The organism is Clostridium sp. AM22-11AC, assembly GCF_003473545.1.
Taxonomy (GTDB): domain Bacteria; phylum Bacillota; class Clostridia; order Lachnospirales; family Lachnospiraceae; genus Enterocloster.
On record NZ_QUCM01000011.1, the window covers coordinates 1 to 57671 of the forward strand.

Below are 57671 nucleotides of genomic sequence, written 5' to 3' on the forward strand. Positions count from 1 at the left end.
TTCTTTCGAAACATTTGCTGCTCTCTCAAGCGCGAAGATTATAATAGCAAATCCCCAACCGTTTGTCAACAACTTTTTTCAGGTTTTTACAATTTTATTTTGCAGACATGATTTGTGTTTTTTGTTTCCCTACAAATTATGTTATAATCAAATACGAAACTTTGCGCCTTCCTTTAACGGTAGAATGGAGATCTCCATGAAGATTACAAATGAAAAACAACAATACTATGGACTGGATCTTTTAAAGTTTATTATGGCAGTTCTGGTAGCTGCCAGACATGTGATCCAGATCTATTATCCCGCTGAAAGCAAATGGCGTCTGGTGATCGGATGCTGGCTGTCCAATCTGGCGGTTCCCATTTTCTTTCTGATTGCAGGATTTCTTCTGTTTCAGAAGATACCCGCTCAACTGCCTAATGATACAAACACAACTGATACCGATATAAAAAACAGTTGGCCCATTGCCAGGCGTTATATATGCCGCATCCTGAAACTGTATATCCTCTGGTGTATGATCTGCTGGCCTATTGACATTTACAACTGGGTCCAGGGAAATGAGACCATTGCCCAAGCAGTCCTTTTTTATCTGCACTCTTTCTTTATGTCAGCTACCATTACCCAGCTGTGGTACCTGCCAGCTCTGGCCATAGCCAGTTTTATCGTCTGGCTGTTTTACAGAGCGAAATCCAAAACCTGGATGCTGCTCCTTTTTACAGGGATCCTTTTTATTTTGGGATGTATCTGTGACAACCGTGTTCTTTTAGAGCATACGCCTGAAACACTTCAGGCAATACTTCAAGCTTTTGTCCGGTGGTACACGCCCCGGTTCATGACTATGCGAAACGGCGTTTTTTATGGAAGCTTTTATGTAGCTCTTGGTGCCTGGTCTGCAAAGAGGGAACGGCATCTGTCACCTGTACCGGCCGCTTTGGGAAGCCTTTTCTTTCTAAGTGTAATGTACATAGAAGTTTCCCTCTGCTCCAATGCCAATATGGTATTATCAGCAGCACCTGCCGTCGTCTGCCTTACAGAACTGGCATTAAACCTTACCGGAACTGGTTCCAGATTTTTCCTTTTTTTACGGGAACAAAGTGAATGGATCTATTTCTCCCATTACTATTTCATCCATTTGTTTACCTGGACCATTCATTATAATCCACTTCCTATGACTAAAACAAACATTATGCTTTCCGTTCTGGTCTCCATGTTCCTGTTTACATTGCTTATATCATTTCTGTCCCACAGGAAGCATGGCAAATGGCTGAGGGCACTCATTTAGATCAGCGGATGCGCCACTGGCGTCTCCTCGATATGCCTGGCAACAATTAAGGCTGATGCAAAAAAGATCCTATCTCTTCTGCATCAGCCTTTTCCTGACTTTATTTACTTAATTCTACTTACTTAAATGCTGCTACCAGCTCTTCTGCATCATCATATCCCTGTCTCTGCAGTTCGCCGATATACCATTCGGTTACAGGTTCTACGATTGCCTTAAAGGAGTCGATATCCAGTTCATCATTATCAACCACTTCTACGCCATTCTTGGACTGCCACCTGGATAAGATCTCGTCATCTCCGGCACGGTTGATCTCACGCTCATACTGAACAGCTAATTTTCCGCACTCATCTACTACTGCCTGCTGCTCAGGAGTTAAACTGTCATAGATATCCTGATTAATGCAGAAGAACAGACAGTCATAGTTTGCATTCCAGAGAGATACATATTTCTGTACTTCCTGTACACTGGCTGCATCGATTGCTGGAAGCGGGTTTTCCTGGCCATCTACGGTTCCCTGCTGAAGAGCGGTGTATGTCTCGGACCAGTTCATATTGGTGGCATCTGCGCCCCAAAGCTCATAGCACTTCATCAGAAGGTTAGAACCTGCTACTCGCAGCTTCAAATTCTTCATATCTTCTACAGAATGTACCGGACGGACACTGTTGGTCAGCTGGCGGAAGCCATTTTCTGCCATTCCCATACAATGTAAGCCATAGGAAGATAAGATCTCATCCATTTTCTGTCCTGCTTCCCCGTCCAGTTTTGCGTCTGCATCTTCTACAGAGTCGAAAAGATATGGCAATGAAACTACGTTAAAACGTGGATCAAATGCAGAATAGATCAGGTTGCTGTGCATGGAGATCTGTACCGGGTCACCGTTCATCAGCGCCTGGATACCTTCGGACTGGTTACCGCCGGTCAGCTGGTCTGCTGCATATACTTCTACTTTTACTTTTCCGCCGGTTGCCTGATCCATTAACTCGCCGAATTTACGTCCGGCCTGGGCCCAGGTACTGGTTTCTGTGGTAGAGCAGGTGAAATTCCAGGTCATTTCCGGCCAGTTTAAGTCACTGTGGTCTTCTACCTGGTATGCAGATGTGCTTCCGGTGCTTTCTGCGCCTGCTGCTTTTGCTGCATTATCGGTGAAAATGTGTACCAGGTCTTCTGCATCTTCATATCCCTGGTTCTTTAACTCATTGATGAACCACTCGGTTACAGGCTCTGCTGCATTCTTAAAGGACTCTACATCCAGATCCTCGTATTTTACAACTTCTACGCCATTCTTTGACTGCCAGCGTTCTAAGATCTCCTCGTCACCGGCGCGGTTGATCTCACGCTCATAAGCAACTGCCTTGCGGCCTGCTTCGTCAACTACCTTCTGCTGCTCCTGGGTCAGACTGTCATAAATGCCCTGATTGATACAGAAAAACAGGCAGTCATAATTTGCATTCCAGAGAGATACATACTTCTGTACTTCCTGTACGCTGGCTGCGTCGATCGCTGGAAGTGGGTTTTCCTGTCCGTCTACTGTCTTCTGCTGAAGAGCAGTGTAGGTCTCAGACCAGTTCATATTGGTGGCATCTGCGCCCCAAAGTTCATAACACTTCATTAAAAGGTTGGAGCCTGCTACACGCAGCTTCAGGTTTTTCATATCTTCTACAGAATGTACCGGGTGAACGCTGTTGGTCAGCTGGCGGAAACCATTTTCTGCCATTCCCATACAATGCAGGTCATAGCTTTCCAGGATACTTACCAGTTCTTCTCCTGCAGGTCCGTCTAAAACAGCATCCGCTGCTTCTACAGAGTCAAACAGATATGGCAGTGAAACTACGTTAAAACGTGGGTCAAATGCTGAGTAGATCAGGTTGCTGTGCATGGAAATCTGTACCGGGTCGCCGTTCATCAGTGCCTGGATACCTTCGGACTGGTTGCCACCGGTCAGCTGGTCCGCTGCATATACTTCTACTTTGATCTTGCCGCCAGTTGCCTGTTCCATTAATTCACCAAACTTACGCCCGGCCTGGGCCCAGGTACTGGTCTCTGTGGTAGAGCAGGTAAAGTTCCATGTCATTTCCGGCCAATCCAGATCACTGTAATCTTCAATGGTATTAAAATCGTCATTATCAGTTGCTGTGGTACCGCTGTCACCGCCTGTGGTCGTTCCATTTTCAACCGCTGCCGCACTTCCTAATGCTGCTGGAAGGAAAGTGGAAATTCCCGGGATATAGGTGATCAGTAAAAGCACTGCGATACTTGCCACTACCATAGATACAACTGCACGGGAGATCTGCTGTAAAGTTACCTGTAAACCATTTTTCAGCTTTACGCCGATAGCAACAAACAGATTGACACCAACTGGCGGTGTTACCTGACCGATTGCCAGGTTGACGGTTGCCATAATACCAAAGGCGATCACATTGTAGCCCAACTGCTTGCATACAGGAAGCATGATCGGGATGAAAATGTACATGGCTGAGTTTGCGTCAATAAAGCAGCCTGCGATCAGGAAGATCACATTGCAGATCAGCAAGAAAGTGAACTGATTGCCTGCTACTTTTGCCAGCAGCTGGGAAGCTGCGGTAGAGATACCAAAACGGGTACATACAAAGGAGAACAGGGACGCACATGCTACAATAAGCATGATGCCGCCGGTAGTCTTTGCAGAGTCAATAAGGATATCCCAAAGATCTTTTAATTTTACTTCTTTATAAATTACCATACCTACAAAAAGGCCATATACAACAGAAACGGCTGCTGCCTCAGTAGGTGTGAAAATACCGCCGTAAATACCGCCAAGGATGATAACTGGCATTAAAAATCCCCAGAATGCGTCTTTAAATGCGTCCAGACGTTCTTTTGCAGATGCCTTCTGTACATTGGACGGAACGACATGGTTTTTACGCACTTCCAACATTACCACTACGATCAGTGCAAGTCCCATGAGAATTCCAGGAACAATACCAGCCATGAACATGTCACCAATGGAAACGCCGGTAATGGAAGCATACACAACGAAGGCGATACTTGGCGGGATGACAATGGCAATGGAGCTGGCAGTTGCCATTAATGCAGTAGAGAATGGAGCGGAGAAGCCGCCTCTTTCTACCATAGCCGGGATCAGAACTGCGCCTAAAGCTGCTACCGTTGCAGGACCGGAACCGGAGATCGCGCCGAAGAAGCAGGCAACGATGATACATACATTTGCAATGCCGCCTTTGCGGTGTCCAACACAGGTGTCAACGAAACGGATCAGTCTGGTGGAAATACCGGCCTTTGCCATAATGTTTCCGGATAATACGAAAAACGGGATAGCAAGAAGCAGGAATTTGCTGATACCGGAGTAAATGTTAGTTGCTACAATGGTTAAAGAAGTTCCTGAATACAGAATCGCTGCTGCGGATGAAAGTCCCAGGCAGATAGAGATCGGAACATTTAAAACCAGTAAAACGAAAAAGGTGATAAAAAGAACTGCACTTACCATTTATTTATCCTCCTTTTTCATATCATTCTTTTCTGCTGCGTTTGTTTTTGCACATTCATCCACACAATACTCAATAAAGTGCAGGACCATGCACACGGAACCAATAGGGACGAAGGACCAGAAGATCCATTCCGGCCAGTTTAATACGAAGGTTCGTTTCTGGTTGGCAAGCTGTGCCAATACCTTGTCCATACCGTAATAGAATAAAATTCCCATAAAAGCCACGGAAAAAAGTGTGATGAGAATGATCACTGGCTTTTTACATGACTTTGGCAGGCGCTCTGTTACCAGGTTTAAACCTACCAGACCTCCCTCTCTTGCAGACAATGCTGCGCCTAAAAGGGTGATCAGAACAAAAATTGCAACCACCAGTTCCTCTGTAAAAGACCATGACTGGTGGATCACTTTACGTGAAAACACGTTTCCTACTGTCAGTACAAGGATCAGGATCATGGTAGCTGCCAGAACTGCTTTTTCAACCAGCGCTACAAAGTCCATAAGCTTTTTGTACCCTTTCATACTGCTCTCCTCCTAAATATGTAATGCTTTTACCTGTGTAAGATCCTGTGTTATTTCCGCTTTTTCTATATCATTCTTTTGCATGATGCATCAGTGAATATAAAAAATCCGCCCCTTAAGATCTAAGGGACGGATGATTAACTGATCCTGTCAGAAGTTTTCACTTTTCACGGAAAGTAAAACACCTGTAGTATCGTATAAACATACGCTGCTGCCGCTTATGCGGATCTTATGAAAATACAGGTCCTGTGGCTCTTGCTCTCAGTCAATCGAAGCCTGCCTTTATTTTCATAACAGGTTATTAATAATGTACGTATTATTGTACACGTATTCTCAAAAAACGTCAACCGCTTTTTATTTTTTAAAGATGGTCTGTAAGATCTTCCTGTATTGACAATGCAAACATTTAGATGTACCATCAACCATATAGATGTATATACATCTTCTTTTTAGAAAGGATCGTTAAATCTATGGATGATACACAGCGTAAAATAACAAAAATAGCCAGAGAAGCTGCCAAATTTACAGTCCAGACCATGAAAGCCGAGGGCATCGGCACAGCTGAATTTGACTTTATCCATCTGGTCCGCCACAAACCGGGAATCACCCAGGCAGAAATCCGTGAAACCTTAAAGATCGACAAAGGAGCCGCTGCCCGCCGGGCTGCAAGCCTGGAAGCAAAGGGCTATCTGGTACGAAAACCAAATCCTGAAGATAAACGCAGCCAGCTTCTTTTTGCCACAGAAAAAGCGGAAGAGCTGAAAAACTCCAAGGCAAACATTGAAGACGCTTTTTATGACTGGCTCATTGCTGATCTCTCAGAAGCAGACCGCAGGGAATTCTGCCGCATCCTGGATATCCTTTACTGGAAATCCAAAGAAGAACGGAGAGCAGACTTTACCCATGTATCGGCATGGACCAATGAAAAACTTTCCCGGATCCCCAGCGAAGAAATGACCGATCAAAAAATACCAGATAAAGAAATACTAAATAAAGAACTGCCCCCAAAAAAGGCTCCGGAAAAAGAACCACAGGAAGGAGAACTCTCACATGAGTAAACAATCTGCACCCCCCATATGCAAACATCCAGACCATGTCACCAGTTATTTTTCCATGCAAAAGGGAATTTTAGCTGTTATCACAGTGTCCGGTCTTATTTACAATCTTGGACTTATGGCCCGTCCCTGGTTTGAAGGCCAGATGATACAGTGCCTGTTTTTTATCCAGAAAGGCCAAAGCCATTTTTCAGATATGCTGAAACTGGCATCTGCTTATTTTATTGCCATTTTTACGGTTCAGATCTCCCGTTTCATCAAACGTCTGTATGTGCGCCGCTTCGCCAACAATATCAACCGCAGTATGAAACAGACGTATTATAACAACCTGGTCCATACGGATACCTGCGATCTGAAAAATGTCAATACCGGAAATGCCATGACAAAAGCTTTATCCGACGTAGACGCATGTTCCGAAGGGATCCGTAAATTTACAACTGAGATCTTCGATACAGGTGTAGCACTGTTTTCCTATGTTTTCATGCTTTTCGCCTACGACTGGAAACTGGCTCTTTTGTGCCTTATCTTCCCTCCTGTTTCCTATGTGATCGCAGAAAGGATGAAAGTCGTTGTCCTGAAAACAGGTGCTGCCTGCAAAGAAAGCGCCGGACGTTTAAATGCCGCAACCTTAGACCGCATCCAAAACGCCATTACCTACCGTATTTACGGCTGTGAGACCCAGAGAAATAAAGATTATGAAACCCACCTGGCTGATTACGAAAAAGCCTCTGTACGTGCAGACCTGCCGGTAGCGGCCCTGCCTCCTATTTATAAACTTATTTCCATGACCGGCGTCCTTCTCATCTTTTATTTTGGAAGTAAAAATGTAATGGGAACCGGCTGGACTTCCTGGGATATTGCCGCTTTCAGCGCTTTCCTTTCCTGTTTTTCCAGGCTGTCTGTAAAATCTTCCCATGCAGCCAAGCTTTTTAATGCTATCCAGAAAGCCCAGGTTTCCTGGAAGCGTATCCTTCCTTTTATGAAAGCAGGAAAAGAAGACAAACCTCTGCCAGCTTCCAGCCTTGGACAGGTAAACGCAAGATTCCTTGGATTTTCCTATGAAAACAGCGCTCCTCTTTTCAAAGATCTGACATTCCAGGCTTCTCCCGGTGAGATCATTGGTATTACCGGCCCGGTTGCCTGCGGAAAATCCACATTAGGACGGATCTTCCTCTGCGAGCATCCTTACACCGGCTCCCTCACCTTTAACGGTAAGGAATTTTCTTCCCTTTCACCAGATGTGCGCAATTCTCTGGTGGGATACTTAGGACATGAACCGGATCTGTTAAGTGATACCATTAAAAATAATGTTTTACTTGGGGATCAAAAGGATCTGTGGAAATACTTAGAGGCTGTATGCCTGGAAGATGAGGTACGTCATATGCCTCAGGGTGAAGATACAGTAACCGGTGAAACGGGCCTCCGTCTTTCCGGCGGACAGCAGAAGCGACTGGCTCTGGCCCGTACACTGGCCCATCCCCGCCCGATCCTGATCTTAGATGATCCATTTTCCGCCTTAGACAAGACAACAGAAGTAGAAGTGTTTGAACACCTGCGTCAAATGGTACCGGACAGCATTATCTTTCTCATCTCCCACCGCCTGTATCTGTTCTCGGAAACAGACGGCGTGATCTGGATGGATAATGGAACAGCAGAATTTTCTTCCCATGAAAAACTGTTGGAAGAAAATAGTGCTTACAGAGAATTATATCAGCTTCAAACTGACCATTCCGTTGTAAAACCAACAGAAAGTGCGATTGAAAGGGGGATCTGCTGACTATGAAAACAGAACATTCTGTCCTTAAGGTTATTTTACGCACTGTAAAACAGAATAAGGGAATGTGCGTAACTTTATTTGCTGCTGTGTTGGGATCTGCAGTCTTTGCTCTTCTCCCGCCACTGGTACTGGCAAAAGCCATTGACTATCTTACAGCCGGCCAGGCCTTTCCTTTTGCTCTGGCTCTGTCCTATTTTGGACTGCTTTTATTAACAAATGCTGCCACCTCTTTGCGTGAAAGCCTTTTGACGATCTTCGGGCAGCGCATTACGCATGGACTGCGCACTGTTTTATGCCAGAAGATCAGCCTTCTGCCTGCAGACTCTTTTGTTTCCCATGACTCAGGAGCCATTGCTTCCCGTTTTGTAGGTGATGTGGATACAGTAGAGGAACTTTTCACTTCCGGTATCATCAGCATGTTTGCAGACGCCTGCCAGCTTTGCGGTATTTTCTTTGTGATCTTTACGAAAAACCGCGGTCTGGCCATCCTGCTTCTGTTTGTGCTCCCCGTTGTATTTTTCTACACCCGTCATGTACAAAAACGTATGCTTGCATCCCAGTTAAGTAACCGTGCTGCCATTGCAAAAGCCTCTGGTCATGTACCGGAGACACTGCGCTGTATCCGCACCATTCACAATCTTCACAAAGAAATGTATATGGAAGAAAAATACAGTAAATTTCTGGAAGACAGCTATAAGGCAATTGATAAAACAAATTTTTATGATGCTATTTATTCACCGGTCATCCTTATTTCCAATTCAATTACCATCGCCATTGTTATGATCTTATCTGCTTTTGGAAATGGGGAAGTCCAGCTGTTTTTCGGAATGTCTGCCGGTACTGCTGCCGCTGTTATTTCCTATATTACCCAGGTATTTACACCTCTTGAAAGTATTGGTATGGAAATACAGACCATTCAGTCTGCTGCTGCCGGAGTACACAGGATCAATGAATTTTTGCAGCTTCCGGAACGTACCAAAGCTAGGGAAACAAACACTTCCAGACCGGATCCGGCTGCATGCCCGGTAGAACTTCAGAATGTAACCTTCCGTTATGAGGAAAGTGACCCGGATATTCTACAGTCCCTCAGTTTTTCTGTAAAAGAAGGGGAACAGGTTACTTTGACCGGACGTACCGGTGCCGGAAAAAGTACTATTTTTAAACTGCTTTTAGGACTTTATACACCTCAGAAAGGAAACGTTCTTATTAACGGACAGCCTGCCGATGCACTCTCTGAAAACCAGAGACGAAAGATCATCAGCTGTGTAGAACAGAATTTTTCCATGGTTCCCGGAACGATCCTGGACCAGATCACCTTGTTTGACCCGGATATCACATTGGAACAGGCCCAGACTGCCGCAGGTCTTACAGGACTGGATGAAGTTATACGCAGTTTCCCGGAAGGCTACAACACTCCCTGCAAACCAGGTCTTTTCTCCCAGGGACAATGGCAGCTGCTTTCCATTGCCAGGGCTGTTGCAACCAACCCCCGCATCCTTTTATTAGATGAGATCACGGCAAATCTTGACGCAGACACAGAACAGACCGTTCTTTCTGCTTTAAACCGAGCCGGAAACGGACGTACCGTGCTTTCCATCAGTCACCGGTTATATGAAAAAAATGGCGGACGGCAGATTGCGATCTGACGCCCGCTGGGATTTCATTTTTCAGCTGTAGAATGATCCAGGTCACTCTGGCAAATCCTACAGCTTTTTTCTTATATTTCTCCAAAATACCGTTGAAAGGACCACCGCGATATAGTCTGTAATTGCCTGACCGTATATCACGCCTTCTAATCCTGCGATCAGCTGCAGGATGTAAAGCAGCGGGATCAGGAGGACGCCCTGACGCATAACGGAAAGGATGGTTGCAGGCAATGCGTAATTTACAGACTGCATACAGTTCATATTTACAAAAAGCATGCCGATCACAGGACCGGAAAGCATGTATGCAATCAGCATCTTTACCCCATAATAAACCACCTCATCATCACTGATGAACATGCGGATAATAGGCTCTTTTCCCACAAAATACAGCAGTGTGGCCGCAACTCCGGCTATCAGGCAGCAGATCTTCGTAAAGCGTTCTACTTCCCGGAAGCGGCTGATATTTCCAGCTCCATAGCTGTAACCCAACAATGGCTGTACTCCGTTTGCCAGTCCCATTTGCAGGAAAGTAATGAACATATTGGCTTTAAAAACAATACCGATGGCTGCCACCGGTGCATTTCCATATTTTACCAAAATCTGGTTGACTACAATGGTGGAAACGCTCATGAGAACAGAAAAGATAGCAGTTGGGAAGCCGGTAGTGCAGACTCTCTGCGGGATATTTTCTCCTAAAGTAAAGTCTTTTGGAAGAATGGACAGCTGACCGGATCTCTTTAAGAAATACCATACAAAGTACAGACTTGCCAGGATATTTCCGATGGTAGTTGCAATAGCCGCACCGGCAGCTCCCATATGCAGACCAGAGATAAACAGGGGGTCTAATACAATATTTGCAATGGTTCCCACCATGCTTCCGATCATAGCTTCTTTACTGGCACCTTCTGCCCGGACTACAAAGCTGGCTGCCGCAGACCAGATGATAAAGGGAGCGCCCCAGGCAATGTAATGGATGTAACCTTTAGCGTATTCATAGGTTTCTGTATTTGCGCCAAAAATATGTAAGATGGGGGACATAAATGCAAATAAAATAACTGCAATTATGATGCCTACTGCTAAACTGGCATAGGTGATAAATGCGGTAGTGTTCTTTACTTTTTTGGGTTTTCCCTCTCCCATTGCCATGGATGCCACGGCGCTTCCGCCCATTCCAAACATATTGGCAAAAGCCATAAGGAGAATGAAAATAGGGTTTGTCAGACTGACTGCCGCTACCTGAAGTGCATCTCCTGTCTGTCCTACGAAAAAGGTATCTGCCATGTTATAAACGACTGTAACCAGACTGCTGATCACACTTGGGATCGCCATGGCGGCTACTGCTTTTGACACCTTCATAGAACGCATCAGTTCCTGGTCTGTACCCGTTTCTTTTGAATGTTCCATTTTGATCTTCTTCCTTTCTGTATTTCCTTTTCCCCTCAGATGTATATATCTGTCTGTTATCTACGGGGAACTTTCGTTATTAATTTGCTTCATCCAGATTTTTAAGCATACGCTCTCCGATTTCAATAAAGATCTGTCTTTCCTCTTCTGTAATACCTTTTAATAAAATGCTTTCCGACTCGCCTATTTCAGCAGCGATCAGATGACGGATTTCTTCGGCCTTGGACGTAAATTCGATCCGTTTTAAACGGGCATCCTGCTTTTCACTGACACGGCAGATCAGTTCTTTCTTTTCCAGGGCCTTTAATACTTCTGTAGCCGTAGATGGACGGAGACCAAATTCTTTTTCTATATCTTTCTGATAAATAGAATGTTTCTGTCCTTCCACTAAAATAAAATTTAAAATATTCCCCTGCGCCCCGCTCATTCCCAGTGTTTCCTGTAAAGCTGCAGATCTGCGGCGCAGACGGTTAGATATACGGTTAATGACTTTTCCTGTTTCCATATGACTGTACTCCTGTGTTTTTGTAATTAGTTCGGTTCCTAAGTATTTTAGATAAAAAAATTTCAGAAGTCAAGGATTATTTACTGCTGTTATATCTCTGACTTCTGAAATATGTTGTCGTTTATTACTTATAAATACCGCACATTTATGATCCTACGCCTGTGCTAACAGGCGGAATCTCCTATTAATCACTGTTCCAGATATTTCTTCACATATTTTCCTGTATAGGAAACCGGGCTTTCTGCCACTTCTTCGGGAGTTCCTTTGGCAATGACAGTTCCTCCCTTGTCGCCGCCTTCAGGACCGATATCGATGATATAGTCTGCTGTTTTGATCACATCCAGGTTGTGTTCAATGACAACAACGGTATTTCCACCGTCGGACAGGCGGCGAAGGATCTCGATCAGCTTGTGGACATCGGCAAAATGAAGGCCTGTAGTAGGTTCATCCAGGATATAAATGGTCTTTCCGGTACTGCGCTTGGAAAGTTCGGTAGCAAGTTTGATACGCTGGGCTTCACCACCGGAAAGTTCGGTAGATGGCTGTCCCAGACGGACATAACCAAGACCTACATCATATAAGGTCTGGATCTTTCTGGTAATGGAGGGCACATTTTCAAAGAATTTCAACGCATCTTCTACTGTCATATCCAGGACATCATAGATGCTCTTTCCTTTGTATTTTACCTCCAGTGTCTCACGGTTATAGCGCTTTCCGCCGCAGACTTCACAGGGCACGTATACATCCGGAAGGAAGTGCATCTCGATCTTGATGATACCATCGCCGGAGCAGGCTTCACAGCGACCACCTTTTACATTGAAACTAAATCTGCCCTTGTTGTAGCCCTTTGCTTTTGCATCTGCTGTAGAGGCAAACAGGTCCCGGATCAGGTCAAATACACCGGTATAGGTAGCCGGATTGGAACGTGGGGTACGTCCGATCGGGGACTGGTCAATAGCTATAATCTTATCTAACTGCTCTACTCCTTCAATGCATTTATGCTTTCCAGGAATGGTCCTTGCGCGGTTTAACTTCTTTGCGAGGGCTTTATATAAGATCTCGTTTACAAGAGAACTTTTACCGGAACCGGATACACCGGTCACACAGGTCATCACGCCTAACGGGAAGGAAACATCGATCTTTTTCAGGTTATTCTCTTCTGCTCCCCGCACCGTGATCCAGCCCGTTGGAGTTCTGCGCTGATCAGGAACCGGAATCTGCAGACGGCCGCTGAGATAGGCACCGGTTATTGACTCCGGGTTTTTCATGATCTCTTCTGCAGTTCCCACTGCAACGATCTGTCCACCATGTTCCCCGGCTCCAGGTCCGATATCCACAATGCAGTCTGCTGCACGCATGGTATCTTCGTCATGTTCTACTACCAGAACGCTGTTTCCCAGGTCACGCAGATGCAATAAAGTTTTTAACAATTTATCATTATCTCTCTGGTGAAGTCCTATACTTGGCTCATCCAGGATATAGGCTACTCCCACCAGACCGGATCCGATCTGGGTAGCCAGACGGATTCTCTGGGCTTCGCCGCCGGAAAGTGTGCCTGTAGCACGGGAAAGGGAAAGATAATCCAGTCCCACATCAATAAGGAAACTGATACGTGCTTTAATCTCCTTTAAAATAGAGGCACCAATGGTCTGCTGCATAGGTGTCAGCGTCAGCCCATCCATAAATTCCTTAAATTTCACAATGGACATATTAGTAGCCTGGTAAATATTCAGACCGCCTACTGTAACTGCCAGAGACTCCTTTTTCAGTCGCTGTCCCTTGCAGGCCGGACATGGGGTGATCCGCATATAGGTTTCATATTCTGCCTTGGAAGCTTCTGAAAAAGTCTCTTTATAGCGGCGGTTTACATTTTCGATCAGGCCCTCAAATGCTACATCGTAGATGCCTTCACCTCTCTGGCTCTTATAGCGGACTTTTACTTCATGACCGCCGGTACCATAGATGATAATATCGTGGATCTCCTTTGGATAATCCTGAAATGGAGTATCCAGGCTGAAATGATATTCCTCTGCCAGTGCGTCTAAGATAGCCCTGGTAAAGCTTCCTTTGTCCGTACAGGACTGCCATCCCATAACCACAATGGCACCCTGGGAAATGGAAAGGGATTTATCCGGGATCATCAGATCCTCGTCAAATTCCATCTTATAGCCTAAACCGAAGCACTCCGGGCATGCTCCAAATGGGTTATTAAAGGAGAAGCTTCGGGGCTCTACCTCGTCAATACTGATACCACAGTCCGGGCAGGAAAAACTCTGACTGAAATTCACCGGTTCCCCGCCGATCACATCTACAGTCATCAGGCCGTTGCTTAAGGACATAACCGTCTCAATAGAGTCAGTCAGACGATTTTCAATCCCCTCTTTTACAACCAGACGGTCTACAATAATATCAATATTGTGCTTAATATTTTTCTCTAATTTGATCTCTTCGGAAAGTTCGTACAGATTTCCGTCAATGCGCACACGCATATAGCCGCTTTTTCTGGCCTGCTCCAGCACTTTTACGTGTTCGCCCTTTCTTCCACGGACTACAGGTGCCAACAGCTGGATCTTGGTCCGCTCCGGCATAGCCATGATCTGGTCTACCATCTGATCAATGGTCTGTTTATGGATCTCCCTTCCACACTTTGGACAGTGGGGGATACCGATGCGGGCATAGAGAAGACGCATATAGTCATAGATCTCTGTCACGGTTCCCACTGTAGAACGTGGATTTCGGTTGGTGGATTTCTGGTCAATGGAAATGGCTGGAGAAAGGCCTTCGATGCTTTCTACTTCCGGCTTTTCCATCTGTCCTAAGAACTGTCTTGCATAGGAAGACAGAGACTCCATATAGCGTCTCTGACCTTCTGCATAGATCGTATCAAACGCCAGAGATGACTTGCCGGAACCGGAAAGTCCGGTAAGAACCACCAGTTCATTCCTTGGGATATCTACGGATATATTTTTAAGATTATGTTCATTTGCGCCGCGTATTTTTATATACTGCTTTGGCATGGTGTAACTCCTTTTTCTGCTGTTTCCTGAAAATATTTACTCACTTCTATGCCTGGTTTTTCCAGGCAATATAATGCTGAAAAGCGCAGGGAAAATTTCTCCCTGCGCTTTTTAGTATACCACATCCCTATTTATTTATCAAACATTTGTTCGATAAAGTTTTTTAATACAGCCGGCGTTTTTTCATACAAACTGGCTTTATTTACACGTTCCCAACGGGTATGGATATCTTTCCCCCATGGTCCAAAGAGCATGGAGGGGATCTTTAATTTCGCCATTGCTTCTATATCCATGGCATAGGCACTGCCCCATAATGGGGTCTGGGCTGCATAGGCAGCCAGTTCTTCTTTGTCCATTCCGCCACAGTAGCTTAAGTCGGAAATGCCGCAGAAATATTCATGGCATTTCAGGGAAACATTCTCCTTCTCTGCTGCTTTTTTCATCTCTTTAAAAAGAATTTTTCCCTCTTTTCCACTGTCTACAGCCGGATAAAATGGAGGTGCAAAGCCAAGGATCATGATCGGACCGGAGATTCCTGACTGGTTTAACAGCTGCTCCATAAAATCAAGGGTGGCTGATGGGAAGTTGGTCTCGCCTTTGTCCAGGTGGGCTTTCTGAGTCTTGTAGGCTTCTAAAAGCCAGGCAGTAAAGGCTTCTCCCTGTTCTTTGCGGCAGTATGCCAGCAACTCACTGACTGTAAGAACTTCTGCTTCTGCAACGGCGGCTGCGCTGGGACATGCCAGGGGATTGCCTTCACTTGTCAGACCAGCTTTTTCTTCTGGAACCTCTGCTTTTTCCACAGCCTTCCACTGCGCTTCCATTCTCCGGGCATATTCTTCAAAACTTTCTTTTCCCAGTTCTTTCAATCGCTTTATCACTTCATCCGGCGTTTTTTCAAACCCAAGCATGCTCATGTATCCACCAGCCCTGAAAGGCACGGACACATCGTAGCCTTCTTTCCGGTCACGAAGACAAAACCAGGTTGGCGGTGGGCAGATTTCCGTAGCACTTTTTTCTGCAAATTCCGGTGCCAGTTCTGTTTTCATGAAAAAGCTGCTTAAAACTCCTACAGAGCTGACACCCTGGAAACAGTTTAATACATGGGCCTTTACGCCCTGGACCAATACAGCAGGCATTGTTTTTCCAACAGAACCTGTATAAATGGTCTTTGCCCCATTTTCCATGGAAGCCGGTTCCAGATCGATCAGTGCTGTATATTCCAGGTCAAAGCGTTCTTTTAAATCATTTAAAAATGGCACAGCATCGCGCATTCCGGCAGAGTAGCCTTCTTCATCCGGTACTGTTACGAACAGGAGATTTCCAGATATTTCAGGCGTCTCTTCTGTTCCAGAAGCAGTTTTTGTCTCAAAGGCAGCCGTACCACACTCTTTCCGCTCTGCCTCAACCACCAGCTTCCCATACCAGTCCAGCAGCGCCAGTCCAACAGAAAGTCCGCCCTTCATATCTGCGGTCCCTCTGCCAAACATCCAGTCACCAGAAAGGAAATCTTTTTTCACTTCCTCTGGCATACCAGGCAGAGCATTTCCAGATTTTACCAGATCTTCCCATTTTTCCACATCATAAGCAAGAGCACGCTCATTTCCATACTCTTCTGTGTCCACCACGTCATAATGGCCTGTAAGGATAATGGTCTTACGGGATCCGTTCCTTCCTTTTACCAGTCCCCATGGTACAGACCGGCCAAAGCTGTCTTCCGGCAGGAGATATTTTCCTGTCTGCTCCGGATACTCCTTAAAGTAAGGCTGCTTTGCCAGCTCCTCTGCAATATAGTCTGCGCAGCTTTTTTCTGTCTCTGTATTGGAAGTGCTGGGGATTTTTACCAGTTCTCTTACATACCGTTCAATTAATTCTCTCATCGTTCCTCACGGAAATATGCCAGTCCCAGACTTGCCGGCGGCTGATATTCCCTCTTCTTTCTCAGACTGGTAAATACCAGTACAATAATGGTTACTACATAAGGCAGTGCCTTAAAGATCTCCTGTGCCCCGCGGTCCAGTCCCGGAATATAAAGATACAGGATATAAAGGCCGCCAAAAAGGATAGAACCCCAGATCGCATTTACAGGCTTCCAGAGAGCGAAGATAACAAGGGCAATTGCCAGCCAGCCTCTGTCACCAAAACCATTATTGGTCCAGGTTCCGCCGGAATACTCCATTACAAAGTACAGACCGCCAAGGCCGCTGATACCGCCTCCGATGCAGGTTGCCAGATATTTGTATACAGTAACATTAATACCCGCCGCATCTGCTGTAGCCGGGCTTTCACCTACTGCCCGCAGGTTCAGGCCCTTTTTGGTCTTTGAAAGGAAAAATGCCAGCACCAGAGCCAGAATAATGGCCAGATAAGTTAAAAATCCATAGGAAAATAATAACTGTCCCACTGCACCAAGACCGGAAAGTACGGGGATCTGCTTCTTAAAAGCTGCACCGGTCACTGCAACGGAGATCTGTCCAACACCGCCTGCCAGCTTGGAAAGAGAACCGCCGAAGAAGTTTCCAAAACCAACACCAAAAGTCGTAAGAGCCAGACCGGTTACGTTCTGATTGGCACGTAAGGTAATTGTCAGAACACTGTAGATCAGACCGCCTAAAGCAGCACATAAAAACGCGCACAGGAAGGAAATAAGAACTCCCACAGCCCCATTTGGCGCAGCGCTGCTGTTTTCATAAAGGAAGGCGCCGATCAGCCCGGCAATGCCGCCCATATACATCATCCCAGGAATACCCAGGTTCAGGTTTCCGGATTTTTCTGTTAAGATCTCGCCTAATGCGCCATAGAGGATACCAATTCCCTGTCCAATGGCTTTTTGCATAAAAATGATCAATAATCCCATATGTTCACCTCCTATTTACCACTCTTTTTCCCGCTTCTAAATCCTACTTTGTAGTTGATAAAGAACTCACAACCAAGGATAAAGAACAGGATGATACCAGTAATGATATCCGATGCATTTTCATTTAAGTTAAACTGGGACGCGATCTGTCCTGCGCCCTTTTGCATGAACACCAGGAAGAAGGATACCAGGATCATTACAAAGGTGTTGAATTTACTCAGCCAGGAAACGATAATGGCTGTAAAGCCTCTGCCTCCTGCTGTACTGGTAGAAATCGTATGGCTTGCGCCGCCTACAATGATAAAGCCTGCAATACCGCAGATAGCACCGGACAGAGCCATGGTGCGAAGGATAACACGTTTTACATTGATGCCTGCATAGCGGGCTGTATTTTCACTTTCGCCAACAACAGCGATCTCATATCCCTGCTTGCTGTATTTTAAGTAAATGAACATGGCAACAGTCAGAGCCAGGACGATCACCAGGTTCCAGCCATAGTCCAGACCGAAAAGCTGCGGGATCCAACCGCCCTTTGTAGAGGAATTAATGGTTCCTACTGAGTTGGAGCCCTTTGGATTTTCCCAGAAAATAATACAATAGGTAATGACCTGGGTGGCAACATAGTTCATCATCAGGGTAAACAGTGTTTCATTGGTATTCCAGTAAGCCTTGAAAAAGGCCGGGATCACGCCCCAGATCATGGCTGCTGCTGCACTGCCAAGGAACATAAGAAGGAATAATACCACTGGAGGAAGGGAATTTCCCAGATAGATCATCATAGCTGCGGAAGTAACACCGCCGATCAGCACCTGGCCTTCTGCACCAATGTTCCAGAAACGCATTTTAAATGCCGGGGTAATACCAACTGCAATACATAACAGCACCAGTGTATCACGAATGGTCATCCATGCACGGCGCTTGGTACCAATGGCACCGTCAAAAATGCCCTTATACACTTCAATAGGATTTAAACCGGTCAGAGCTACGATCACGCCTGCACAGACCACCAGTGACAAAAGCACTGCGATTATGCGGATCAGCCAGCTTTTCCATGTTTCAATTCCGTCACGCTTGGAAATATGCATCAGAGGCTCTTTATTTGTAACTGTACTCATTTCCTTACTCATCCTGTTCGCCTCCTGTCTTTGTCATCATAAGTCCGATCTCTTCTTTTGTAGCTGTTCTTCCATCTACAATACCGCTGACCTTGCCGCCGCAAAGCACCAGAATGCGGTCGCAAAGCTCCAGGAGCACATCCAGGTCTTCCCCTACGCAGATCACCGCTGCCCCCTGCTTTTTCTGCTCATTTAATAAGTGGTAAATGGTATAGGAAGAGTTAATATCCAGACCGCGCACCGGATATGCTACCATAAGCACACGGGGATTGGATGAGATCTCACGTCCTACTAATACCTTCTGTACATTTCCGCCGGAAAGCCGTCCAACAGGTGTGGAAACACCGGGCGTTACGATCTCCAGCTCTTTGATCAGCTGCTCCGCCATAGCTTTTGGCGTTCTTCTGTCTGTAAAGAATGGGATGCCCTTTTTATAGCCCCGGAGCATCATATTGTCAGTCATGCCCATGGCTGCCACCAGGCCCATTCCCAGACGGTCCTCAGGAACAAAGGAAAGCTTGATGCCCAGTTTGCGGATGGCCGCCGGGCTCATGCCGGATAAGGTCTCTTCTCCGCCTTCCGGAGGATAATACCGGATGGTTCCGCCTTCCATTGGCTGCAGTCCTGCAATGGTCTCTAACAGCTCTTTCTGGCCGCTTCCTGCAATACCTGCAATTCCCAGGATCTCGCCGCTGTAAGCTGTAAATCCTGCATCATCCAGTGTTTTTACACCTTCTTTATCTACGCAGGTCACATGTTCCATTACCAGACGTTTCTGTGGATTTACCGGTTCCGGACGCTCAATATTTAAGGCAACCTTCTTGCCTACCATCATCTCTGTAAGGGACGCTTCTGTGGCATCTTTTGTCTGGACTGTACCAATATAAGCACCTTTTCGCAGAACAGATACCCGGTCAGAAAGGGATAATACTTCATGAAGCTTATGGGTGATAATGATAATGGAATGACCGGCTTCACGCATATTGCGGAGAACAGTAAACAGCTTTTCTGTCTCCTGTGGGGTCAGAACAGCTGTAGGCTCATCCAGGATCAAGATATCCACCCCTCTGTACAACAATTTCACGATCTCTACGGTCTGTTTCTGTGAAACGGACATAGTGTAGATCTTCTGGTTGGGGTCCAGATCAAAGCCATAACGGCTGGTCAGTTCATTGATCTTTGCCGCAACGCTTTTCATATCCAGAACTTCTTTTCCAGGAAGTCCCAAGATAATGTTTTCTGCTGCAGTCAGTACATCTACCAGTTTAAAATGCTGGTGGATCATACCGATGCCTAAGGCAAAGGAGTCTTTTGGAGAACGGATGGTCACCTCTTTTCCATTTACCAGGATCTGTCCTTCATCCGGATAGTAGATACCGGATATCATATTCATAAGAGTGGTCTTTCCACTTCCGTTTTCTCCCAGAATGGATAATATCTCTCCCTTCTTTACGGACAGACATACTTTGTCGTTGGCTGTTACTTTGCCAAACCGTTTTGTGATGTTTTTCAGCTCAATGGCATATGTTTCGCTCACCAGGCAAGACCTCCTTTTTCAGTGCTGTGTTTATATTTTTGTGTGGGTCTGTGCTGCTATTTCGCGGGTACATACTCAAGAAGCGGAGCCAGACAAAGGGTGACTCCGCTTCCAAAACGTTACTCTAAAAGAGCAGCTTTATGATTTGACTTATTAGTTGTCAATGGTTGTGATACCGTCGATGAGGATATCAAATGCTGGTGCAGAAGCAAATTCGGACTCATGGAAGTATCCGTCAGAAATGTATTCAATGTCGCTTCCGTCTTTCTTGTAGGTATCTAATGTCTCACCATTTACAGTCCATGTAGAAGTATCAAATACATGAAGTTCGCCGCTTGCTAACTTAGCTTCTACTTCTTCTACTTTTTCCTTGGTTCCAGGAGCAACTGCCTTGTCATTTAACTCCGTTACAAGAACTGCGCCGTCAGAGAAGCCCTTGCACCAGTCAGCAGGAATTTCTGTTCCGTCCAGTACAGACTGTACAGCGTAGGTCATGTAAATGCCCCAGTTGTTGCTTGCAGAAGTAAGTGCCTGGTCAGGAGCAGTTGCGATCATGGAAATGTTGTAACCTACACAAGGAACTCCCGCTGCCTCGCAGGCTGTTGGAGCACCGGTTGTATCTGCATGCTGGCTGATCAGTACGCAGCCGTCAGAGATCAGAGCATCTGCTGCTTCTTTTTCAAGATCGAAGCTTGCCCAGCTGTTGGTGTATTTAACTTCCATGGTAGCGGATGGGCATACAGAACGTACACCTAAGAAGAAGGAGGTGTAACCACTGATAACCTCAGCATATGGATAAGCGCCTACATAACCGATCTTGCAGGCATCTTCTTTTACAGTGCCATCTTCGATCATCTGATTTAACTTAAGGCCTGCAACTACACCAGATACGTAGCGTGCCTCAAAAATAGATGTGAAGAAGTTGTGCATATTGGAAAGTCCGCTGCCTGCTGCCTGGAAACCGGTTGCGTGACAGAACTGAACTTCCGGATATTCTTTTGCTGCTTCTATTACATAGGACTCATGACCAAAGCTGTTTGCAAATACGATCTGGCATCCCTGGTCAGCTAAGTCCATTGCTGCATCCTTTGCTGTCTCATCTTCCGGGATGTTCCATTTTACGATCAGCTGATCGTCATTTAATCCTAATGCTTCCTGCATTTCTTTTGCGCCCTTGTAATGAGCGGCTGTGTAACCTTCGTTTTCATCACCGATGAAAATAAAGCCAACTTTTAAATCTTCTTTTGCTACGCCTTCACCGGTAGCTGCTTCTGAGCCTTCTGCTGCAGCAGTGGTCTCTTCTGCCTTGGAGTCAGCTGCCGGAGCTGCTGTTGTTTCCTGTGTAGAACCGCCTCCACATGCTGTTAATGAGAGCGCCATAACACCTGCTAATGCTGCACTGATGATCTTCTTTCCCTTCATAATACATCTCCTCCATTTGATGATATATGATCACTAAAGTCTCAAATACAGACTTTATTATAGCATGCTCTCTTAAGTTGTCAATAATCTTTATATTTTTCTGACACTTTTTTTACAATTACACAATTTTCATTATAAAGTCACACTTATTAATATTTATAAGTGACCATTTATTAATTAACTCCACAGGACCGTTCTTTAAAGACCTCACACATAATACCTGCTCCAATACGAAATCCATCACAGAAGGACTGGCGTTTTTCAAGATAGGTTAATTCCAGGTAGGTGTCTAATATGTTCTGAAATTCTTTCCGGTTTTCTTTGTCCAGCTTTTCTGTAAAATTTTCTATTTCTTTCAGGGATCTTCTGCAAAGTGTCTCATATTCTTCGTTTCCTTCTATTTTTAATTCTGCGGGAACAAGTTCCCCTGCATACAGCTGTTCTAATATGTTTTTCATGCCCCTGCCTCCTTTTGTTTTTAGAATAGCACAGCCCTGTCGCAAATGCAATCGAACAAAATCTTACGATTGCAGATGTGGCGAAGCTATATCATGATGTATTATTATATTGGGATTTAGTTCAATAGGGTCCAAAATGGCTCTTCCATGTATAAACGCATTCACGGCAATTTTGTCCATTTTGCTCCGCCGCCGATTAGGCAGGTCTTCGGCAAACTCGCTCACTGCGTTCGCTCAAACAGTGCCTCCAACCTGCCAGCTATGCTCACAAAATGGACAAAATTGCCTACCGAATGCTTATTATACATGGAAGAGCCATTTCTACTGTATTGGATATGTCACATAAAAAATGCCGTACTTATGTACAATCCCCCTCCCACATGAAAACTGCTTATTGGTTTGCTCCTACATTTTTTATTGTCAATAACGTAGAAAGCCGCCGGTGCACATTACAGAATAAGCATTTGTTTGAAAATCCGTGAGTGGGCGCGCATAGCGTCAGAACGGAGAACCACTGTTTGAGCACGCAAAGCGTGCGAGTTTGGTTCGCAGTTCTGACAATAGGCGACGCAAGCCCACGAACAAAGGATTTTCTCCCAAATGCGCATCTGTAATGCGTACCGACGGCTTTCGGACCCTTCGGAAATCTTTCAGACCTTAGTCGATTAAATCCTAATTTACATCTGCGTCATTTTTTTCATAAATCTCCATAAATTCTTCTCCTGTGATGGTTTCCTTATCCAGAAGATACTTTGCAATCTCATGAAGTTTGCCTTCGTTTTCTTTCAGGATATTCAATGCTTTTTCATGCTGGGTACGGACGATCTTCACTACCTGCTCGTCGATCATTCTGGCTGTTTCAGGGGAACAGGTTAAAGAGGTGTCACCGCCTAAATACTGGTTATTTACTGTTTCCATAGCCACCATATCGAATTCATCTGTCATGCCGTAACGGGTGACCATGGCTCTGGCGATCTTAGTAGCCTGTTCAATATCATTGGACGCGCCTGTGGTAATGGAATGGAAGATCAGCTCTTCGGCTGCACGACCGCCGGTAAAGGTTGCGATCTTATTTAATGCTTCTTCTTTGCTCATCAGGTATTTTTCACCAGCGTCTACCTGCATGGTATAGCCTAAAGCACCGGAGGTTCTTGGGATAATGGTGATCTTCTGTACCGGGGCGCTGTGGGTCTGGCAGGCAGCTACCAATGCATGTCCTACTTCGTGGTAAGCTACGATCTTTCGCTCGTCTGCAGGGATCACAGCATTTTTCTTCTGGTAACCTGCAATAACGGTTTCTACGCTTTCCTGAAGATCTTCCTGGGATACCAGGTTTCTGCCCTGACGGACGGCTCTTAAAGCTGCTTCGTTAATGATATTTGCAAGTTCAGCACCGCTGGCACCTGCTGTAGATCTGGCGATCACGTTGTAATCAACAGACTCATCCATTTTTACCTTGCGGCCATGGACCTTTAAGATAGCTTCACGGCCCTGAAGATCCGGAAGTTCTACCGGCACACGGCGGTCAAAACGTCCCGGGCGGAGAAGGGCCGGATCAAGGGACTCAGGACGGTTGGTAGCTGCTAAGATAACAACGCCTTTCTTTCCGTCGAAACCATCCATTTCTGTAAGCAGCTGGTTTAAGGTCTGTTCCCGCTCATCGTTTCCGCCCATTCCGCCGCCGTCACGCTTTTTACCAATGGTATCGATTTCATCGATGAAGACGATACATGGTGCTTTTTCGTTGGCCTGCTTGAATAAGTCTCTTACTTTGGCTGCGCCCATTCCTACGAACATTTCTACGAATTCGGATCCGGAAATGGAGAAGAATGGTACTTTGGCTTCGCCTGCTACTGCTTTTGCTAAAAGAGTTTTACCGGTTCCTGGAGGGCCTACAAGTAAGGCACCCTTTGGAAGGCTTGCACCGATCTGTGCGTATTTATCCGGGTTATGCAAGAAGTCTACGATCTCTTTTAAGGCGTCTTTGGCTTCTTCTTCCCCTGCTACATCATTAAAGGTTACACCTGTTTCTTTTTCTGCGTATATTTTTGCGTTGGATTTTCCAAAAGTCATTGCACTGCTTCCACCGCCCATACGCTTGGCCATCATACGGCCCATAAGCTGACCAATGATCACAAACATAAGGATCGGGAATACCCAGGTGGTCAGGAAGTTAAGTAATGGGGATGCCTGAGTGGGGATCTCTCTGCTGTAATTCTGGACTCCTGCGCTTTCCAGACGGTTTACCAGGTCATCTGCAGTGGTCATGTTTCCTGTTTTATAGGTAACCGCAGACCACGGTTTGTTTTTATCCTCATTTAATGTATACAAAATTTCTGTATAGTCACTGTTGACGTAGACCTGTTCTACGTTTCCTGAACTTAACTGTGTGGTGAACTCATTGAACGGTACTTCTACGGAACGCTCCATGACAGATGGAAATACTAATGCGTTTAATACCATTACAATGAGAAGGACGATACAGTAGTAGTATAAATAGGGTTTTCTGTTATTGTTATTGCTGCTGTTGTCGTTTTTTACGCCCATTGTGTTTTCTCCTTCTATTTTGTTTTATTTTGATTTTGATCTTTTCGCGATTACCTGTGTTTTTCGCTTTCTTGATGATAAAATAAACCCGCTTCCAGGTTTTGTCAATAGAAAATAGTAAATTTTTATTTACTTTTAATAATTATTGACATTTCATATTTGTTGTGGTACCGTTTGTTATATGGAACCATATAAAAAACACATCAGGACAGGAAGGAGACTTTTTTATGGTTGATCAGCAGGAGCTTTCTTCTGCGGGCTTAAAGTTTATGGATTTTGCCATCCGTTTTTTTAATATGGCCAAATGCCAGTACCAGCAACAGAACCAGGTGAAAGCGAATAAAGCGGGATTTCAGGTCCTTTTTATTTTAAGTATGCCCGAATATACGCAGCCTACTATGAGTTTTCTGGCTGATGAAATGGGAATTACAAAGCAGCAGCTGACAAAGCTGGTGAATGATCTGGAAGCCATGGGGCTGGTGAAGAGGATCCATGATGAGAGGAACCGGCGGCAGGTTTATGTGACTTTGACGGATGATGGCAGGAATGAATTTGAGGAAATAAAGCAGGCGATGTTAGAGTGTACGGTGGCTGGGCTTAAGGACTTTTCGGAGGATGAGCTGGAGCAGCTGGGGGATTGCCTTGAAAGGCTGATCCCGTTGTTGGAGAAATTCAGAGGAAACTGCTAATTTAAGCTGGGCTACAGATATATATAACCACCTCAAAATTGCAACCAATTTACCTTTTTGAGCATGTGATTTTATTTTTATAATGTGCCTTGCACCCACCGCGCCGCCAGGCGCGGTTCAATCATACATAAAAAAAATGAGTGTCAACAAAGCTTCATCTGTTGACACTCATTTTTTACAGCACCTTACTTAAGAAAGACTTCAGGCGCTCATTTTTAGGATTTGAGAAGAACTCTTCCGGTGCGGCTTCTTCCATGAAGTAACCGCCGTCCATGAACATGACTCTGGTAGCAACTTCTCTTGCGAAGCCCATTTCGTGGGTTACCACTACCATGGTCATTTTTTCAGCGGCCAGGTCACGCATTACGTTTAATACCTCGCCTACCATTTCCGGGTCGAGAGCGGAAGTCGGCTCATCGAAGAGCATTACGTCTGGCTTCATGCAGAGGGCTCTTACAATGGCGATACGCTGTTTCTGACCACCGGAAAGCTGGCTTGGATATGCATGGGCTCTGTCAGCAAGGCCGACACGCTCTAAAAGGCGCATAGCCTCTGCTTCTGCCTCCTGCTGGCTCTTGCCCTGAAGCTTCATAGGCGCCAGTGTCAGGTTTTTCATGATATCCATATGCGGGAACAGGTTGAACTGCTGGAATACCATTCCCATTTTCTGACGGTGTTTATCAATATCGGTTTTCGGATCTGTAATATCGGTACCTTCAAAATAGATATGGCCTTTTGTAGGCTCTTCCAGACGGTTTAAGCAGCGTAAGAAGGTACTTTTACCGGAACCGGATGGTCCTACTACAAATACTACATCACCTTTGTAGATATCCACTGTGATATCTTTTAATACTTCGATGTTTCCAAAGCTCTTTCCAAGGTTCTGCACCTGGATCAGAGGCTCTCTTTTTTCATTACCGCTCACTCTGACGCAGCCTCCTTTCCAGAATCTGGATCAGTTTTGTGAAGATCATAACAATAACCAGATAAACCAGTGCAACTGCGATCAATGGCATAAACGCACTGTAGGTTCTGCTTCGGATGATATCGCCGCCTTTGGTAAGATCCTGGATTGCGATGTAACCGGAAACAGAGGTCTCTTTTAACAGAGAAATGAACTCGTTACACAGAGTTGGCAGTACGGTTTTGAATGCCTGAGGCATGATCACGTACCACATGGTCTGAGCGTAGTTAAAGCCAAGGCTTCGTCCTGCTTCCATCTGTCCCGGATCAATTGACATGATACCGCTTCGGAAAATTTCTGCCACATAAGCGCCGGAGTTGATGCCGAATGCCATGATCGCTACCGGTACTTTATCAATACGTGTGCTTCCAAATACAACAAAATAGATGATCAGCAGCTGAACAACTACAGGTGTACCGCGGATAACTGTCAGATAGATCTTGCACAGAATATTCAGCAGTTTTAAGTTTCCTGTTTTATCGTGGGTAGAACGGATCATACCTACGATAAATCCCAGAACAATGCCCATCATGCAGGCAAAGAAGGTTATGATCAGTGTGGTCTTAAGACCATCTGCAATATAATGCCACCGATCATCTGAAATAAAATTCAGATAAAATGCATCTGTAAAATTTTTCCACATGCCGATCATCCTTTTCTCTCTAAATACTTGTTTCTAATGACTATTGATTACTCTGCCTTGATGTACTTAGCTACGATCTCGTCCAGAGTTCCGTTGTCCTTTAAGGTCTCTAATGCGCCGTTTACTTTGTCAAGCAGCTCGGTGTTGCCCTTCTTTACAGCAATTGCATACTCTTCTACAGTAAATGCTTCGTCTAAGATCTTTAAGCCTTCTGTTTCAGATACGAAAGTCTTTGCTGGCTCACCATCGATAACAACTGCATCGATCTTGCCCTGGCTTAATGCCTGAACAGCTTCAAATCCCTTGTTGTAACGCTCTACAGTGGTTCCGTCTGCTTCCAGATCAGATACATAAATGTCACCGGTAGTTCCTAACTGAACACCAACGGTAACTCCCTTTAAGTCATCTGGACCAGCGATCTCGCTGTCTTCCTTAACGATGATCATCTGGGAAGCAGTTGCATAAGTATCAGAGAAATCTACAGATGCCTTACGGTCTTCAGTTACAGTCATACCAGCTAAAGCCATATCAGCCTTACCGGATACGATCTCTGGGATAATGGAGTCAAATGCGATATCTTCAATCTCTAATTCCATACCAAGCTCATCAGCAATAGCCTGTGCGATCTCAGCGTCGATACCTACGATCTTGTCTCCGTCATGGAACTCGTATGGTGGGAACTCAGCGTTGGTTGCCATAACCAGTTTGCCGCCTGCTGCTTCCTTTGACTCAGCTGCTGTACTCTCTGCTGCAGTGGATTCTTCTTTTGCTGCTGCAGTTGTATCTGCTGCTGCAGCTGCTGTTGTCTCTTTTGCGGAACCGCCGCATGCGGTTAAGGATGCTGCCATAAGAGCAGCCATTGTCAGTGCGATTACTCTTTTTTTCATAATGTTTTCTCCTCTTGCATGTTTATGCATATTATTATGTTTGCTCCCTCTATGGTGGGAAAGCTGTCTGTTCTATTATAATGCTTTTTTTCTTTTTAGCAAGAGTAAATTTATACATAGGGTTTATGGGGTTTATGCAACTCTATATATAATTTTACTTTCTGAGAGCCGCCTGTACCAGGTGTTTGGCAAGAACGGCAGTGGTAACTGCGCCTACGCCTCCCGGAACAGGTGTAAGTTTTCCAGATTTTTCCTCTAAAGTTTCAGCAGCTACATCACCGCAAAGTTTTCCATTTTCATCTACGTTAATGCCTACATCGATCACAGTAGTATTTTCACCTACATAGGAGGCATCTAACATTTTTGCCTTTCCTGCAGCTGCTACCAGGATCTCAGCCTGTTTGCAGGTGCCTGGAAGGTCTTTGGTGCGGGTGTGGCAGATGGTGACTGTGGCATTTTCTTTTAAAAGGAGCATGGACAGAGGACGGCCTACAACCATGCTGCGGCCTACGATCGCTGCTCTTTTTCCTTCCATAGAAATGTCATATGCCTTTAATACTTCGATCACTGCCTCTGCTGTACATGGTGCAAATCCGGTAGAGTCTCCGGAGAATACTTTTGCAATATTTACCGGTGAAATGCCATCCAGGTCCTTTTTCGGGTCGATCATGGCTTCAATGTCTTTTTCACAGATCTGCTTTGGAAGAGGACGAAGGAGAAGGATACCGCTTACATCCGGGTCTTCGTTGATAGCGGTAAATTCTTTTTTGAATGCTTCGTCTGTGATGTCAGCAGGAAATGTATAGCACTGGGAGCGGAGTCCGAATGCATCCATTTTCTTTACAGCTCCTCTTTCGTAGGACATATCATCTGGATTTTCTCCTACGCGGACGATAGCCAGCTTTGGTGCCGGTCCGTTTATTTTTTCAAGCATTGCCCCTACTTCTTCTTTGATCTTTGCGGAAACAGGTGCGCCTTTGATTAATTCCATATTAATTTTCTCCTTTTATGATCATATAAGCTGTGCCAGGACTTTTTCGTAGATCTCATCTGCCTGGGAAGTGCCGATCTTGATCATGCGTTTTGCCTTCTGGTTGATCTCTTCTGCTTTTTCACGATTTTTCATGGATTTCGTGTTTATATATACATTCATGACAGCTCCAAGAAGCGCTGTACGGGTAAACTGTACCGCTACGCCCACATCGCTGACTGCCATGCGGCTTCCTTTATCTGCCAGGACGTCTAAAATTTCTAAGAGTTCCAGTGATTTTTCCATGATCTCTACTGGAACCATGCTGGCATCTAACAGCTTTTCTTCCATAACGGCATCTTTATGCTCTTTTTCTTCCGGGGTGGCGGATGGCAGGCGGTAACATTCTGCAAGAGGTGCAAATACTTCTGCGTCACGGTCGGAGAAGTGCAGGAATTCCTGCTGCATGTTCTTTAAATCAGTCAGGTATTTCTGCATTTCGTCTTCTACTTCTGCATATTTTTTCTTTCCTACAGTCAGATTTACCACCATCTGTCCCAGGGCATTTCCCAGTGCTCCTGCTAAAGCGGATGCTCCGCCGCCTCCCGGAACCGGCGCCTTAGATGAAAGGACCTCCAGGTACTCACTTATCTTTTTCTCTTCTGTCATTCTTTCTCCTCAATAATCTCTGTGTGCTGTCTGCACAGCAGACATGCTGAAACCACCTGTGAAAAACACGGGATGCGTATTTTGTTTCCTACGTTTTACCTTATTCCTCAGCCTTGACAATCACGTCTTTTGTCAGATCCTTGATCACTTCTCCTGCAATGATCAGGCCTACCACGGACGGCACAAATGCAGTACTTCCCGGAATATCCCGGCGTTCAGTACATTTATGAGCTGCACCTGGCGGGCAGATGCAGTGGTTTCTGCAACTGATGGCCATATCGTTGATCGGTCTTGTAGGCTGCTCCTCGGAGTAAACCACCTTTAATTTCTTTACGCCTCTTTTTTTCAGCTCCCGGCGCATAACTTTTGCCAACGGGCAGACTTTTGTTTTGTAAATGTCAGCTACACGGAACATGGTAGGATCTAATTTATTTCCGGCGCCCATGGAGCTGATGATGGGAACTCCTTTTTCTTTTGCTTTCATTACCAGTTCCAGCTTGGCTGTAACGGTATCTACTGCGTCTACGATATAGTCGTAATCTTCAAATGGAAATTCGTCTGCGTTTTCCGGCAGGAAGAAGCATTTGTGGATCTCTACCTTTACGTCCGGGTTGATCTCCAGCATACGTTCTTTCATCACTTCTGCCTTGTATTTTCCTACAGTTTTGCGGGTTGCAATGATCTGGCGGTTTAAGTTGGTCAGGCATACTTTATCGTCATCGATCAGGTCGAATGCGCCTACTCCGCTTCGCACCAGTGCTTCACAGGTATAACCGCCTACTCCGCCGATGCCAAATACTGCTACACGGGAAGAAGCCAGCTTTTCCATTGCCGCTTTGCCAAATAATAATTCTGTTCTTGAAAACTGATTTAACATGCATTTTTCCTCTTTATCTGTCACTCACTTGTCAGTAGTATCATGCTGTTGGTCATATAGTGCACAGACCATAACTATTACTTAAAAAATGATACTTCATACCCGCTGTCTTGTCAATTGGCAAACCTTTGGGTATAATAGTCATAACTAACTGCAGATCAAATCCAAAAGAGGTGTATACAAACATGAATCCAATGAATTTTCTTGCTTTAAAACCATCCTGGGAAAAATTTCGGACCAATCACCCGAAAATGATCTCCTTTGTGAAAACAGCTTCCAGGGAAAGCTTTTTAGATGAAGGCAGTCTGATCGAGATCAAGGTCACCAACAGCAGCGGAAAAACCATGGCTGCCAATATCCGTGTGAAAAAAGATGATATTGAGTTTTTAGGAGGCTTAAAAAATGCGCTGGAGAAGTAATTTCCCCGGCGTATTTTTTAATATTTTTTCTTACATTTTTTTACATTTTAATGAAATGTATATATTCTTTGATTTTTATATGGTAAAATTCAGATACAAAATATTATTTTACTTGAAGCTGCCAGTTGGATATCACGGCAGTGTCAGAAAGGAGTTCCTATGTTAGAACTGATCCTCTATTTTGGTCCTGTTATCCTGGTTGTCCTTCTGGTGCTTCTTATTATAACCCAGGGATACGTAAAAGCTCCACCGGATCACGCCTATATTATCTCCGGTCTCAGAAAAGAGCCCCGGGTGCTGGTAGGCCGCGCCGGTCTGAAACTGCCTTTCTTTGAGCAGCTTGATAAGCTTTATCTTGGCCAGATCACCGTTGACATTAAAACAGATGAGTACATTCCTACTAATGATTTTATCAATGTTATGGTGGACGCTGTTGCAAAGGTACGCGTGGCAGATGACCCGGCCATGTTAAAACTGGCTATGCGAAATTTCTTAAATAAGAATTCTGCCAAGATCGCCGCTGATCTGCAGGACTCTCTTCAGGGTAATATGCGAGAGATCATCGGTACGTTGACTCTGCGTGCGATCAATACAGACCGTGACTCTTTCTCAGATCAGGTTATGGCAAAGGCTTCTAAGGATATGGAGAAGCTGGGAATTGAGATCCTTTCCTGCAATATCCAGAATGTAACAGATGAACATGGCCTGATCCAGGATCTTGGTATGGATAATACTTCTAAGATCCGCAAGGACGCTTCCATTGCAAAGGCGGAGGCAGAACGTGATATTGCCATTGCCCAGGCTGCTGCAGATAAGGCTTCCAATGAGGCAAGAGTTCTTGCAGAAACAGAGATCGCCCAGAAAAATAATGAACTGGCTATTAAAAAGGCTGAATTGCAGAAAGCTTCTGACACGAAAAAGGCTGAAGCAGATGCTGCTTACGAGATCCAGAAACAGGAACAGCAAAAGACCATCCAGGCAGCTACTGTAAATGCCCAGATTGCCAAAGCTGAACGTGAAGCTGAACTGCGCAAACAGGAAGTTGCTGTACAGCAGCAGGCATTGGAAGCTGAGATCAATAAGAAAGCGGATGCTGACCGTTATGCCATTGAGCAGGCTGCTGCCGCTGACCTGACCCGCCGCCAGAGAGAAGCAGAAGCAAAGAAATACGAACAGGAAAAGGAAGCAGAAGCACGAAAGGCCCAGGCGGAAGCACAGAAATACGCTATGCTCCAGGAAGCAGAAGGTATCCGGGCGAGAGGTGAAGCAGAAGCTGCCGCTATCCAGGCAAAGGCTTTAGCAGAAGCAGAAGGTATGGAAAAGAAAGCCCAGGCTTACCAGAAGTACAACCACGCTGCTATGGCAGAAATGATGATGAAAGTCCTTCCTGAAATTGCCGGAAAGATCGCAGAACCATTATCCCAGATCGACAAGATCACCATTATCGGCGGTGGAAATGGGTCTGATGACGGTGTTGGCAACGTTGCAGGCAATGTGCCTGTGGTTATGGCAAAGCTGTTTGAGTCCATGAAAGAGGCTACAGGCGTTGACCTGGCTGAGATCATGAAAGCAGATACATATGATGCCAAGGTGACCAGGAATATTAACCTGAACGGGGCAGAGGATGCCTTGAAGCAGGTGATCGCTGCTGATACAGCTCCCGCTGACAAACCTGTTGCTGAAACAGATCCTGAGATTGCTAAGACTTCTGAGATTACTGAATAAAATATACGGGCGGCTGCACTTTATAATGCGGCCGCCCATTTTTTATGCCTGCTTTTATAAATTATTTTTCCTCATATTCTTCGGAGTCCTCAGGATCATGTTCTTCTGAGCTGACCGGTTCCGGCTCTTTTCGAAATTCTTCGTCTGACTCTTCCTGAATATTTTCTTTAAAAGCTTCATCTTCCTGATCTGATCTTAACTTCCATCGAAGGATCACCCTGAACAGGTCTCCTTCTACCTCTATCTTCATGGTGCCGCCCTGGACTTCGGTAAAGCTTCTTGCAATGGCAAGACCAAGACCGGAGCCTTCTGTATTTCTGGACGCATCCCCTCTTACAAAACGTTCTGTCAGCTCTTCCGGTGAAATCTTCAGTTCTTCTGCGGAGATGTTTCGCAATGTTACCTGTACATATTCTCCGTCTTTTTCTGCCTTAATATAGGCTCTGGTGCCTTTCATGCCGTACTCGGTAATGTTCACCAGAAGGTTTTCAAAGATACGGCAGGTCTTCTGGCCGTCTAAGGATGCCGCCAGACGCTCATTTGGCAGGTCAAAGTGGAACTGGATGCCGCTGGCTTCTATTTTATCGGAAAGTTCAAAGCGTACCTGCTTTAACAGGCTGACTACATCTACTTCTTCCGGGTGAAGGACCACGGTACCGTTTGCCGCCTTGCTTACCTCAAACAGGTCCTCGATCAGCTCTTTTAAGCGCATGGATTTCTGGTCTAAGATCTGGATGTAGGAGTTTCGTTCTTCTTCGGTAATATTTTCCTGCTTTAACAGGTTTACATAAGTAATAATGGCAGTCAATGGTGTTTTTAAGTCGTGGGAAACATTGGTGATCAGCTCTGTTTTGGTCCGCTCACTTTTCACCTCTTTTTCCACTGCCTTTTTGAAGCCGTCCTGTACCTTAAACAGCTGGTTTTTAAATGGCTCAAAAATCCCTAAATCTTCCTCTTCTTTTACATCCAGGTTGCCCTCTGCCATTTCCTGAATACAGTTAAGGAGCTTGTGGTATTTTTCCTGTACTTTTCCCCAATATTTCTTTAAAAGGAAGAACAGTACCAGAGAATACAGTACTAATGCACCGATACCCCAGAACCACAGCAGTGAAATGCACGCAAGGATCACAAAGTTTGCAAGCACTGCCTTTCCTATGATCTTGCTGGAATTGCTTTCCCAGTCTGTCTGTGAAAACAGGTCCAGGCCAGTGCATACCCAGTGTTTGCAGAAACGTAAGAATTTTCCAAGCCAGGTGCGCTCTTTAAAGTAACACCATGGTCCCAAACTGAAGAAGGAACGGAAACTGGTGACTCCCCAGTAAAACATTCCGTAAATGACCACCCAGAACAGGAAATTGGCTGCAACGGCCAGGGCATTGGCCATAACCGGTAAAAAGCCTGCTTTTGCCAGCTCTGCCTGGAGAGTTCCCGCCATAAAGCTGCGTACTATATCTAACGGGATCTCCATATTTAAGAAAAGCAGCAGCCAGCCCACTCCGATAACGCAAAGAGGCTCAAGTGACCAGCTGAATATTTTCATTTTGACCACTTCCATTCCCGGGATAAAAGGGATAAGAAGTGCTGCCACCAGGACTGCCATGCTTACATATGCAACAACGGTGATAAATCCATGACCGCTTTGATAATCATAATTATCATAAGCATATGCATTCCGTGGCTTTTCCTCATTCCAGCTTCCAAGCTGAGTCGGCTGACACCGGAATTTAATGGTCATATTTTTCGGACCACTGAATTCCAGACCAGATCTGCGGTAGCTGTTATTAAGTCTTGCAGCCAGGGGATCATAAAACTCAAAACGGCCAATGGAACGGATCAGGCCTGAACAGTTGCTTTCAAGACCTGTTACACCTGACACAGTCAGTCTGCCATTTTCATCAAAATGTACGGTAAACTGAAGTTCATTGTCTGCTACTGTCCGGGAAAATATTTCCTCAGGAGCACTTACATTGCTGCGCAGGTAGCCGCCCTGTGGGTCCATGACCGCATAGGAGATACGTTCATTGTACTGGTTATAAAGATTATTCCAGCTGGTTCCCAGTTCATCGATCAGATCTGTTATTTCTTTTCTGAGAGCCGGAATGTCTTCTTCTGTTTCTGTAACATCTGCACCATAAACTTCTTCGTCTGTAACTTCTGCGTTCTCACTTTCATCTGTCTGCTGTTCTGAAAGGGATGGATCGGCTGCAGCCCCATCGGTCACTGCATCTGTATTTTCTGTGGCATCTGCACCGGCTGCTGTATGGTCCGTGTCCGGTGTTTCCGGCACATTCTGCGCATCTGTCGTATCCAGAATAGCCCCGGCCCCATCTCCTGTGAGAAATGTCTGGGAATAAGTAAGGATACCACCATTTTCTTCCTGTTTCTGCTGATGCCAGAGAACGTAGCTGAAATTCATCACCTGGGTGGTCAGATTTCCGAACCCGCCTGCTGCTTCTGTTTCCTGCCTGCGGTTCCTGCTGTTGAATTCTGCAGCTTTCTCTTCCATATAGGGATATAGCCCCACCGTAGCACCTGCCGCAATAAAAACCGTCAGTATCATGGCTATAATTCCCAGAATTTTCCAATTATGATTTTTCTTTACAACATTTCCGTTTGTAACATTTTCATTTCCAGCATTTTTCATTTCCAGATCATCATTGTTTTTCAAGTTTGTATCCAACACCCCACACCACCTTTATGTATTTCGGATCTTTTGGATCCACTTCGATTTTTTCACGGAGGTTGCGTATATGGACCATGACAGTATCTGTGTTGATGGCACGTTCGTTCCATACTCTTTCGTAGATCTCTTCTGCCGGGAAAACTCTTCCCGGATTGCGGATGAGAAGGAGAAGGATCTTGAATTCAATGGGAGTCACTTTTACATTTTTACCGTCTGCATTGACTTCCACTGTTTCCTCATTGACTTCCAGTCCGCCCACCTGGTGGATCTTTGGATTTTCCTTCTGCCCGGAATTTAACCGGTCTAAGAAACGGTGATATCTGCGCAGCTGGGAGTTGACTCTTGCCATCAGTTCCATGGGGGTAAATGGCTTTGTCACATAGTCATCTGCTCCTATGTTGAGTCCCAGGATCTTATCTACCTCTTCTGTCTTTGCCGAAAGGAAGATCACCGGAAAGTCATATTTTTCCCGCAGTTTCGCAGTCATGGTGATACCGTCCATTACCGGCATCATCACATCTACGATTGCCAGGTCGATAGGCCTTTCTTCCAGGATCTTTAAGCCTTCAAGGCCGTTTTCTGCCTGAAATACCTGGTATCCCTGGCTGCGCAGGAAAATTTCCACTCCCTGGCGTATTTCTTTGTCATCCTCTACTAAAAGGATACTGTCTCCGTTCATATACTCATTTCCTCCTTACGGTTTATATAGTAGCAATGAATTTGAAAGAGGCGCTTCATAAAAAATGAAAGTTTTTCTAAAGAATTATATCACAGTAGGGCTTCTCCCGCCAGTAGGCGGGGAGAATGCAAAAAAAGGACCACCCGGCGCGGCCCGCAGGCCACACCAGAGCAGTCCCTTTTTCACATTTTCCCAGATTTTTCCAAAATCCTGTTTTTAGAAACTCTTACAGGATATCCTGATGCATCAGATGCTTAATTCTCTCCTCATTCAGTCCCTTGATAACCTCAACTGCCATGCGGACGGTGCTTTCTACATCTTCGATAGCACAGAAATTATAGTGGCTGTGTACATAACGGCTTGGAATGCCAAGTACCAGGGTTGGTACGGCTTTTCCTGCAAGGCTGATCTTGCCTGCGTTGGTGCTGCCGCCTCTTCTTACTGCGTCCTGGTAGGTGATACCCATGGTATCGCCCAGTTCATGTGCATACTCTAAGAATGCAGGATTGGTAATATAACTCTTATCCATGCAGCGGATCTGTACGCCTTTATGCATGCCGCCCTGGGATTTTTCAGGGCTGTAGTAGAAGTCGTCTGCAGGAGAGCCCTCAAATACGATAGCCAGATCCGGCTGTACCTGTGCAGAGGTAACGGTCGCGCCTCTCATACCAACCTCTTCCTGGGAAGCGAATGCACCTACTACTTCTACTGCCAGGTCATCTTTTACTGCCTGTAATGCTCTTAATGTGTGGATGATGCAGGCACAGCCCATACGGTTGTCAAAGGCCTTGCCAAAGCATAATCCATGCTCTTCATCATACTCGAATGCAACTTCCGGAGCAGCCGGATCACCGATATTGATACCGAAGCTTTCCATTGCCTCTTTTTTGCTGCATGCGCCTACATCTAAGAACATTTCACGGATGTCAAGCGGTGCGCTCTTTTCTTTATCCGTCATAAAATGCACCGGACGGGAGGTGGTGATGCCCTTTACCAGCTTTCCGGCTCTGGTGCGTACCAGTAAGGTATGTGCCGGGATACTTGGCAAGTCCATTCCACCTAACATGATCAGGCTTAACAGACCATTTTCCATGATCCCCTGTACCATAAATCCGCACTCATCTGTATGGGCATCCAGCATCAGCACCGGCTTTTTTCCATTTGCATTTCCGCCGATTCTTGCGTATACATTATTCATGGCATCGTTGGTCAGGCTCATGCCTGTGCAGTGGTCCCTTACCGCCCTTACTACATCTTCCTCAAATCCGCTTGGGCCAAAGGCATTGGTCAGGTCCTTTAATACATTGATATCAATCATGTTCATATGTTCCTCTTACAAGAAGAGTTCCTCCTTCCATCATCTTACGGCCGCCTGCAATGACGGTATCTAAGGTTAAGTCATCTTTGATCAGCAGGATGTCTGCGTCAGCACCTGCCACGATATGCCCCTTTTTCTTCTCGATCTCCAGCGCTTTGGCAACATTGGATGTAAAATAGGTCAGTGCCTCAGCAAAGTCAAAGCCGCCTCTGGTAACTAAAGAACACATCTGTGCATACATATTTCCCACATCCGTAACACCGATCTCTTTTAACATGCCTGCTTCATCGTAGCTGGACCAGCTTCCCTGACCGTCAGAGCTGAAGGTAATGTGATCCATAGGAACATCTGCTGCCTTTGCCTCTTCAAGAAGTGCAGGCATTGGATCATGTCCGATGACCGGCTCGCCATTTACAAAGTCTTCACAGGTAATGTCAATATAACCGCCCATTTTTGCCAGCTTCAGTCCATCCAGATACAGTTCATGGTTGCGGCTCATATGAGTAGGCTGGAAGGTCTTTACAGGGATATCAGTTTCAGCCAGCGCCTCAAATACAGGCCCTAATTTTTTCTTTCCGCTTCCCATATGTAAAACGATAAATCCAGGCTTTCCGCCGATCATGCCTGCAGTACGCACATCACTTCCTAAACGGATCAGCTCATCTACTGAAATATTTGGCGCCCTGTGGTCAGAAAGCGCCAGCTTTAAGCCCATGATCTCGTCTACAAAGGCAATATCCTTCTTTACGCTTCCTGTTAAGGTCACCGGCGGATAGCCATAGGCACCGCAGAGAGCATAGGCAGTAATGCCTTCTTCCTTTAATGCCTTTACCTTTGCTAACAAATCCTCTACACTGCGGGACATATCATCGGTTCCAAGCAGTCCTAACACAGTGGTGATACCTGCCTTTAAAATAGAAGAAAGTTCGATCTGAGGTGTTCTTGTGTGGAAGCTTCCTTCTCCGCCGCCTCCTGTTACATGTACATGGCGGTCAATAAGACCAGGTGTTAAGCGCATTCCCTTTGCGTCGATGACCTGACAGCCGGTACCTCCTTCCAGGTTATCTCCTACTGCCTCGATCTTTCCTCCGCACACTAAAACATCCTTGATCCCAAGGTGTTCCGGTGCGTATACATCAGCCTGTTTCAATAATATCATGGTTATATTTTCTCCTAAATATATTATATGTTCTCTCGGAATCTTTCTGTACCTGATTTTGTGAGAAGATTTTTTGTCAGTTGTACCCAAATTTCTGAGGCGTACGCGGTGCGTACGTTGATGAAATTCGGGTGCGACTGGCGGAAAATCGGCCACAAAGGCAGGTGCAGGAAAGACTCCGAGAGGACATCCAAATTTTCCAGACGCAGCTGCGTCCGGACCGGATATCCATCTTTTACTTTTCTTTGTAGAAGTCCGGTACGACTTTTTCATGGTACTCTGCTGCCGCCTGACGAAGGCTTTCATCTAACAGCAGGTCAAGACCGGTCATTGCCAGTCCCTGTGCCCCCTTGATGCAGATCTCATCTGCAGCCGGTTCTGCTGCTGCTTTGGCATATTCTTTGGAATGTGCCGGGATTTCTTCATCTGTAATAGACAGATAATCATGGATCGCCGGGATCTTAATGGACACATTTCCAATGTCAGAAGAACCAAACAGCAGTTTCGGATCCGGCAGACACATGCCAACGCCTACGCGGGCCATATTTTCCTTAAAGTCTTCACAGATCGGCAGACATGGATAACGCTCTGCATAAATGGGTTCTGACTCGATCCGGACCTTTGCCCCTGTAAGGCTTTCTGCACGTTTTGCACAGCCGATGATCATGTTCTGAAGCTCATCAATACGCTTCATGGTAGCCGCACGGATACAGAACTCCGATTTGGAAAATCCCGGAATTACGTTAGAAGCAGTTCCGCCCTCTAAAATAACACCGTTTACATTGTCCTCTGTTTCAAATAACGGACGCAGCATATCGATCTGGTTAAACACGCTGATAGCCGCTGTCAGGGCATTGATGCCAGTTGCCGGTGCAGAGGAATGGGCAGACTGTCCTGTAAAGGAAATGGTAAGACTTCCGGAAGCTCTTCCGTTCCGGTTAATATAGTTCCTGCTTTCACCGCCACAGGTGGGATGGATCATCAGTGCAAAATCCACTCCATCAAAGCCGCCCCGTTCCAGCATAATAGCCTTTCCGGCACCTCCTTCTTCTGCAGGAGTTCCAATGATCCTTACTTCTCCTGCAATTCCCATTTCCACAAATATTTTTGCCAGAGAAGCAAATGCACCGGAAGCACAGGTGGCGATCACATTGTGGCCGCAGCCATGTCCTACGCCTCTTAAAGCATCATATTCTGCCAAAAACGCCACTACCGGGCCTTTTCCTGTTCCTTTTTTCACTGCCTTAAAGGATGTTGGAAGGTCACAATAATCTCTTTCTGTTTCAAATCCCTGTTTTTCCAGAAAATCACATATTTTAGCAGATGATTTAAACTCCTGAAAACCGATCTCCGGTTCATCATGGATGCTATGGGAAAGTTCGATCAGCTGCGGTCTTAACCGTTCTGCTTCCTCACAGATCTTTTTCTTCCATTCATCCACAGAAATCCCTTTTATTTCTGTCATGATCCACACCTCCAAAAAATAAAATGTGTATACAAAAAGCTGCAGACGTATCCAAATGGCGCCTGCAGCCTTACTTAATTACAGCTTAAAGCAGATGACAAGCAGCCATATGTCCTGGTTCTACTTCACGCAGCACCGGCTTTTCCTGACGGCAGCGGTCGGTAGCATATGGGCATCGGTCGCTGAAATAACAGCCCTTTGGAAGGTTTACAGGGCTTGGGATCTCTCCCTTTGCATCAATTCCCTGAACCAGCGGCTTTTCGCCTACAGTAGGAACTGCTGCAAACAGCACCTTGGTATACGGATGTACCGGATTGGTGAAAAGGGTGTGTTTATCTCCCATTTCCACAATACTTCCCAGATACATAACGCCCAGTCTGTCACTGATGTGGCGTACAACTGATAAGTCATGTGCAATAAACAGATAAGAGAAATTAAATTCATCTTTCAGATCCATTAACAGGTTTAAGATCTGGGCCTGAATGGATACGTCCAGAGCGGATACCGGCTCATCGGCAATGATGAACTCCGGATTTACAGCTAAGGCTCTTGCAATACCAATACGCTGTCTCTGTCCGCCGGAGAACTGATGAGGATATCTTCCAGCCTGCTCCGGTCTTAAACCAACACGGGCTAAAATACTCATGCAGCGTTCTCTTGCTTCTTCTTTGGTCTTTGCAATGCCATGGAACAGAAGAGGTTCCATAATGATGTCAGCAACTCTCTGTCTCGGATTTAAGGATGCATAAGGATCCTGGAAGATCATCTGCATGCTCTTGCGGTAAGGAAGAAGCTCATTTGGTCCTAAGTGGCTGATATCTTTTCCTTTATAGAGTACCTGTCCGGAGGTTGGCTCCAGGAGGCGAATAACGGTTCTTGCTGTAGTAGATTTACCGCAGCCGCTTTCTCCTACCAGACTGAAAACTTCCCCTTTTTTAATCTCAAAGCTTACATCATTTACAGCGTGAACTACTTTATCTTCTTTTACAAGCTTTCCCTTTTCAAAACGAAGGGACTGCAGGAGGCCTTTTGTAAGGTGGAACTCCTGACATACATTTTTTACTTCAATGAGAGTCTTGGATGTTTCCATTTATGCTTCCTCCTGTTCTTTTTTCTTTAACAGTGGGAAGTGACATGCAGCCATATGGCCCGGTCCCACTTCCTGCATCTGCGGCTTTTCATGGCGGCAGATCTCCTGGCAGTATTTACATCTTGGTGCAAAATAACAGCCTTCCGGCAGCTCAAACATATTTGGAACCATACCAGGAATATAGTCCAGACGGTCTCTGTCCTCATACAGCTTTGGAATAGAATTTAAAAGTCCCTCAGTGTATGGATGTGCATTATGATAAATAATATCCTCTGTTTTTCCGGTCTCTACCAGTTTTCCACAGTACATAACATTGATCTTGTCAACCATCTGGGATACAACTGCCAGGTCATGAGTGATCAGCATCAGAGAGGTATTATGCTCCTTCACCAGCTTTTTCATAAGCTTTAATATCTGTTCCTGAATGGTAACATCCAGGGCAGTAGTAGGCTCATCTGCGATCAGCAGCTTCGGATTAGTAGCCAGTGCAATGGCAATGATAACACGCTGGCGCATACCACCGGAAAACTGGTTTGGATATTCTTTTAAGCGTTCTTCCGGATTTGGGATGCCTACTGCATGGAGCAGCTCAATACAGCGCTCTCTTCTCTGCGCCTTGTTCATCTGTGGCTCATGAAGGATCAGCACTTCTTCCATCTGTCTCTGGATGGTATAAAGAGGATTTAAAGATGTCATAGGATCCTGGAATACCATGGAAATGTCTTTTCCACGGATCTTTGACATATCTCTTTCACTGATCTTTGCCAGGTCTTTTCCATCAAACATGATATGGTCTGCATCTACCACACCTGGATCTTCTACCAGCTTTAAGATAGAGAAACTGGTAACAGACTTTCCGCTTCCGGACTCACCTACGATACCTAAGATCTCACCTTCTTTTAAGCTGAAGCTTACATTATCTACTGCTTTTACCACGCCCTTGAAGGTGTGGAAATATGTTTTTAATCCCTGTACGTCTAATAATACTTTATCTTCCATACCGCACCTCCTATTTCAGATTCGGGTTCAGCTCATCTCTTAAGAAGTCACCTAAAAGATTGATACCGAATACGATCAGCATGATATACAGACCTGGGAACACAGATGCCCACCACAGGCCTGAGAACAATACATCAAAACCAGTTTTTACAAGCAGTCCCAAAGAAGGCTGTGTGATCGGCACACCAACACCTAAAAAGCTTAAGGTTGCCTCTGTCAGGATAAAGCTTCCGATCTGGATAGTTGCTAAAACGATAATGGAATTGATAACGTTTGGAAGTACATGTTTTATAATGATAATGCGGTTTGGAAGGCCGATGGTACGTGCTGCTTCCACATATTCCATTTTTTTAACGGAAAGTGTTTCACCGCGGACTGTTCTTGCATAAGTTACCCAGCCTACCATAGTCAGGGCGATGAGCAGTTTTCCCACGCCCCGTCCAAATACGGACATGATGAATAATGCGATCAGCATTGATGGGAAAGACAGCTGTACATCTGCAATACGCATGATAACAGCATCTACTTTGCCGCCAAAATATCCTGCTAACAGTCCCAGTGTGGTACCTATGGCACAGGAGCAGATCATGCCTACCAGACCGATCATAATGGAACTTGCACTACCATAGATAATGGCACTTAAAATATCACGGCCCTGTTCATCACTTCCCAGAAAAAATCCGGCTTTTCCGCCGTCTAACCATACAGGTGGAAGATAAGAATCTGCCAGACTGATGGCAGTCAGGTCGTATGGGTTCTGCGGAGCCAGGAAACGTCCAAATACTGCAACCAGGATTGCAACTACCACCAGGATACTTCCGATGATGGCTGGAATATTGTGTTTATAGTGATAGAAAAACTCAGACTTTAAAAAGTTTTTCCACCATCCTGTTTTTTCAATGGTTACTTTCTCTTCCATGTTCATCACCTCAATTCAATTCTAGGATCAATGAGTGTATATAAAATATCAACAATAAAGTTCAGCACCACAAACATGCAGGCTGCTGCCATCAGATAAGCCACGATAATAGGTCTGTCTGATTTATTAATAGCATCAATAAGCAGCTTGCCCATGCCAGGCCATGCAAAAATGGTCTCTGTAATGGTGGTGAACGCGATCATATTTCCCAGATCCATACCAAAAATAGTAACAACCGGGATCAGCGCATTCTTTAAAGCATGTCCAAAAAGAATGGACTTGGCAGGAACACCTTTTGCTCTTGCAAACTTAATATAATCCTGACGCATATTTTCCAGGATACCGGAACGGGTCAGTCGAAGCATGGTAGCCACATTGGTCAGAGCCAGTGTTATTGCCGGAAGAATGACATAACGGATACCACCGGGAGCAAAAATGCTTAAAGCTACATTTCCCACCATTACCGTATTTCCACGGCCAGAAGCCGGAAGCAGTCTTAAAACAACTGCAAAAATGTAGATCATCATCATGCCAACCCAGAAGGAAGGAAGAGAAATACCTAAAATAGAACCTGACATAATGAGCTTGCTGCTGGCTCTCTTAGGATAAGCACCTGCATATACACCTAAAGGAATGGCAATACACAGTACAAGACAGGCTGCAACAGCAACTAATTCAAGAGTCGCTGGCATACGTTCAAAGATCAGATCCATGGCAGGTTTTCCATATATATAAGATTTACCAAAATTGCCGTGAAGCACATCTCTGATAAAAATACCATACTGAACGGGAAGGGGCTTATCAAGTCCCAATCTGGCTCTTGCAGATTCGATCTGTTCAAGGGTTGCATTTTCCGGTACCAGCATATCAACTGGGTCACCGATAAAGTTGGTCAGCAGAAATACGAGAAGAGATACTATAAAAAGTACCACGATCATCTGCGCAAACCGTTTTACAACATACTTTATCATAAAATCTTACCTCCTGTTATCATCAGAGTATCTAATATTCCTTTTATCCTCATCTTCACCTGCCTTTGCGGCTGGTTTGGATCATCACCGTCAGCTGCACACGCAGGTACAGAGAGGATGTTTGGGCTCCGGCGGATCCCGGGAGCATATTTTAATGAAAAGGAGCCGTTAAATTTTACACGGCCCCTTTACTTTGTTACCTAACTTTTATTTGTAAGAGAACTCCCATGCATATACATATTTGTTCATTCTTGGGGTGTAATTTAAAGTATCCTTGATCGCATATGTATCCTGCTCAAAGTGAAGCGGGATGTATGCATAATCTTCTCTTGCGATCTTGTCAGCCTCTGCTACCAGTTCACCTCTCTTGGTATCATCCATCTCAGTGAATGCCTGATCGATCAGGGCATCTACCTGTGCATTGGAGTAATGTCCTCTGTTGACACCGCCATTACCTGCCTCACGGTCATAGGTGTAAAGCATATCGTGCATAAGAGAAAGTCCATCACCAGAAGCATCAGACCATCCGGTCATTAAGAACATGGATTTATTCTCAAGTGGTTTAATGTAGCTGAAGAAGTTAGCCTTTGGCATCAGGTTTAAATTAACCTTGATACCTACTTTTTCAAGATAACCTGCTACTGCCTGGGCGATCTGCTCATCGTTCATGTAACGGTCATTTGGAGCATCTAAAGTTACTTCAAAACCATCTGGATATCCAGCTTCTGCTAACAGCTCTTTTGCCTTTTCAGGATCATATGCTTCACGGGTAACTTCGGTGTAGCCTACATAATCTTCCGGAACAACAGAGTTCATTTCAAATGCGCATCCATTCATGATGTTCTTGATAATGGTTCCTTCATCAATTGCCAGATACATAGCCTGTCTTACTTTGACATCAGACATTGGATTTTTCTGTCCAGGGAACAGAGGAGAATCCTCACGGCTGTCCAGGTTCAGGTAGATCTCACGAAGACCCTTCTGCTTGATCACGCTGATACCCTCAGTTGCGTCCAGACGGTCAATATCTCTTGCAGATACGTCAATAGTAAAATCAACATCGCCAGTCAGCATGGTAGCGGTTCTGGTTGCTTCATTTGTAATAGGACGGAAACGTACATTCTTAATAGCCGGAACTTCGCCCCAGTAATCTTCGTTTGCTGCCAGGTCGATATGGTCTTCCTTAACCTGCTCTACGAATTTGTAACGGCCGGTACCGATTACATTGTCAGCAACCTGCTCTTCTGTGCCAACTTCTGCAATTTCCTGTTTTAATACATACAGCTGGGCAACGTCAAACAGCATTAAAGGGTTTGGTCTTTCAGTCTTAATAACAACGGTATTTGCATCAGGCGCTTCCACAGACTCAAAGCTGGATGTGTAGCTGCTGTATGCAGATGGGGAATCAGGATTGGAAGCCAGTTTGATGGATGCAACAACGTCGCCGGAATCCATTACATCACCATCATGGAACTTAACGCCTTCTCTTAAATGGAAGGTCCAGGTTAAACCATCCTCAGAGGTCTCCCAGCTTTCTGCCAGACAAGGATCAAAGGACATATCTGCATTCTGGGCAACCATTGCCTCATAGATATGAAGCATGATCTGGTTTGTAGGTCCCTCATCATATCTGTATGGGTCCATAGACAGTACATCAGATGATGTAACAATAACCAGGCTGTCCTTTCCAGAAGCGTCTGCTGCAGTCTCTCCTGCTGCTTCACTGCCTTCCGCTGCGCTGCCAGCTGCTGCTGTAGTGCTGGATGCAGAAGATCCGCCGCAGCCTGCAAGGCTTGCTGCCATTGCTGCTGCAAGTGCTACTAATAAAGCTCTTTTCTTCATTTTTCATATCCTCCTCTATCTTACTTACTTTTTCCGCCAGCCTTCCTCACTGAAAGACTATATAGAAAAAGCAGGGCACACTTCTCGCATGCACAGTTCCCTGACTGTTTTCAAAGCGCCCTTGCTTTAGTGACCATTTTATACGATTCTTTATATCGCTGTCAAATGTCCGTACAGAAAATACAACACTTTTTTTACTAAAATTAATTTTTTATTGTATTTAGGTTGTTTTATTTGTTTTATTGATATATAATCAACCTAATAAGGAGGATTACTTACATGAAGCACAAACTATTGATCCTTACCCGGAATCCGGTGGCAAAAGTAGGGATCGCCTCTTACCTTTCTTCCCTTTTTGGACAATACCTCACCATTGTGTCTACCAGAATTGCTGACCTGACGCCAGAAGATATGGAAGATGCAGGCTGTATCCTGTATACAGCAGGTGAATTAAAAGAGCAGATGCCTTTTTCCATTCCGGATTCTGTAAAACAGCTTGTATGTATGCGTACATTTAATCACACTTATCTCCAGCGCATCCTTCAGATTCCGCCGGGATCTTTTGTATACCTTGTCAATGATACAGTGGACACCACCTATGAGATCATGGACCAGTTAAAAGAATATGGCTTTTCCCAGTATCATTTTCTTCCCTATCTTCCGGGGATTGAAGAGGTGCGGAAAGATATCCAGTATTGCGTAACTCCCGGAGAGGTACACTTAGTCCCTTCTTTTATCCGCCAGGTAGTAGATATCGGCAACCGTATTGTAGACATTTCCACCATCAATGAACTGATCGCCGTATTTAAACTTCCCGCCAGTCTGGCTGATGAGGTTACAAAAAATTACTTAAACCATATTATCCAGATACAGAAACTTTCCAACCAGCAGTTAAGCCAGGCTCTGGATATGAAAGAGATCACCCGGGGAATTTTGGAGAATGCCTCAGAAGGCCTGTGCCTGCTAAACCAGTCCGGCAAAATAGAGCTGTGTAATTCCCTTTTTCTGCAAATGACCGGGATCAAAGAACGGGATATTCAGGAAAAAGATTTTTCAAGATTGTTAAAAGAGGCTGGGATTATTTACGATTATCCCAGCCAGAATGACGGAATTGCAGTACACAATGGAGAGGAAGCTTTCCGCATGTGGTTTCAGGACTTCAGCATTGCAGACAGCCGTCAGGTGCGCCTGATCCATACAAACCCGCTCCAGGATGATCAGTTTCCTACCCGTATTACGAAATTATGCGATTTCAGTTACTTTTCTACTGTAAACCCGCTGCAGCTGCATATGTTAGACACAGCACGAAGAGTATCTGTCAATGATTTTCCTATTATTATAGAAGGGGAAAGCGGCACAGAAAAGGAACTTTTGGCCCAGGCCATCCATTTAAATTCCCGCCGTCACGACGGACCATTTATTTCCTTAAATATTTCTTCCCTGAAGTCAGAGTCCGCTGAAGCAGCCCTCATTGGCAGCTGTGAACAGCAGGAAAATGGTGTCCGTAAAAAAATCGGTGTACTGGAAGCTGCAAAAGGCGGTACACTGCTGATCAATAATCTTCAGTATGCAGATTCAGAACTGCAGCGCCTTCTTTTAAGTATCTTAAAAAATGGCTTTTTTATCCCGCTGGGGAATAATTGCTCCCCCCAGCCCCTGGACCTGCGTCTGATCGTTACCTCTGTCAGTGATCTGTACTCCCGTGTACTGGAAGGGAAATTCCTGGATGAACTGTTTTTCCTTTTAAGTACCGTATCTTTATATACCATTCCTTTAAGGCAGAGGCGAAATGATATCCCCCTGCTGTTGGAAACCTTCCTGAAACGCTCTTTCCATGAACCGGGGCTTTCTTCCCGTGAACTGCTGACAGAACCGGTATTAACCTTCTTAAACCAGTATGACTGGCCGGGAAATGTGCTGGAGCTTAAAAATGTTTGTACCTACTTTTCCTGTATCTATCACAGAGAACCTTTGTCATTAAGCGACCTGCCGGGATACATTTTAAACCAGATCCGAAAGCATGAACAGCAGTTAGATATAACGGAACACCGGATCCTGTCCCTTATTGCTGCCAATCCCCGCAGCGGACGTTCTTTCCTGTGCAGCAGGCTGAAAGAAGAAGGGATCCAGCTTTCTGAAGCCAATATCCGCACCAGCCTGCAGCGACTGGCCAGTGCCGGATATATCAAAGTTCACAGGACCCGTGGCGGCTGTGAGATCACAGAACTGGGGGGGCTGGTGAACACGCAGTAAATCAAACTTATATTTCGGAGCCGTCCGTTTTGGACGACTCTGTATCTTGCGGAACAGATCCATCTGTGTCTGATGTTCCAGGATCCATGACTGGTTCCGGATGAGCCTCACACCAGATGTCATACCAGAAAAGACAGGCATCGGTCCAGGCAGACTGGGCATTTTCGTATTGCTCTGTGAAAGCAGAAAGTTCCTCTTCTGCCTGTTTTTCCTGCTTTTCACCACAAGCCGCATCCTCGTTCTTATCAGCAATTTCATTTAACCACTGATCCCAGTGCTCCAGCTCCCATTCTTCTCTTTTTCCATTTTTTTCCAAAATCTGCTGCCAGATCTCTTCCGTCTGCTCTGCAGCATTCTCTATCGCCTCTGCTGCCAGCCGCAGTCTCCACTGGTCGTAGGCCTCTTCCTCCGGGATCTCCCGCAGCCTGTGACGCTCTGCCCTTGGCACTGCTTTTAAGCCTTCGATCAGCGCCTGCTCTTCTGCCTTTATCCTGGCTGCCAATGGCTCTCCGGAAGCTTCTTTTTCTTTCCGTTCCAGATAATGTTCATATCCAAAGGGATAATAAAAAGCAGCATTATTTTCAAAAATAAGCACAGACTTTGCCACCTGACGGATAAAATACCGGTCATGGGATACAAAAAGGATGGTGCCTTCATAAGCCTGAAAGGCGGACTCTAAGGTCTCTTTCGCCTGGATATCCATATGGTTGGTAGGCTCATCTAAGATCAGGAAGTTTGGCCGGCTTTGCAGCAGTTCTGCCAGCACCAGCCTTGCTTTTTCACCTCCGGACAGATCATCCACCCGTTTTGCCCCGTCCTTTCCTTTAAAAAGATAGGCCCCTAAAATCGTCCGCACTTCCTTGTCCGTCAGGGACGGAAACAAATCTGAAAAATGTTCTACTACTGTTTTTTCTGACTGGATCGCAGCGGAATACTGGTCAAAATAGCCGATAGTAATATTATTTCCCAATGCACAGTCCCCGGCTACAGCAGGTAAAAATCCGGCTACTGTCTTTAAAAAAGTAGTCTTGCCGGAACCATTTACACCTAAAATACCAATCTTCTGTCCTTTCCGGATACGCAGGCTCAGTTCCAGTAATGGATGTTTGTCATAGCCGATCTTTAAATGTTCTGCCTCAAAGACCCATTTGCTTCCTGGGATCAGCGGGGTAATAGTCCCTGTAAAAATATGGGCCATATCCTCCCTTGGCTTTTCCACCGGATGCATCCGTTCTAATATTTTCTTTCTGGAACGGGCAAATGCAGCCTTGGAAGGCTTATTTTTAAACCGTTTGATCAGTTCTTCCTGACGCTCGATCTCCTCCTGCTGGCGCAGATAGGATTTCATCTGGATCTCATAGTTTTTTCGCTTCTGTTCCCGGTAATTCGTATAATTTCCCGGATAACGGGTCAATTTTCCCTGTTCCAGTTCATATACGATATCTGCAGTCCGGTCCATAAAGAAACGGTCGTGGCTGACCATGACCACAGCCCCCGGATACTGCCTTAAATAACCTTCCAACCAGCTGGCTGTTTCCATATCCAGATGATTAGTGGGCTCATCAAGAAGCAGCAGATCCGGCTTTTTAAGAAGAAGCTGGATCAGGGCGATCTTGGTCTTCTGACCTCCGGAAAAAGCTGCTACAGAACGTTTTTTATCTTCTTTCTGAAATCCCAGGCCTGTAAAAAGGGTGTCATATTCCCGCTCATATTCAAAACGTTCCCTGTCAAAAGGTCCCTTTGCAGGGCAGTTTAACATCACCAGCTCTTCTACGGTCCTTTCTTCCCCTGCCAGTGCCTGCTGTCCTAACATTTCCACTGTCAGCTGCCTGGAAGCTGTGATCCCCGGTCCCTGGCGCCTGTCATCCCGGTCCAGACTCAGCTCCCCTGCGATCAGACGCAGTAATGTAGTCTTTCCCGCGCCATTTCTTCCCACTACTGCAATTTTCTGGTTTCCCTGTATCTCAAAATCGATATGGGATAATATGGTTTCACCGCCTAAGGTAACGGTGCCGTCCTTTATCTGATATTTCATGGTAGTAACCTCATACGTTTGTAAATAATCACATAATTTGATACCAGGGTCAGGTCAAAAGGTCGGAAATCCGACGCAAGCTTGCTTGCAGAAGGATTTTTGAACTTGGGACCCGCAAAAAACATGAGTAAGTAGCCATTTTTTGAAGAAAAATGAGCGAATTACGAATGTTTTTAGAATTGCGAGAGTGCAAAGCACGTAGCAATTCGGTATCAGAGGGGGCAAAATACCTTTTGACCCCAACATCATAATTTACAGCTAGTATAGCCGAACAACCGCCCTGATGCAAGTGTGACACCGGTATCACAAATGTACTGCAAAGTTTCCTGCAACGCAAAAAATCCCCTCTCTGTAACAGAACCGCCACAGAAAGGGGATAAATTTTTATGTGAAATTATGCAAATGGATTTTCTGTCTTGTACAGCATTCCAGCCGGCTGATTAAAGCCGATCTCCTCTACATCTACACCGATGTACTTAAATACCTCATACAGGCTCTTTCCAAAGTGACCGAAAGCAACAGCTCCGTGATGTGGAAAGCCCTTTTCGATCAGCACATGACGGTAGAAGCGGCCCATCTGAGGAATTGCAAAGATACCGATGGAACCAAAGGACCGGGTTGCCACTGGCAGTACCTCGCCCTGTGCTACATAAGCGCGCAGAATGTTGTCAGCTGTACTCTGTAAACGATAAAACGTAATATCACCCGGCATGATATCGCCTTCCAGAGTTCCCTGTGTAACTTCTTCCGGCAGAGAACGTGCCATGATGAACTGATACTTCATTTCACAGAATGCCAGCTTCTTGGAGTTGGTATTTCCGCAGTGGAAGCCCATGAAGGTTTCCTTTAAGTCATAGTTAAACTTGTCCTTAATGTCCTCATTGTACAGATCTTCCGGTACAGAGTTGTTGATATCCAGAAGGGTTACTGCATCCTGGCTGATGCAGGTTCCGATAAATTCACTTAATGCACCGTAAATATCTACTTCACAGGATACCGGGATGCCACGGCCAGTCAGACGGCTGTTTACATAGCATGGAACAAAGCCAAACTGGGTCTGGAATGCAGGCCAGCATTTTCCTGCGATCGCAACATACTTGCGGTAGCCTCTGTGGTCACGGATCCAGTCTAACAGAGTAATCTCATACTGAGCCAGCTTTGCAAGGATCTCCGGCTTCTTATTGCCTGCTCCTAACTCTGCTTCCATGTCTGCTGCTACTTCTGCAATTCTTGGATCACCTGCATGCTTATTAAATGCCTCAAACAGGTCCAACTCAGAGTTTTCTTCAATCTCTACACCCAGGTTGTACAGCTGCTTGATAGGAGCGTTGCATGCTAAGAAGTTTAATGGTCTTGGGCCAAAGCTGATGATCTTCAGATCAGACAAACCGATCACAGTTCTTGCGATTGGCAGGAAATCATGGATCATATCTGCACACTCTGCAGCGGTTCCTACCGGATATTCCGGGATATAAGCCTTGATATTTCTCAGCTGTAAGTTATAGCTTGCATTTAACATACCGCAGTATGCATCGCCTCTGCCGGATACCAGGTTGTTTCCGGTCTCTTCAGCTGCTGCAACAAACATTTTCGGTCCGTCAAAGTGCTTTGCAAGAAGGGTCTCAGAAATTTCAGGTCCGAAGTTTCCAAGGTAAACAACTAAAGCGTTGCATCCCTCTTTCTTAATATCTTCTAAGGCCTGTACCATGTGGATCTCGCTCTCTACGATACAGACTGGGCACTCATAAATATCCTCTGGATCATATTTTGCCTTGTAAGCGTCTACCAGGGCTTTTCTGCGGTTTACAGATAAAGACTCCGGGAAACAGTCACGGCTGACTGCAACGATACCAACTTTTACTTTCGGGATATTCTCAAACATGTTTTTTTCCTCCATATTTACAGGGCTGTTCCACCACAGCCCTTATTTATACTTTTTTATGCTCTAAACTTCTGTATTTTCACCTTTCAGTCCGATAAAGCTGCCTTCCGGAAGTCCGCCTTCTGCATGACCGATGAGCCACTTATTGACAGCTGCCAAAAGTTTCTCTTCGCCGCTCTTATTTTCCGGCTTGTGGCTTAACTCCCCGTTAGTTCCCTCTGGAAGGACAACTACACAGCGGAAACCTTTATCAGAGGTCTGGCATGGCGCATAGTGAAGAGTCGTTGCATACACTTCGATCATGGTGCCTGCAGGAACGAAAAATGCTTTTACCTTAGAGGTATCTAATGTATAGTCATCCTCTACTTCCTCTTCTTTTGCTAAAAGCAGTACCATATCGCTGACTGCAATATTGATCTCAGAGTCTCTGTGATACTCTAACGCATTTAATTTACGGTTGTGTCCGTTGCAGTAACCGATCTGGATCGGCATCTGTCCGTAAACACCGTCTGCCAGTTCTTCTGCGATCTTTAAATCTTCCAGTTCCTTTACAGAAGCCACATATACTACATCATCCGGGCATGGAGTTTCTTCCATTTTCTGTAAAATTTCTTTCAGGTCATAACCTCCGATGACCTTGCCGTACTTTTTAAATTCCGGCTCCATTACACTTATCTGTTTGATCATGATAATTCTGCCAGCTCCTTATAATCATTTTTCAGGCTTGTATACAATTTCTGATACAGTCTGTGATATTTTTCATAAACAGCCACATCTTCTGCCTTTGGCTCTGTGCTGTCCCTGCGTGTGATCAACTGGTCACATGCTTTTTCCACACTTTCATAAAGACCGCAGGCAACTCCTGCTAAAATGGCAACGCCAAGTGCCGGACCTTCATCCTGTACCACACGCTCTACGGAGCAGTTGTACAGATCCGCTAACATCTGGCGCCATACAGGGCTCTTTCCGCCGCCTCCGCAGGCTTTCATACAGTCAACCTTAACGCCCATTTCCTGAAGGATCTCATTGCAGTCGCAGAGAGAATAAGCAACGCCTTCCATTACAGCCCGCAGCAGATGCTTTCTTGTGTGGATCGCAGACAGACCGAAAAATACGCCTCTGCAGTCCGGATCCAGATGCGGGGTCCTTTCTCCCATTAAATAAGGAAGATACAGCAGACGGTCACTTCCAGGTGCTACAGACGCAACATCCTGATTGATCTGGTCATATACATCTACTCCCTTGGCCTCTGCCTCTTTTACATAATCCTGGCAGAACTGGTCTTTAAACCATTTTAAGGAAAGTCCTGCAGCCTGGGTCACACCCATCATATGCCATGCACCCGGTACTGCGCAGCAGCAGGTATGGATCCTTCCCTTCGGATCAATGGCAGGCTTGCTGGTATGTGCAAATACAACACCGGAAGTACCAATGGTAGTAAAGGCAGTTCCGTCTTTTACAACACCGGTTCCCACTGCAGCTGCAGCATTATCACCGGCACCGCCGGCTACGATACATTTTTCAGAAAGGCCTAATTCCTTTGCTACATCCGGAAGCAGTGTTCCTGTTGCTTCGCAGGACTCATGTACCTTTCCTAAAAGGTTCTTGTCAATATTTAATGCTTTCAGCACTTCATCAGACCAGCAGCGGCCCGGAACGTCTAAAAGCTGCATACCGCTTGCATCAGAAACTTCAGTTGCAAATACACCGGTAAGTATGTAGCGGATGTAATCCTTCGGCAGTAAGATATGACGGCAGCGGTTATAATTTTCCGGCTCATTTTTCCGTACCCAGAGGATCTTTGCTGCAGTCCAGCCTGTCAGTGGCGGGTTAGCTGTGATACGGATCCATTCTTCCCTTGGCATGATCTTTAACATGTCCTCTACTTCTGCGCCTGTTCTCTGGTCGCACCAGATAATAGAAGGACGGATCACCTCTCCGGCCTCATCTAACATGACCAGGCCATGCATCTGTCCGGAAATACCAATTCCCTTTACTGCGTCTTTGTCTACACCTGACTGTGAAACAACTTCCTTTATGGTCTTAAGAACTGCATCTCTCCAGTCCTCGGGCTTCTGCTCTGCCCAGCCATTTTCCGGCTGATACATTGGATATTCCTGTGAAGCAGAAGCGATCACGGTTCCCTTTTCATCAAACAGGACCGTCTTTGTTGCGGAAGTTCCCACATCTATTCCCAAGAGATAATTCATGATATTCTCCCTTCTCCTCTTATGACAGCCATTCCTGCCAAACATATTCTAAAATGATTATAACTTATCCTAAACCGTCATTCCAGAGCAGTTCTTATCTTTATAATAGCACTTTCTTATCCTTTTACATCATTCTTATCATATGGTATACTTTATTGCAGGATCTGCGTGTTCTGACCGGCTTTTTAAGCCTTATGTACACCTGGAATTTTTACGGAAAGGAAGCTACAGGATGGATTTTAAATATGAAATGGTCGTTCCAAACGAAGACCTGCCCTGTAAATTTTTCATTTTTGAAGGAAAAAACGGCAATTACCGCCGCGCCAACCACTGGCACCAGTCTGTGGAGATCTTCCTGGTGCTGGAAGGGGAACTGAAATTTTACATTAACAACCAGTCCCAGCCCTTAAGTGCCGGGGAACTGATCATTGTCAATTCCAATGAGATCCACTCCATTGAAGCGCCAAAACCCAATCTGACCCTGGTGCTCCAGATCCCGGTTTCTTATTTTACCCCTTATATGGGAAAAGAGGACTATGCCATATTTGTAAGCCAGTCCCAGGAGAAAAACCGCGCGCTGGCTGTTCTTATTGAAAAAATGTATCATGTATATACAAAAAAAGAAAAGGCCTATCTTTTAAAAATGCAAAGCCTCTTCTATGAACTTTTATACCAAATGGCAACGGAATTTATGAAAACAGAGGCAGATGAGGGAAATCTGCGGCAAAAACGGCACTTAGACCGTCTCTCCCAGATTACTTCTTATATGAAGAAACACTATGATCAGCCGATCACTTTGGAAAGTGTAGCTGAAACATTCGGCTTCTCACCCAACTATTTATCCCGCATGTTCCGCCTCTATGCAGGGATCAGTTACAAAACCTATCTTTTAAACCTGCGCACCGAATATGCATTCCGTGAAATGCTACACACAGACCGCAGTTTAAATGACATTGCCATTAATAATGGTTTTCCCAACAGCCGTGCCTTTGCAAAATCCTTTTTAAAGCGCTACGACTGTCTTCCCGGGGAATACAGAAAAAAAATACAGCTTACTGCTTCTGAGACTTAAGGATCATCAGAGACAGATAGGGAACCGGCTCCTCTTTTAAGGTCTGATACTCCCGGATCAGACGCTGCTCTTTGGTTCCCGCCTTTTCTACCAGTACAAAAGAATTTTCCCTTCCACTTGCCTGAATAGCAGAAACCAGGGCTTCACTGTCTGTGGAAGGCTTCATAAGCACTACATTCTCATGTTCTGTAAGAAGCTTCTCCAGATCCGCTGCATTATTTTTCCGGACCGGTGCGATCACCAGATCTTCATCCCAGGCAGTAAGAGGGATTTTTGAAATAGCCGCTGCTGCACAGAAGGACGGAATTCCCGGAACTACCTCTGTCTCTGTGCCAAAAGCTTCTATATAAGGAAGGGTATACATAAAGGTACTGTATACAGAGGGATCGCCTAAAGTGATAAAAGCTCCTGTTTTATCTCCTTTTAAATATTCAGAGATCAGGCGTCCGTTTTCTTCCCACATTTTTTTCAGCTCGTCCCCTTTATAATGCATAGGATACTCCAGATTTACGATCTGGGCTTTACTGTCTTTTATATGTTCCTTTATAATATCAAAGGCAAAACCACCTGCTCCTTTTTTCTTTTCCGGACAGAAGATCACATCTGCCTGGTTAAGGATCTTATATGCTTTTAATGTAAGCAGTTCCGGATCTCCCGGTCCTACTCCAATTCCGTATAATTTTCCCATAATTTACCTTTCTTCTATCTATTTTTCTCAACAAATCCATTTTAACAGCACTTAACCACCACAGCAAGGAATTTTTATGGTAAGATAAGTCTATTACTATATTATTTAGGAAGGAATAATTTATTATGAAAAAAACAATGAAATTGCTGGCGGCTGCTCTTGCAGGCACTTTAGTGTTAGGCGGCTGTGCAGGAAATAAGGAAAATACTGCTGCTTCTGCTGAAAGCGAGACTGTAAAAGAAACAGAAGCACAGAGCACAGAGGCTGAAAGCTCACAGGCAGAATCTGAAACTGAAAAGGAAGAAACTGAGACTTCTGACGCAGCCGGTTCAGGTACTGCGATCCGCATTGGCTCTTTAAAAGGACCTACCTCTATGGGACTGGCTGAACTGATGGATCGCGCTGAAAAAGGCGAGACAGAAAATGACTATACCTTTACCATGGCAGGAAAAGCAGATGAACTGGTAGGTTCCATTGCAAGTGGAGATCTGGATATTGTTTTAGTCCCTGCCAATGTTGCAAGTATCCTGTATACAAAGACCCAGGGTAATGTAAATGTGATCGACATCAATACCTTGGGCGTTCTCTATGTAGTTGCCTCTGATGATTCCATTTCTTCTATGGAAGACCTGAAAGGAAAGACCGTTTACATGACCGGAAAAGGAACTACCCCGGAATATGTAATGAATTATCTCCTTTCTGAAAATGGCCTTGCTGACGGGGATGTTACTCTGGAATTTAAGTCTGAGGCCACAGAGGTTGCTTCCGTATTAAAAGAAGATTCTTCTGCAGTAGGCGTTCTTCCTCAGCCTTTTGCAACTGCTGCCTGCATCCAGAACGAAGCTTTAAAGCCGGTTCTTGACCTGACCGAACAGTGGAACCTTTTAAATAAGGAAAATGGAAGCCAGTTAGTTACAGGTGTTACCATTGTGCGCAGCGACTTCTTAAAGGAAAATGAAGAGGCAGTGAAACTGTTCATCGAAGATCACAAGGCATCTGCTGCCTATACAAGCGAACATCTGGATGAAGCTGCTGAAATGGTAGCTGCACTGGGCATCGTTGAAAAGGCACCCATTGCGAAAAAAGCTATGCCTGCCTGCAACATTGTATGCATCACAGGTGAGGAAATGAAGTCTGCTCTCTCAGGCTATTTATCTGTTCTGGAAGCTGCTGATGCAAAATCTGTAGGCGGACAGTTACCGGCTGATGACTTCTACTATCTTCCATAAATCACTTACAGGATCCTTTTCTTATTGCTTCAATGAAAAATCTGATGAAAAAATATGGAAAAAACTGGGTCTGCTGGCTGATCTGGATCGGGATCTGGCAGCTGGCGGACCTTTTCATCCACAACAATATTATTTTTGCCGGGCCTTTTGACATGGCACTGACGCTGGTAGGACTGTTAAAAGACGGGGATTTCTGGCTGAGCCTGTTTCACTCTTCCCTTCGCATCTGCCTGGGATTTTTAAGTGCTTTTTGCCTTGGGATCCTTCTTGGAAGCCTTGGTTGGGCCTTTCCCCTGGTGAAAGAATTTTTAAAACCGCCTATGTTGATGATCCGATCTGTACCGGTGGCTTCCTTTGTCATTCTGGCACTGATCTGGATCGGGTCAGAAAATCTGTCTGTTTTTATCTCTTTTCTGGTGGTAGTTCCCATGATCTATGGCGCTACGCTGGCAGGACTTGAAAATATGGATCAAAAGCTTTTGGAAATGTCCCAGGTCTTTTCCATGCCATTCTTAAAAAAAGTGCGCTACCTCTTCATCCCGGCTGTCCACCCTTATCTGGTAAGCAGCTGCAGGACTGCCCTGGGAATGAGCTGGAAATCAGGAGTTGCTGCAGAAGTGATCGGTATCCCGAAAACTTCTATTGGCGAGCAACTATATTACACAAAACTGTATCTGGATACTTCCGGGCTTTTTGCCTGGACCTTTTCCATTATCCT

Annotated in this window: 44 protein-coding genes (1 of these 44 running past the window's edge); 11 read left to right on the forward strand and 33 right to left on the reverse strand. The window is 45.3% G+C overall.

The window, feature by feature from the left end; genetic code table 11:
* The first annotated feature begins 196 nt into the window (after positions 1-196).
* Complete coding sequence (locus tag DW251_RS10870) at positions 197-1279, forward strand: acyltransferase family protein (RefSeq protein ID WP_021870636.1); 1083 nt, start codon at positions 197-199, stop codon at positions 1277-1279.
* A 118-nt stretch (positions 1280-1397) separates the two neighbouring features.
* On the opposite strand, the gene DW251_RS10875 is transcribed toward DW251_RS10870, so the two are convergent.
* Both DW251_RS10875 and DW251_RS10880 read right to left on the reverse strand, forming a co-directional pair.
* A complete protein-coding gene (locus tag DW251_RS10875; protein ID WP_118301105.1) occupies positions 1398-4760 on the reverse strand; it encodes a TRAP transporter large permease subunit in 3363 nt (1120 codons plus the stop codon).
* Entirely contained in the window at positions 4761-5279 is a 519-nt protein-coding gene (locus tag DW251_RS10880) for a TRAP transporter small permease (protein ID WP_118301107.1), read from the reverse strand.
* 470 nt (positions 5280-5749) lie between these two features.
* Here DW251_RS10880 and DW251_RS10885 point away from each other — a divergent pair, with 470 nt between their 5' ends.
* From DW251_RS10885 to DW251_RS10895, 3 genes are read left to right on the forward strand one after another with little or no spacing between them, the layout of a single operon-like run.
* The gene (locus tag DW251_RS10885; RefSeq protein ID WP_021870639.1) at positions 5750-6337 is read left to right on the forward strand and encodes a MarR family transcriptional regulator; all 588 of its coding nucleotides are present in this window, start codon (positions 5750-5752) and stop codon (positions 6335-6337) included.
* Positions 6330-8111, forward strand: coding sequence for an ABC transporter ATP-binding protein (locus DW251_RS10890; RefSeq protein ID WP_118301109.1), 1782 nt, complete (start codon positions 6330-6332; stop codon positions 8109-8111). The genes DW251_RS10885 and DW251_RS10890 overlap by 8 nt, the downstream gene beginning before the upstream one ends.
* Before the next feature lie 2 nt (positions 8112-8113).
* The gene (locus DW251_RS10895; RefSeq protein ID WP_118301111.1) at positions 8114-9757 is read left to right on the forward strand and encodes an ABC transporter ATP-binding protein; all 1644 of its coding nucleotides are present in this window, start codon (positions 8114-8116) and stop codon (positions 9755-9757) included.
* Between the two features lie 57 nt (positions 9758-9814).
* On the opposite strand, the gene DW251_RS10900 is transcribed toward DW251_RS10895, so the two are convergent.
* From DW251_RS10900 to ftsH, 10 genes are all read right to left on the reverse strand, one after another.
* A complete protein-coding gene (locus DW251_RS10900) occupies positions 9815-11161 on the reverse strand; it encodes an MATE family efflux transporter (RefSeq protein WP_021870642.1) in 1347 nt (448 codons plus the stop codon).
* A 79-nt stretch (positions 11162-11240) separates the two neighbouring features.
* Entirely contained in the window at positions 11241-11666 is a 426-nt protein-coding gene (locus DW251_RS10905; protein ID WP_021870643.1) for a MarR family transcriptional regulator, read from the reverse strand.
* Positions 11667-11854: 188 nt separating this feature from the next.
* Positions 11855-14683, reverse strand: coding sequence for an excinuclease ABC subunit UvrA (uvrA, locus tag DW251_RS10910; RefSeq protein ID WP_118301113.1), 2829 nt, complete (start codon positions 14681-14683; stop codon positions 11855-11857).
* A gap of 131 nt (positions 14684-14814) precedes the next feature.
* Positions 14815-16560 (reverse strand): arginine degradation protein, encoded by a 1746-nt coding sequence (locus DW251_RS10915; protein ID WP_118301115.1) that lies wholly within the window; start codon positions 16558-16560, stop codon positions 14815-14817.
* Complete coding sequence (locus DW251_RS10920; protein ID WP_021870646.1) at positions 16557-17537, reverse strand: ABC transporter permease; 981 nt, start codon at positions 17535-17537, stop codon at positions 16557-16559. The genes DW251_RS10915 and DW251_RS10920 overlap by 4 nt, the downstream gene beginning before the upstream one ends.
* 11 nt (positions 17538-17548) lie before the next feature.
* Positions 17549-18664, reverse strand: a complete 1116-nt coding sequence (locus DW251_RS10925) for an ABC transporter permease (RefSeq protein WP_118301117.1) — start codon at positions 18662-18664, stop codon at positions 17549-17551.
* Entirely contained in the window at positions 18657-20189 is a 1533-nt protein-coding gene (locus DW251_RS10930) for an ABC transporter ATP-binding protein (RefSeq protein WP_021870648.1), read from the reverse strand. The genes DW251_RS10925 and DW251_RS10930 overlap by 8 nt, the downstream gene beginning before the upstream one ends.
* A 153-nt stretch (positions 20190-20342) precedes the next feature.
* Positions 20343-21611, reverse strand: a complete 1269-nt coding sequence (locus DW251_RS10935) for a BMP family ABC transporter substrate-binding protein (RefSeq protein ID WP_118301119.1) — start codon at positions 21609-21611, stop codon at positions 20343-20345.
* A gap of 173 nt (positions 21612-21784) precedes the next feature.
* Positions 21785-22069, reverse strand: a complete 285-nt coding sequence (locus DW251_RS10940) for a DUF6809 family protein (protein ID WP_021870649.1) — start codon at positions 22067-22069, stop codon at positions 21785-21787.
* A 672-nt stretch (positions 22070-22741) separates the two neighbouring features.
* Positions 22742-24616 carry an ATP-dependent zinc metalloprotease FtsH gene (gene ftsH, locus DW251_RS10945; protein ID WP_118301121.1) on the reverse strand — a complete coding sequence of 625 codons (1875 nt, stop codon included), beginning with the start codon at positions 24614-24616 and terminating at the stop codon, positions 22742-22744.
* A gap of 227 nt (positions 24617-24843) precedes the next feature.
* On the opposite strand from ftsH, the gene DW251_RS10950 reads away from it, so the two are divergent.
* Positions 24844-25305 (forward strand): MarR family transcriptional regulator, encoded by a 462-nt coding sequence (locus tag DW251_RS10950; protein ID WP_118301123.1) that lies wholly within the window; start codon positions 24844-24846, stop codon positions 25303-25305.
* 175 nt (positions 25306-25480) lie between these two features.
* Here the strand turns inward: DW251_RS10950 and DW251_RS10955 are convergent, their stop codons facing one another.
* The 6 genes from DW251_RS10955 to DW251_RS10980 all read right to left on the reverse strand — a co-directional run bounded on the left by DW251_RS10955 (position 25481) and on the right by DW251_RS10980 (position 30315).
* On the reverse strand, positions 25481-26230 hold the full coding sequence (locus DW251_RS10955) for an amino acid ABC transporter ATP-binding protein (protein WP_118301125.1): 750 nt from the start codon (positions 26228-26230) through the stop codon (positions 25481-25483).
* Complete coding sequence (locus DW251_RS10960; protein WP_021870653.1) at positions 26220-26912, reverse strand: amino acid ABC transporter permease; 693 nt, start codon at positions 26910-26912, stop codon at positions 26220-26222. Before DW251_RS10960 ends, DW251_RS10955 begins: the two co-directional genes overlap by 11 nt.
* A 47-nt stretch (positions 26913-26959) precedes the next feature.
* Entirely contained in the window at positions 26960-27799 is an 840-nt protein-coding gene (locus DW251_RS10965) for a basic amino acid ABC transporter substrate-binding protein (RefSeq protein WP_021870654.1), read from the reverse strand.
* 154 nt (positions 27800-27953) lie between these two features.
* A complete protein-coding gene (locus DW251_RS10970) occupies positions 27954-28790 on the reverse strand; it encodes a bifunctional 5,10-methylenetetrahydrofolate dehydrogenase/5,10-methenyltetrahydrofolate cyclohydrolase (protein ID WP_118301127.1) in 837 nt (278 codons plus the stop codon).
* A 21-nt stretch (positions 28791-28811) separates the two neighbouring features.
* Complete coding sequence (locus DW251_RS10975) at positions 28812-29438, reverse strand: cyclodeaminase/cyclohydrolase family protein (RefSeq protein WP_118301129.1); 627 nt, start codon at positions 29436-29438, stop codon at positions 28812-28814.
* A gap of 100 nt (positions 29439-29538) precedes the next feature.
* Positions 29539-30315 carry a tRNA threonylcarbamoyladenosine dehydratase gene (locus DW251_RS10980; RefSeq protein WP_021870657.1) on the reverse strand — a complete coding sequence of 259 codons (777 nt, stop codon included), beginning with the start codon at positions 30313-30315 and terminating at the stop codon, positions 29539-29541.
* A gap of 185 nt (positions 30316-30500) precedes the next feature.
* Between DW251_RS10980 and DW251_RS10985 the strand changes: the two genes are divergently transcribed.
* Complete coding sequence (locus DW251_RS10985; RefSeq protein WP_021870658.1) at positions 30501-30734, forward strand: hypothetical protein; 234 nt, start codon at positions 30501-30503, stop codon at positions 30732-30734.
* Positions 30735-30893: 159 nt separating this feature from the next.
* Entirely contained in the window at positions 30894-32459 is a 1566-nt protein-coding gene (locus tag DW251_RS10995; RefSeq protein ID WP_118301130.1) for a flotillin family protein, read from the forward strand.
* Positions 32460-32520: 61 nt separating this feature from the next.
* On the opposite strand, the gene DW251_RS11000 is transcribed toward DW251_RS10995, so the two are convergent.
* The 10 genes from DW251_RS11000 to DW251_RS11045 form a co-directional block, all read right to left on the reverse strand.
* On the reverse strand, positions 32521-35142 hold the full coding sequence (locus tag DW251_RS11000) for a histidine kinase dimerization/phospho-acceptor domain-containing protein (RefSeq protein WP_243034930.1): 2622 nt from the start codon (positions 35140-35142) through the stop codon (positions 32521-32523).
* Positions 35114-35821 (reverse strand): response regulator transcription factor, encoded by a 708-nt coding sequence (locus tag DW251_RS11005; RefSeq protein ID WP_118301132.1) that lies wholly within the window; start codon positions 35819-35821, stop codon positions 35114-35116. The genes DW251_RS11000 and DW251_RS11005 overlap by 29 nt, the downstream gene beginning before the upstream one ends.
* 226 nt (positions 35822-36047) lie before the next feature.
* Positions 36048-37145, reverse strand: a complete 1098-nt coding sequence (locus DW251_RS11010) for a M20/M25/M40 family metallo-hydrolase (protein WP_347474655.1) — start codon at positions 37143-37145, stop codon at positions 36048-36050.
* Positions 37132-38298 carry a beta-aspartyl-peptidase gene (gene iadA, locus DW251_RS11015; RefSeq protein WP_118301134.1) on the reverse strand — a complete coding sequence of 389 codons (1167 nt, stop codon included), beginning with the start codon at positions 38296-38298 and terminating at the stop codon, positions 37132-37134. Before iadA ends, DW251_RS11010 begins: the two co-directional genes overlap by 14 nt.
* Positions 38299-38533: 235 nt before the next feature.
* Positions 38534-39763 (reverse strand): M20 family metallopeptidase, encoded by a 1230-nt coding sequence (locus DW251_RS11020; RefSeq protein ID WP_118301136.1) that lies wholly within the window; start codon positions 39761-39763, stop codon positions 38534-38536.
* 85 nt (positions 39764-39848) lie between these two features.
* Positions 39849-40853, reverse strand: coding sequence for an oligopeptide/dipeptide ABC transporter ATP-binding protein (locus DW251_RS11025; RefSeq protein WP_021868879.1), 1005 nt, complete (start codon positions 40851-40853; stop codon positions 39849-39851).
* Positions 40854-41852 (reverse strand): ABC transporter ATP-binding protein, encoded by a 999-nt coding sequence (locus DW251_RS11030; protein ID WP_021868880.1) that lies wholly within the window; start codon positions 41850-41852, stop codon positions 40854-40856. It abuts the gene before it with no gap.
* Positions 41853-41862: 10 nt separating this feature from the next.
* Positions 41863-42771, reverse strand: coding sequence for an ABC transporter permease (locus DW251_RS11035; protein ID WP_021868881.1), 909 nt, complete (start codon positions 42769-42771; stop codon positions 41863-41865).
* A 5-nt stretch (positions 42772-42776) separates the two neighbouring features.
* Positions 42777-43742: an ABC transporter permease gene (locus DW251_RS11040; RefSeq protein WP_021868882.1), complete on the reverse strand. Its 966-nt coding sequence runs from the start codon at positions 43740-43742 to the stop codon at positions 42777-42779.
* A gap of 207 nt (positions 43743-43949) precedes the next feature.
* A complete protein-coding gene (locus DW251_RS11045) occupies positions 43950-45584 on the reverse strand; it encodes an ABC transporter substrate-binding protein (protein ID WP_021868883.1) in 1635 nt (544 codons plus the stop codon).
* Positions 45585-45863: 279 nt separating this feature from the next.
* Between DW251_RS11045 and DW251_RS11050 the strand changes: the two genes are divergently transcribed.
* Positions 45864-47837 carry a sigma 54-interacting transcriptional regulator gene (locus tag DW251_RS11050; RefSeq protein ID WP_118301138.1) on the forward strand — a complete coding sequence of 658 codons (1974 nt, stop codon included), beginning with the start codon at positions 45864-45866 and terminating at the stop codon, positions 47835-47837.
* 7 nt (positions 47838-47844) lie between these two features.
* On the opposite strand, the gene DW251_RS11055 is transcribed toward DW251_RS11050, so the two are convergent.
* The 4 genes from DW251_RS11055 to xylB form a co-directional block, all read right to left on the reverse strand.
* The gene (locus DW251_RS11055; RefSeq protein WP_118301140.1) at positions 47845-49872 is read right to left on the reverse strand and encodes an ABC-F family ATP-binding cassette domain-containing protein; all 2028 of its coding nucleotides are present in this window, start codon (positions 49870-49872) and stop codon (positions 47845-47847) included.
* A gap of 394 nt (positions 49873-50266) precedes the next feature.
* Positions 50267-51754, reverse strand: a complete 1488-nt coding sequence (locus DW251_RS11060) for an L-fucose/L-arabinose isomerase family protein (protein ID WP_118301142.1) — start codon at positions 51752-51754, stop codon at positions 50267-50269.
* 63 nt (positions 51755-51817) lie between these two features.
* Positions 51818-52444 carry a DUF4867 family protein gene (locus tag DW251_RS11065; protein ID WP_118301144.1) on the reverse strand — a complete coding sequence of 209 codons (627 nt, stop codon included), beginning with the start codon at positions 52442-52444 and terminating at the stop codon, positions 51818-51820.
* On the reverse strand, positions 52438-53964 hold the full coding sequence (gene xylB / locus DW251_RS11070) for a xylulokinase (RefSeq protein WP_118301146.1): 1527 nt from the start codon (positions 53962-53964) through the stop codon (positions 52438-52440). Before xylB ends, DW251_RS11065 begins: the two co-directional genes overlap by 7 nt.
* Before the next feature lie 232 nt (positions 53965-54196).
* On the opposite strand from xylB, the gene DW251_RS11075 reads away from it, so the two are divergent.
* Positions 54197-55036: an AraC family transcriptional regulator gene (locus tag DW251_RS11075; RefSeq protein ID WP_021868889.1), complete on the forward strand. Its 840-nt coding sequence runs from the start codon at positions 54197-54199 to the stop codon at positions 55034-55036.
* Here DW251_RS11075 and cobI read toward each other — a convergent pair.
* Entirely contained in the window at positions 55017-55724 is a 708-nt protein-coding gene (gene cobI, locus DW251_RS11080; protein ID WP_118301148.1) for a precorrin-2 C(20)-methyltransferase, read from the reverse strand. The genes DW251_RS11075 and cobI overlap by 20 nt on opposite strands.
* 125 nt (positions 55725-55849) lie before the next feature.
* Between cobI and DW251_RS11085 the strand changes: the two genes are divergently transcribed.
* Both DW251_RS11085 and DW251_RS11090 read left to right on the forward strand, forming a co-directional pair.
* Entirely contained in the window at positions 55850-56953 is a 1104-nt protein-coding gene (locus DW251_RS11085; protein ID WP_118301150.1) for an MqnA/MqnD/SBP family protein, read from the forward strand.
* A gap of 44 nt (positions 56954-56997) precedes the next feature.
* Positions 56998-57671 carry the 5' portion of an ABC transporter permease subunit gene (locus tag DW251_RS11090; protein WP_118301173.1) on the forward strand. The gene runs 58 nt beyond the window's last position, so 674 of the gene's 732 nt are visible here — the first part of the coding sequence; the start codon lies at positions 56998-57000; its stop codon lies beyond the right edge, outside the window.

Excerpts from the sequence above, each read along its gene's own strand:
- DW251_RS10870 (WP_021870636.1), top strand. The coding sequence starts at position 197 with ATGAAGATTACAAATGAAAAACAACAATACTATGGACTGGATCTTTTA.
- DW251_RS10875 (WP_118301105.1), bottom strand. The coding sequence starts at position 4,760 with ATGGTAAGTGCAGTTCTTTTTATCACCTTTTTCGTTTTACTGGTTTTA.
- DW251_RS10880 (WP_118301107.1), bottom strand. The coding sequence starts at position 5,279 with ATGAAAGGGTACAAAAAGCTTATGGACTTTGTAGCGCTGGTTGAAAAA.
- DW251_RS10885 (WP_021870639.1), top strand. The coding sequence starts at position 5,750 with ATGGATGATACACAGCGTAAAATAACAAAAATAGCCAGAGAAGCTGCC.
- DW251_RS10890 (WP_118301109.1), top strand. The coding sequence starts at position 6,330 with ATGAGTAAACAATCTGCACCCCCCATATGCAAACATCCAGACCATGTC.
- DW251_RS10895 (WP_118301111.1), top strand. The coding sequence starts at position 8,114 with ATGAAAACAGAACATTCTGTCCTTAAGGTTATTTTACGCACTGTAAAA.
- DW251_RS10900 (WP_021870642.1), bottom strand. The coding sequence starts at position 11,161 with ATGGAACATTCAAAAGAAACGGGTACAGACCAGGAACTGATGCGTTCT.
- DW251_RS10905 (WP_021870643.1), bottom strand. The coding sequence starts at position 11,666 with ATGGAAACAGGAAAAGTCATTAACCGTATATCTAACCGTCTGCGCCGC.
- uvrA (WP_118301113.1), bottom strand. The coding sequence starts at position 14,683 with ATGCCAAAGCAGTATATAAAAATACGCGGCGCAAATGAACATAATCTT.
- DW251_RS10915 (WP_118301115.1), bottom strand. The coding sequence starts at position 16,560 with ATGAGAGAATTAATTGAACGGTATGTAAGAGAACTGGTAAAAATCCCC.
- DW251_RS10920 (WP_021870646.1), bottom strand. The coding sequence starts at position 17,537 with ATGGGATTATTGATCATTTTTATGCAAAAAGCCATTGGACAGGGAATT.
- DW251_RS10925 (WP_118301117.1), bottom strand. The coding sequence starts at position 18,664 with ATGAGTAAGGAAATGAGTACAGTTACAAATAAAGAGCCTCTGATGCAT.
- DW251_RS10935 (WP_118301119.1), bottom strand. The coding sequence starts at position 21,611 with ATGAAGGGAAAGAAGATCATCAGTGCAGCATTAGCAGGTGTTATGGCG.
- DW251_RS10940 (WP_021870649.1), bottom strand. The coding sequence starts at position 22,069 with ATGAAAAACATATTAGAACAGCTGTATGCAGGGGAACTTGTTCCCGCA.
- ftsH (WP_118301121.1), bottom strand. The coding sequence starts at position 24,616 with ATGGGCGTAAAAAACGACAACAGCAGCAATAACAATAACAGAAAACCC.
- DW251_RS10950 (WP_118301123.1), top strand. The coding sequence starts at position 24,844 with ATGGTTGATCAGCAGGAGCTTTCTTCTGCGGGCTTAAAGTTTATGGAT.
- DW251_RS10960 (WP_021870653.1), bottom strand. The coding sequence starts at position 26,912 with ATGTGGAAAAATTTTACAGATGCATTTTATCTGAATTTTATTTCAGAT.
- DW251_RS10965 (WP_021870654.1), bottom strand. The coding sequence starts at position 27,799 with ATGAAAAAAAGAGTAATCGCACTGACAATGGCTGCTCTTATGGCAGCA.
- DW251_RS10970 (WP_118301127.1), bottom strand. The coding sequence starts at position 28,790 with ATGGAATTAATCAAAGGCGCACCTGTTTCCGCAAAGATCAAAGAAGAA.
- DW251_RS10975 (WP_118301129.1), bottom strand. The coding sequence starts at position 29,438 with ATGACAGAAGAGAAAAAGATAAGTGAGTACCTGGAGGTCCTTTCATCT.
- DW251_RS10980 (WP_021870657.1), bottom strand. The coding sequence starts at position 30,315 with ATGTTAAATCAGTTTTCAAGAACAGAATTATTATTTGGCAAAGCGGCA.
- DW251_RS10985 (WP_021870658.1), top strand. The coding sequence starts at position 30,501 with ATGAATCCAATGAATTTTCTTGCTTTAAAACCATCCTGGGAAAAATTT.
- DW251_RS10995 (WP_118301130.1), top strand. The coding sequence starts at position 30,894 with ATGTTAGAACTGATCCTCTATTTTGGTCCTGTTATCCTGGTTGTCCTT.
- DW251_RS11005 (WP_118301132.1), bottom strand. The coding sequence starts at position 35,821 with ATGAACGGAGACAGTATCCTTTTAGTAGAGGATGACAAAGAAATACGC.
- DW251_RS11010 (WP_347474655.1), bottom strand. The coding sequence starts at position 37,145 with ATGAACATGATTGATATCAATGTATTAAAGGACCTGACCAATGCCTTT.
- iadA (WP_118301134.1), bottom strand. The coding sequence starts at position 38,298 with ATGATATTATTGAAACAGGCTGATGTATACGCACCGGAACACCTTGGG.
- DW251_RS11020 (WP_118301136.1), bottom strand. The coding sequence starts at position 39,763 with ATGACAGAAATAAAAGGGATTTCTGTGGATGAATGGAAGAAAAAGATC.
- DW251_RS11025 (WP_021868879.1), bottom strand. The coding sequence starts at position 40,853 with ATGGAAACATCCAAGACTCTCATTGAAGTAAAAAATGTATGTCAGGAG.
- DW251_RS11030 (WP_021868880.1), bottom strand. The coding sequence starts at position 41,852 with ATGGAAGATAAAGTATTATTAGACGTACAGGGATTAAAAACATATTTC.
- DW251_RS11035 (WP_021868881.1), bottom strand. The coding sequence starts at position 42,771 with ATGGAAGAGAAAGTAACCATTGAAAAAACAGGATGGTGGAAAAACTTT.
- DW251_RS11040 (WP_021868882.1), bottom strand. The coding sequence starts at position 43,742 with ATGATAAAGTATGTTGTAAAACGGTTTGCGCAGATGATCGTGGTACTT.
- DW251_RS11045 (WP_021868883.1), bottom strand. The coding sequence starts at position 45,584 with ATGAAGAAAAGAGCTTTATTAGTAGCACTTGCAGCAGCAATGGCAGCA.
- DW251_RS11050 (WP_118301138.1), top strand. The coding sequence starts at position 45,864 with ATGAAGCACAAACTATTGATCCTTACCCGGAATCCGGTGGCAAAAGTA.
- DW251_RS11055 (WP_118301140.1), bottom strand. The coding sequence starts at position 49,872 with ATGAAATATCAGATAAAGGACGGCACCGTTACCTTAGGCGGTGAAACC.
- DW251_RS11060 (WP_118301142.1), bottom strand. The coding sequence starts at position 51,754 with ATGTTTGAGAATATCCCGAAAGTAAAAGTTGGTATCGTTGCAGTCAGC.
- xylB (WP_118301146.1), bottom strand. The coding sequence starts at position 53,964 with ATGAATTATCTCTTGGGAATAGATGTGGGAACTTCCGCAACAAAGACG.
- DW251_RS11075 (WP_021868889.1), top strand. The coding sequence starts at position 54,197 with ATGGATTTTAAATATGAAATGGTCGTTCCAAACGAAGACCTGCCCTGT.
- cobI (WP_118301148.1), bottom strand. The coding sequence starts at position 55,724 with ATGGGAAAATTATACGGAATTGGAGTAGGACCGGGAGATCCGGAACTG.
- DW251_RS11085 (WP_118301150.1), top strand. The coding sequence starts at position 55,850 with ATGAAAAAAACAATGAAATTGCTGGCGGCTGCTCTTGCAGGCACTTTA.